Here is a 57671-nt window from a genome sequence, read left to right on the forward strand (position 1 = left end):
GTCCTGCAACTGGTCGTCGTCGTACCGGGTTCGGGCCTGGGCTGGGACGAGACCGTCTACGTGAGCCAGGCCGGGGGAAACGCCCCACCCGCGTTCTTCAGCGCACCCCGCGCCCGGGGGATCTCCTACCTCGTCTCCCCGGTCGCCGCGCTGACCGCTTCCACCGCCGTGCTGAGGATCTACCTCGCCCTGCTGTCCGCGGCGGCGCTGGTGGGTGCCCTCTACGTCTGGCGCAAGGTGCTGCCCACGCCGGTCCTCGTCTGCGCGGGGGCGTTCTTCGCCGGGCTGTGGCCGACCCTGTTCTACGGCTCGGCCGCCATGCCCAATCCCTGGTGCGCCCTCGGAGCCCTGGCCGCGACCGGCTGGGTCGCCAGGCCGGTGCCCGACGGCACGGGCCGCAGGGAGGCGGTGGGCGCGGGGGCCGCGGTGGCGCTCGTCGCCCTCATGAGGCCCGCCGACGGATTCTGGCTGGCGCTGCCGCTGGTTCTTGCCGTCTCCGTGTCTCCCGGCAGACGCCGCCCGGGTGTCCGCGCGGCGCTCGTGGCCGGGCTGATCGCGGGGTGCGCCCCGTGGACCGCCGAGGCGTACACCCGTTTCGGAGGTCTCGGCGCACGGCTTCACCGGGCGGGTGAGATCCAGGGCGGTCTCGGCTGGAACATGGCCGTGGACGACCATCTGCGGGCGCTCGCCGGACGTACCCTGTGCCGCCCCTGCGACATCGGGTGGGAGAGTCCGGGGACGGCGCTGTGGCTGACACTCCTGCCCCTGCTCGTCATCGGCGGGGTCGTGGCGGCCCGGCGCCCGGGCCGCGGCACCGTGGCGCTGCTCGCCGCGGGGACGGGACTCTCCGTGGCCCTGCCGTATCTCTTCCTCGTCGGCTACGCCGCTCCCCGCTTCCTGCTCCCCGCGTACGCCCTGCTGTCCGTGCCGCTGGCCGAGTGCCTGGTCCACCTCTTCGCGCGCGCGTCGAACGCCCGCCGGCCAGGTGGGGCCGCCCTGCTCACCCTGGTCCTGGCAGCCCACCTCACGGCGCAGCTCCTCGTGGTGAGCCACGTGGTGCGCGTCAGTCACGCCACGACCGCACGCTTCACCGCGATCGCCGGGGCCCTGAACCGCTCGGGGGTGAGGCCGCCGTGCGTGATCAGCGGGACCGATGCCGTGCCGATCGCCTACTACGCGGGCTGCGCGTCGCGGCAGACGGCGGGCCACGACGCGAGCACCACCCCGGCCGCACTGCGGAAGACCGCCCTGCACGTACCGACGGCGTTGCTCGTGGCCCCCGGCGCGGCACCCCCGCCGTGGGCCGGCGGCCGGCGGGCCGTTCTCCTGCCCCCGGGCAACAGCGTCTCCGCCTACCGGGGTTACGTGGTCCTGCCGGCGGTCGCGGCGGACAGGACGGACCTGGCCCGGCGACCGCGCTGACCGGCGAGCGCCTCGACGGCGGCTCCACGGTGCGCTGCGCGGCCACCGAGGCCGGGCGGAGCCCGAGGGGCTCGTGACGAGAGTGTGGTCTCCGGGCCCGGGAATCACCGGCCGGGCGGTCGTGCACGCGCGTCGGCCGCTGCGGCCGATGCGCGCGTGCTACGAATACCCGGACGGTGGAGGGCCGCCCCGGATCCATCCGGGTGCCGCCTGAAACGTCCCCGTAATCCGCCCGGCGCGGGAGCTTCCTACGCTCGCCCGGGAATCGTCGGAACAGCGGACGGAGGCGGTGCCGTGACCGGCGCACCAGGTGGACCACAGGCCGACCCCGGTGTGGCGATGTCCCACCGCGTCATCCACGGCTACCGCCGTGCCTACCGGATGGCGGGCGAGGGGCCCGTCATCCTGCTCATCCACGGCATCGGAGACTCCTCCGCGACCTGGGCCGACGTGATCCCCGAACTGGCCCGGCACCACACCGTGATCGCCCCGGACCTCCTCGGCCACGGAGCCTCCGACAAACCCCGCGCGGACTACTCGGTGGCCGCCTACGCCAACGGCATCAGGGATCTGCTGGGCGTCCTCGGCATCGAGCGCGCGACCCTCGTCGGCCATTCCCTGGGCGGCGGTGTGGCCATGCAGTTCGCCTACCAGTACCCCGAGCGTACCGACCGCCTGATCCTGGTCAGCGCGGGCGGTGTGGGACGCGAGGTGAACCCGGCTCTGCGGGCCGTGTCCCTCCCCGGGGCCGACCTGATGCTGTCCCTGCTGCGCCTGCCCGGCATGCGACAGCAGGTCGGCCTCTTCACGCGGCTCGTCAAGCTCCTCGACACCGACCTGGGCCAGGACGCCTCCGAGCTGATCGACCTCGTCGACGCCCTTCCCGACGGCACCTCGCGCAGCGCCTTCATCAGCACCCTGCGCGCGGTGGTCGACTGGCGGGGGCAGGCCGTCACGATGCTGGACCGCTGCTACCTCACCGAGGGCATGCCCACCCTGCTGCTGTGGGGCTCGCGCGACAGCGTCGTACCCGTGCACCACGCCCGGGGCGCCCACGCGGCGATGCCCGGGAGCCGCCTGGAGATCTTCGAGGGCGCGGGCCACTTCCCCTTCCACAGCGACCCCGTCCGCTTCCGGACCCTGGTCGAGGACTTCATGAGCACCACCGCCCCCGCCGACTGGAGCCCGGAGCGCTGGCGGGAACTCCTCCGCGCCGGCCGCCCGGGAACCGGGGACGGCGTACCGGATCCCGCGTTCGAACGCGCGGTGGACCAGGACCTCAAGGAGGCGAGCGAGCGGAGCGCGACGTGAGTGGCGGTGTGCGCACGCGCGTCCCCGCCCGCGGGCCGGTGCGACTAGTGCGGGATCCGGCGGGGCGGTCGGGTCACCAGGGTGTCGCGGAAGTCGGCGATCCGGGAAGCGACCTGGCGCAGCAGGTGTGTGTCCTCGATGCGGTCGAGGTACAGGCAGCGGGCAGCCAGGCCGGGCAGGTCGAAGGCGAAGTACAGGGACATGAGCGGGTTCACGAACAGCTCGCTGTCGCGGGTCCGCTCCGTGAACCGTACGTCGCCGAACGAACCCCGCACGGCTGCGGCGATCGACCCGTTCACGATGCTGGGGTGGTCGGGTGTGTGGTGCTGGGCGTGGGCCACCGCGTCGAGATACAGCGCTCCCTCGCGGGTGGCACGCGGTATCGAGAACGCTCCGAGATACGCACCGTCGCGTTCCAGGGCGGAGATGTTCTCCAGCACCTGCGCGTGGTTCACGCCGTGGTAGGCGTCTATGCCGAAGCCGACGGACACCACCAGCCGGATCGGGACGCCGTCCAGCGCCGCGAGCGCCGCGACACTGGTGAGGTCCTCCTCGGGGGTGCCCAGACCGGCTTCGTCGCCGCGCATCAGGATGTCCGTGCCGCCGTCGGCGAGCACCACCGCGTCGATGTCGTGGCGCTCGATCAGCGCGCGGTAGGCACTGCGCAGCGGCTGGACCCCGCCGGGCTGGAGCGCGTACACGGTGGACGGATATCCGTGCAGCCGCAGCCACTGGGCCAGCGTCCGTTCCGGGAAGTACGTCTGGTGCAGGGCCGATTCGGGGCTGACGACCGCCAGGTCGGGGGCGGCCCAGTCGTCGAGGGGGAGGCCTCCCAGCGCGGTGAAGGAGAGGTTCGCCAGATGGACCTCCTTGCCCTGGTGCATGAGCGACAGGGCAAGGGGCAGGCCGGAGTAGATGTCGAAGCCACCGCCCGCGCCGGCGACGAGGATCCGCTCCGCGGAGGCGAGGCGCGTGAAGAGCGGATTGGCGTGAAGGGGCGTCATGGCGCCCATTCTCGGACGTCCGCGCGGCGGATGCCCACGTATTTCCCCGGGCTGAGGGCCGCCACCGGCCGGCCCTGACGGGGCCGCCGTTGCCGTTGCCGTCGCGGGTGCGGTCCCGATCCGCTCGCGGACCGGGACCCCGCCCTCAGTCCTGCCCGCCCACCACCTTGGCCACATGGGCGGCGAGATCCGCCCTCATCCGGTCCTCCGTCATGTGCTGTGCGCCCGCCAGGTGTTCCACCAGGTCGGCGCGGGTCGCGGCCAGCAGCGCGTGGGCCGTGAAGTCACCGGCTGGGGCCGAGGGGATCTGCCGGAGGGCGTCCCCGAGGGTGCGGTGCCACCACGTGTAGTGCCCGGCCTCGTAGGGACTGCCGCTGCCGGTCTCCTCCAGGGCCAGGGCCAGGTGGCGGTTGTCCAGCTTGAAGCGCAGGACCGCGTCGAGCAGGGCGGGCACCCGCTCCTCGGGTCGCGCGGAGGGCCCGAGGGGGGCGGGGCCCGACTCCACCGCCTCGCGCAGCGGCTGGATCCGGGACTCGTACAAGGCCTGGACGAGACCGGTGCGGTCGCCGAACCGGCGGAAGAGCGTGCCCTTGCCCACTCCGGCAGCCGCCGCCACGTCGTCCATCGACACCCCGCGGGGGCTGTCGCTCCGCGCGAAGAGGGCATCGGCTGCCGCGAGTACGGCCTCGCGGTTGCGCACGGCGTCGGCGCGCTCCTTGCGCTCGGGCATGACCCCTCCGGTTGTTAAACGGACTGACGGTCCGTATGGTGTTCCGAGTAAACGGACTTACAGTCCACATCTTAGGGGTGATTCGGATGAGTGACGCACAGGGACCGGCCGAGCTGTACCGCCGCAGTCTCGGGCTTCTGCTGGACAAGGACATCGACGGCTGGACCGCCCTGATCGCCGACGAGGCGGTCTTCGAGTTTCCGTACGCACCGGCAGGGTTTCCGGCGAGGCTGGACGGGAAGGACGCCGTCGCGGCGTACATGCGCGGATACCCCGACGCCATCGACCTCCGCGAGGTCGTGGGGCTGCGCATCCACGAACTGCGCGAGCCGGGCACCGTCGTGGCCGAATGGCGCGGAGTGGGCCGCATCGTGGCCACCGGGGCCGCGTACGAGATGCCGTACGTCGCCGTGGTCACCGTCGAAGGCGGACTGATCACCCGTTACCGCGACTACTGGAACCCGCTGGCGATCCCCGGGTCCCTGTCCGACGCCGTCTTCTTCGATGCCGTATGAGCGGGGACGCGCGCGACCACGCGCTGGTCACCGGGGCGACGGGCACCACCGGAAGCCGCGTCGCCCGCATGCTCGCCGAGCAGGGGCACGCGCTCACCCTGGCCACCCGCACACCCGGCCCGGAAGGCGGTGCGCGGGCCGTCCGCTTCGACTGGTACGACGCGGACACCCACGCCGCCGCCCTGCACGGCGCCGACCGCGCCTATCTCGTCCCGCCCGTCGGCGACCCGGATCCCGGGGACGTCATGCTGCCCTTCCTGGAGCGGGCCCGGTCCTCCGGTGTGCGGCGCGTGGTCCTCCTGAGCTCCTCGGCCATCCCGGCGGGGGGACCGGGCGTGGGGCAGGTGCACGAGGCGCTGGCCGGCGGGCTGTTCGAGGAGTGGGCCGTGCTCCGGCCTTCCTGGTTCATGCAGAACTTCACCGGGCGGCACACGCACGCGGACAGTCTCCGCGCGGAGGGCGTCGTGGCGAGCGCGACCGCCGGCGGACGGGTCGCGTTCGTCGACGCCGACGACATCGCCGCCGTCGCCGTGCGATCTCTCACCGCCCCCACGGCCCCCGGTGCCGACCTCGTGATCACCGGGCCCCAGGCGCTGAGTTACGACGAGATCGCGGCCGTCCTGCGCGAGGTCACGGGGCGGCCCGCCGTGCATCGCCGCCTCACGTACGAGCAGATGTGCGACCGCCTGACGGCCGACGGGATCCCGCGCGCGTTCGCGGGCGTGCTGGCTAGCTTGGACCTGGCCATCGCGGAGGGGGCGGAGGACCGGGTGACGGATACGGTCCACCGGGTGACGGGGCGGCCGCCCCTCACCTTCCGGGCGCACGCGGAGGCGGCGATGCGGCGGGGGTGCGACTCCCCGTAGGCCGGGGGCCGGTGGTCCCGCCGTCGTCCGTGGTCCCGGCCGTCCCCGTTGCACCCGTAGCCGCCCCGGAGGCCGGGGTCGTGCCGGTCTCCGGGAACTCGGCGGGCACGGACGGGCGACGGGGGCGGACCAGATGGCGCTGCACCAGGCAGGCCCCCACCAGCGTGGCCCCCAGGACCGGCCACGCGAGGGCTCCCGTACTCACCGCGATCCCGACGACCACAGGGCCCAGGCTCCGCTGCGCGGACTGGGCCAGGCCGTGCACGCCGAGGTAGGCGCCCTGGGCCTCCCCGGGAGCGAGGACGATCGAGAGTTCCCAGGACGCCAGCGCGTGCAGGATCTCCGCCATCGAGAAGGCGGCGGCGGCGACGAGGACCGCAGCCGTCGCGAACCACGGCCCGCCGGCGGCGGACGCCGCCAGCGCCACCCCACCCGTCAGGAAGGCCGCCCCGACCGGGAGAAGCAGACGGCGGGCGGCGGCACGGTCCTCCCCGAAACGGGACAACGGCACCTGGAGCGCGATCACCAGCACGCTGTTGAGGACGAGCACCAGCGGCGCCAGCCCTACGGGAGCCTCGGTGGCGTGGACGATCCACAGGGGGAACCCGACCTGGAGGATGCTGTCGTCCAGGAACAGCCAGACCTCGGTGGCGGTGAACGAGAGGTAGCGCCGGTCCCGCCAGGGGGTCGCCTTCCCGACGGGCGCCGCGGCGACACCGGACTCGGCGACGACACGGCTGGGTGCCGGTGGTTCCGCGCACCGGAGGGTCAGTACGCCGATGACGAGGTACGACGCCACATTGGCGAGCAGGAGCGCCTGGTAGGCGGTGGTGGTGCCCACGGTGAGCGCGATGGCGGCACCGGTGGCGCCGACGGCCCAGCCGATGTTCACCGCCGTGCGCTGGATCGCCTGGTAACGGATGCGCTGCGGCCCGGCGACACGAGCCGCGAACAGCTTGGTCAGGACGCTCGACGCCCGGTCGGGAAGGGCGCCCAGTGCCGAGAACAGCACCAGCAGCGCATACTCGTTCGTCGCCAGGAGCGCCAGCAGAGCTGCCCCGCGCGCCAGTTGGGCGGCGACGAGGATGCGGGTGACCGGGAAACGGTCCGCGAGACGCCCGGCGAGAGGAGGTCCGGCGATTCCGAGAATCCCGGACAGGCCCATGAGGACGCCGATCTGAGAGACCGACAGATGGGCGACGTAGATGAAGTAGAGCGTCGACGCCCCGCTCCACAGGCCCGTCCCCACCTTGTCGATGACGGCGACCACGAGCATCCGCCGTCCGTCGCGGCCGCCCGGCACGGAGAAGCGCCTGACTGCCGGGACGCGGCTCGGCGTCGGTTCCATCTGATCCCCCTTGACACGCACTTTGTATCGGTACAAACTGCTATCTGTGGCAGAACAATATGGGATCACGGGCGGAACGGCCAGAGAGATTTCCGCCTCGGTCGAGAGCCGGGTCGCCGACGGCACACTCCGGCCGGGGGCCTCGCTGCCTCCGGTGCGGCGCCTCGCCGGGGAGCTGGGCGTCGGCGCCGGCACGGTCGCGGCGGCGTACAAGGAGCTTCGCGGGCGGGGCGTCGTGGTGACCCTCGGCCGCGGCGGCACGGTGGTCGCAGCGGCCCCCGCCGTCACCTCGCGCAGACCGCCCCGCGTGCCGTCCGGCCTGCGAGACCTGGCGGGCGGGCACCCCGACCCCGCCTGCCTTCCGGTGCTGTCCCCGCCGGCGCGCGTCGCCCCCGTACCGGGATCGCACCGCGCCGCCCCCAGGCTTCCGGCACTCGAGGACGCCGCCCGCGCCTGGTTCGCGCGTGACGACGTCCCCAGCGGCTCGGTGACGTTCGCACACGGTGCGCTGGACTGCATTTCCCGGCTGCTCACCACCGAACTCAGACCCGGGGACGCGGTGGCCGTAGAGGATCCCGGCTTCCATCATCTCCTGGACCTGGTCCCGGCACTCGGGCTGCGCATGCTGCCGGTCGCGGTCGACGACGACGGCATCCGTCCGGAGGCCCTGCGCGGCGCCCTGCGCGGGGGCGCCCGAGCCGTGGTGTGCAGCCCGCGCGGACAGAGCCCGCTCGGCGCGCGCTTCACACCGGAACGAAGGGACGAACTGCTCACAGTCCTGCGGGACTTCCCCGAGGTGCTGGTCGTGGAGGACGACCACAACGCGGAGATCTCAGGCGCCGCCGCGGTGACCCTCGCCTCCGGCGGCCTGTCCCGCTGGGCGCAGGTGCGCACCGTCTCCAAACACCTCGGCATCGACCTGCGCTGGGCCGCGCTGGCCTGCGATCCCGCGACCCTCGCACGTCACGACGGACGGATGCTGCTCACCTCGGGGTGGGTCAGCCACATCCTCCAGGCGACCGTCGCCGGCCTGCTGACCGACCCGGCCGTGGCCCGCCTGGTGGCCGGCGCGTCGCGTACGTACACGACGCGCCGCGAAGCGCTCGTCTCGGCCCTGGGGGAGCGCGGCATCGCGTCCCACGGAGGGAGCGGACTCAACGTATGGGTGCCGGTCGGGGACGAGTCCGCCGTCGTCAACGGCCTGCGCAGCAGGGGCTGGTGGATCGCGGCCGGTGCACGCTTCCGCATCGCCTCCCCGCCCGCGGTGCGCGTCACGACAGCGACCCTGGCACCGGCCGAGGCGGGCGGGTTCGCGCGCGACTTCGTGGACACGCTGACGGAGGCACAGGCGGTCTACGGGGGATAGGCGGTCTACCGGGGATGGGCGCGGTCCGGCGGGGGTAGCGCCGCCCAACCGCGCGTGGAAGGCAGCCGGCGGTTCGCCGGATGCTTCGCCCTCACGCGGGCGCCGGTGCGTCCAGGGAGCCCCCGGTCCGAGCGCGCGCCCGCCCGGCCCGGGCCGGTCAGGCGGGCGACGGGGTGCGAATCGCGGCGATGTCGAACTGCAGCCGGAGCCTCTCGCTCACCATCGCGCCGCCCTCCGCCAGCCTGGCGTTGTACGTCAGACCCCAGTCGGACCGGTTGATGGTGGTCGTCCCGTCGAACCCGACGCGCTCGTAGCCGAACGGGTCGGTGACGTACGATGTAGGTGAGGTCCAGGACCACGGGACGGCTCGTGCTCCTGATCGTCAGCTCGCCGGTCATACGGTAGACGTCCTTGCCGATGAGCTGCACGGCGCTGCTGGCGAAGGTCATGCGGGGGTGCCGTGCGGAATCCAGGAAGTCACGGCCCGTCAGATGTGCGTCGCGCTGCTCGACACCCGTGTCGACACTCGCCGTCGACACCGAGATGCGGGCGAATGAGCGGGCCGGGTCGCGCCCGTCGAAGTAGAGGCGGCTCTCGTACTGCGGGAAGGAGCCGCGGACCGTGGTCACCATGGCATGCCGTACCGAGAAGCCGATCCTGCTGTGCGCCGGGTCGATCATCCACTCTCCGGTCAGCGCCGCAAGGGCGGGATCCGGCAGGACGGCCCCACCGGCGGCCGCGAGTCCGGCGGACGGCTCCTCGACGGTGGTCTCCGGACGTCGGAGCAAGGAGCTGCGGCTGAAGAGGTTCATGACCCACTTAGTTACCGGCGGCCGAGAAGCGCTCGCAAGCCCCGCCCGGCAGACCCGAACATCGCGAAGCGAACCTTCACAAGATGGTGTCGGTGCGACGCGATGGCGCGGAACGGTGGGCCGGCCGTCACGGGGGCCGCCCGCGGAGCCGCACCTTCACGCACGCGCACCGGTCCGTCCCGGCCGCGGTGACGGCCCTCGGAAGCGGGCGGGCGCCCTCGCCCGCACCGGTGACCGCAACGCACCGGCGCGTTCCCAAGGGCTCGACGCTACCGAGGTCACCGCGGCCGGGCCGTGGTGGTGGTCTCGCCGACGCGGGCCTCGACGCACTCCCGTTCGCCGTCGGCCGGCGCCGGCCGGAAGCAGACCCGGACGGTGCTCCCGGCACGCACTTCGGTCATCTCGGTATAGACGAAGTCGGCGGCGTCGTCCTTGGTCCTGATGAGCACGCTGTGGGTCGGGCCCCCCGCCGTGACGTCCACCCGGTCGCCGATCTCGGTCCCCCAGGCCCGGGCCCAGCTCGCACCGCACTTCTTGCTGTGGCGCAGCTCGATGTGGGCGCCGGTGGCCGTGCGGTGCGAGGCGAGGGTGTCGGGGCCGATGCCGCAGATCAGGCGCATCGGATCCCGGCCCTCGCATGCGGCGCCGTGGCACTGGGGAGCGAGGGAGAACGGCACGGACACCGGTCGCGGCCCGGTCTCCCGGGCATCCGAGTCCGGCAGCAGGAGAAACAGCAGGACGGCGACACCACCGACGATCACGGTGTACGCGACCGCCAGCACCGTCAGGATCCTGCCCCCGCCGAGCCGCCGCCCGGTCCCGGTGGGTGGGGGCGGCTCCTGAGGATCCGGCCGAGACGACTTGTCCGAGGGAGAGGCGGGGGCGGGGGCCACCGCGCGTCCGCTCCAGTGCGACTCGGTGATCTCCCACAGGGCCAGCAGCCGCCCGTCCGGCTCGTTCGCGAGCCGGCACAGCTCACGTACGGCCTGACGAGGAGGCAGGGCCTTGCCGTTGAGGTATCGCTCCCACGAGGACTTGCTGTACGGCGTTCGCTCCCCCAGCGCCGCCAGACTCAGCCCCGCACCGGCCCGCAGCTCCCGCAGCGCCGCGAACAGCCGGGTGTGTTCCGCGGTCACTTGGGCGTCGCCTTCCGTAAGGCCCGCCAGGTGGGCGGGTCGATGACTCCGTTGACGATCAGCCCGTTCCGCTTCTGCAGGTACTCGACCGCTCGCCGCGTCTTCGGACCGAAGATGCCGTCGATCTCACCTGGTGCGGCACCCGACCGGCGCAGCAGGCACTGCGCCTCGGCGACTTCGAGCCCCACCTGGGTGTTGGACAGGAGGACGTCCGTTGCCGGGCTCAGGCTCGCGTGCCAGCGGCCGTCCCGCTGCGCCGGCCGACAGGTGTAGATGACCGGCACCAGGGACGCCGACACGGTGGCCGGGGCCGTCGCGACGGCATCGCCGCGGTCGTGCGCGAGCTCGGCACGGGCCTCGGTGAGCCGCACGGCCAGCAGGAGTGCCGCCGACACGGACAGCGCCGTGACCACGGCACCCGCCGTGACCGCGGCGCGCAGGTGGCGCCGGTGCGGATGCCGCGCCGTGGGGGCGGGTTCCGGTGCCGCGGACCGGTCCTCGGGGGTGCCGGCGGTGACCACCCCTCCCTCCGCCCAGCGTTGGGCGGCGATCTCGTGCATGACCAGCAGCCGGGCCGGATCGTCACCCTCGAGGCGGGCCAGCACCTCGACGGCTTCCCGGGGCGGCAGAGACCTGCCGTTCAGATACCGCTGCCACGACTTCGCGCTGTACCCGGTCTTCGCGGCCAGTTGCCGTGTGCTCAGTTCGTTGTGGTCCTTCAGCCTGCGCAGTCGCACGATCAGTTGGTGGACGTGTGGATGCAGGTCTGCGGGCAGTACCTTCCAGCGCGACACACTTCCCCCACTCGCGAACGGGACCGCAGGCCCGGCCCTCCGTGTCCCGCCCCTATTCTGCACCAGCTGCCACGGTCCCTGAGGTGAACCGGTTCTGACACTTCATCAGTCATCGGCGCTCACGCCGCAGTTTCGCCACAGGGACCCGGATGCCGGCATCCCCGCAGGTCAGTGCGACGGTCGATGGGCCGGGTCGGCTCCCAGCAGCACCGGCCAGTTCTGGTCGGCCGCCCAGTCGCCGAAGCGGTGCCAGCCGACCTCCGGGTAGTCGCGGCGCAGCCCGGCGACGTCGACATCGAGTCCGGAGCCGGCGAAGTACGCGAACATGGCGGCCAGATCGGCCGAGTGCTTGCGTACGTACGCCAGTGGGACCTCGTGGTGCGAGGTCGGGCGGCCGGTGGCCGAGGCGAGAGTCTGCGCGATCTGTGCCGGGGTGAGTTCGTCGGAGGCCAGGTCGATGCGGCGGCCGTTGAATTCCTCCCTGCGGTCGAGGACCAGTGCGGCGAACGCGCCGATGTCCTGTGCGGCGATGAGGGCCAGGGGGCGGTCAGCGGGCATGGGCCATGCGAAGGTGCCCTCGCGCAGGCCGTCGAGGGTCCATCCGGTGGCGTAGTTGTCCATGAAAGCCGCGGGGGCGATCACTGTCCAGGGGCCCGGGTCGCCGCCGTGTGGGACGACCTCGGCGCCGGCCGGCGGGTGCTGCTCGAAGGGCACTCCGACGACGAACTCGACGTCATCACCCGCCATGTGCGCCGGGCGCGCGACCTCAGTCAGGCCCAGATGGAACTTCTGCGTGCGCGGCCCAGGCCGGAGTGAGTGCGTGTGCGGCGGTGGTGGGCCTCAGGGTCCGGGCGGGGCGGACCGCTCGTCCGGGCATTCCCTTGTCGGGGCCGGGGCCGGGGCCGGGGCCGTGTGGCCCGCGTGCGGCGATCCTCCACCGGTCATCGCCCCGCTCGTAGTTCCCGGCCGACGTGGTGCGCAGGGCCGTCCGGCCCGTGGAGCGGCCTATCGGCGTTGCGTTGCGCGGCGTCAGGGGGCGTCGCCGCTCACGACTCGGTCTCGGCGGACGCGCCGGGATGCGCCTTCCGGCCGTGGTTGCGGATGCTGGCCGGAGCGCCGACGTATGTGCACGAGGGGCACTCGGCCCATGCGCCGACCGTGACCGCCCGGGTGGTGACGGAGTGGCCGGGCCCGTAGCCGTGCCCGTGCAGCAACTGGGCCACTGAGGCCCCGTATTCAGCTGCCAGGAGAGCGGCTTCGGCCACCTTGTCGTGGCCTGGAGCGGAGAAGGATCCGGTTCCGACCCTGGTGCTGCAGCCGCACCAGCAGGTGCCCGTCGCGGTGAGGGGGGAAGGGGCTTCGAGGTCATGGACACAAGTCAAGTCAGGGGCGCCTGCGCTCCTGGGCGTTTGCGGAATCTGCCGGATCACGGCGTCGCGGGCGGGCGGTGCGTGGGGGACTCGCGTAGGCGTGCGGCACCAAGCTTTCCGAGCGCGTGGTCGACGTTGTGAACGTCCACGCCCGGTCGATGTCACGATCCGTGCCCATGGCCTCACGCAAACTCCCTATAGTGGTGCCGCGTTGATCGTCTGGCCCCCAACGCGCGATGCCGTCTTCGAGGAGTCCGTACGATGACGAACCCGCTCTTATCCGGCGTGCCCGCGTCCGCCGGAGGCTGCCCCGCGCACGCCGCGACCGCCCCCGTTCCCCTCGGCGGAACCGGGTTCGACATCGAACCGCAGGCTCTGTACCGGAGCGTGCGCCACTCGCACGGGCCCGTCGTGCCCGTCGAGCTCCCCGGCGGTCTCCCGGCCTGGCTGGTCGTCGGATACCACGAGCTCCATCAGGTGGCCAGTGACGGCGAGCTCTTCCCGAGGGACGCCGGCCTGTGGAACCAGTGGGAGCACGTGCCCGAGGACTGGCCCCTGCTTCCCATGATCGGCCGCCCCGTGCCGTCCATCCGCTTCACCGCGGGCGCCGAGCACCGGCGCCACTCCGCGATGGTGGTGCCCGCGCTGGAAGCCGTCGATCCGTTCGAGATCCGCGGCCACTGCGAGCGGCTGGCCGACCGGCTCGTGGACTCCGTGTGCGCCCGGGGCACGGCGGATCTCGTCGGCGAGTTCGCCGAGCCCCTCCCCGTGATGGTGCTCTCCCGCCTCGTCGGCTTCCCGGACGCGGAGGCGGCGGCCATCGCGCGCGCCCTGAAGGACGTCGCCGACGGCGGTCCTCGGGCCCAGGAGGCGTACAGCCGCTTCGGCGACTTCATGCGACGGCTGGTCGCGGTCAAGCGGATCCTGCCCGGTGACGACATCACGTCCCGGATGCTCGCCCACCCGGAGCCCTTCACCGACGAGGAGTACGCGCTCGACCTGATGGCCGTCACCGCGGCCGGCCACCTCACCACGGCCGACTGGATCAGCAACTCGCTGCGGCTGATGCTCACCGAGGACCGGTTCGCCCAGTCCCTCGCCGGGGGGCGGCGCGGTATCGGCGACGCGATGAACGAGGTCCTGTGGGAGGAGAGCCCCACCCAGATCCTCGCCGGGCGGTGGGCGGTCCGCGACACCCGGCTCGGCGGGCGGGACATCCGCGAGGGGGACATGCTCCTGCTCGGCCTGGGCGCAGCCAACACCGACCCGCTGATACGCCAGGACCTCGGCTCCGGCGGGGCCGGTCACCATGCGGGCAACGGTTCGCACCTGGCGTTCGGTCACGGCGAGTACCGCTGCCCGTTCCCCGCCCAGGAGATCGCGGAGACCATCGCCCGTACCGGGATCGAGGTGCTCCTCGACCGGCTTCCCGATCTCGAACCGGCGGTCCCACCACAGGATCTCGTCCGCAGGCCGTCCGTGTTCGTGCGTGGGACGGACGCGCTCCCCGTTCGTTTCTCCCCAGCCGCCGCACACTCGACAGGAGCCCCGCTGTGACATGCCCGTACGAGACGGTGGCCATCGACCCCCTGGTCCGGGACCTCGACGGCGAGACCGAGCGGCTGCGCGAGGCCGCCCCGCTCGCCCGGATCGAGCTGCTCGGGGTGCCCGCCTGGACCGTCACCCGGTACGCCGAAGCCAGGCGCCTCCTGGTCGACCCCCGGCTGGTGAAGGATCTGGACGCGTGGGGTCTCTGGCAGAGCGGCGAGGTCACCCACGCCTGGCCGCTGATCGGCATGATCGACGCGGGGCGTTCCATGTTCACTGTGGACGGGGAGGAGCACCGGCGCCTGCGCACGAAGACCTCGCAGGCGCTCACCCCGCGCCGGCTGGAGGCCGTCCGGCCCGCCATCGAGAAGTTCACCGACGAACTCCTGGACGTACTCGCGGAACAGGGCGCTCACGGAGCCGTCGACCTCAAGGCCGTGTTCGCCCAGCCGCTCCCGATGCGCGTGGTCGGTCTCCTGATGGGCGTGGACGAGGCGCTGCACCCCATGCTGACCCGGCAGTACAAGGCGTTCTTCTCGATGCTCACCCCGCACGAGGAGCGTCTCGCCCTGCTCGCCGAACTCGACGACTTCTACACCGAATTGGTGCGGGAGAAGACCGCGCACCCCACCGACGACCTCACCAGCGCGCTGATCCTCGCCGACGAGGGAGGCGAGCCGCTCACCGAGGAGGAGGTCGTCGGGAACCTCAAGGCCATGGTGGCCGCAGGGCACGAGACGACGATCGGGCTCGTGCTCAACGCCGTACGCGCCCTCCTCGCCCACCCCGACCAGCTGAGGATGGTGCTGGACGGCGAGGTCGCGTGGGAGGCGGTGATCGAGGAGACGCTGCGCTGGGACACGCCCACCACGCACCTGCTGATGCGTTTCGCCACCGAGGACATACAGCTCGGCGAGCAGGTGATAGCCAGGGGGGAGGGAGTGGTGATCTCCTACCGTGCCATCGGACGCGACACCGCCCACCACGGGGACGGCGCCGGCACCTTCGACATCACCAGGCCGATGCCGATACGGCACATGACCTTCGGCCACGGTCCCCACATCTGCCCCGGCGCCGCGCTGTCCCGGGTGGAGGCCGGGATCGCGCTGCCCGCGCTGTTCGGGCGTTTCCCCGGGCTGCGACTCGCGATCCGGGACGACGAGATCCGCAGGCTTCCGGTGATGACGCAGAACGACGTGGAGGCCTTCCCGGTCCTGCTGCACGGGTGACGGGCCGCCGTGCCCCGCCGACGACGTGGCGGCGCCGGACGGACGCTTTTGCCGAACACGACGTCGCGACCCGGCAACCTTCCGGGCCGTGGCGGCGACCAAGGGGTGTCCGTGCGGCCTCACCTGGCCGGGTGAGGCCGCACGGACACCTGGCCGCGCGGAAGGGCCGCCCAGCGCGGCACCGCCGCATCGTGCGAGTCCTCGCGTGCGGGGCCCGGCCTCCTTCCGGCCGGAAGCTTCGGCTCATGGCGGCGAACCGACGCGGGACGGGCTGGACACCTTCGGCGTCCTGAGTCACTGTGAGGCGGCGAAAGCCGTCCTCCGGGGCGGCCCGGCCATCTCGCGAGGTGACCGGACCGGGTGCGAGGCGAGCGATCGAGACCTGCAGAGGCGCTCACCGGCCCCCGTTGCGCTCGCCGTCTGCCGGGGGAGAAGCCGCATGGTCACGCTTGCCGAGGTCGCCCAGCACGCCGGAGTCTCGGCGAGCACGGTGAGCTATGTCCTCAGCGGGAAACGGCCGATCTCCGCCGCCACCCGGGAGCGCGTGCGGGACAGCATCCAGCAGTTGGGCTACCACCCCAACGCCGGCGCGCGGGCACTCGCCAGCAGCAGGTCCAACATCATCGCGCTGATGGTGCCGCTGCGCACCGACATGTACGTGCCGGTCATGATGGAGATCGCCATGGCCGTCGCCACAGGTGCACGCCGGCACGGCTACGACGTCCTGCTCCTCACCGGGGAGGAGGGCCCCGCGGCCGTCCGGCGCATCGCGGGGAGTTCCCTGGCCGACGCGATGATCCTCATGGACGTCGAGCTGCGGGACGAACGGCTGCCGCTGCTCCGCGAATCGGGCCGGACCGCGGTCCTCATCGGGCTGCCCGCCGACGCCTCGGGGCTGACCTGCGTCGACCTGGACTTCGAGGCCACGGGAGCGCTCTGTGTGGACCACCTCGCGGGCCTCGGCCACCGCGAGGTCGCGGTGATCGGGGAGGCCCCCGCCGTCTACGAGCGCCACACCGGCTTCGCCGAGCGCACCGTGGACGGCATTCGGGCGCGGGCCCGCGAGACGGGCACCCGCATCCTGCACCGGCCCTGCGAGGGCGGCTACGCGGCGACGGCGGGCACCCTCGCGCGGATCTTCGACGAGCGGCCGGACACGACCGGGTTCATCGTCCAGAACGAGGCGGCCGTCGAGCCCCTGCTCAACCTCCTCCAGCAGCAGGGGCGGGCGGTGCCTGAGGACGTCTCCGTGGTGGGGGTCTGCCCCGATCAGGTGGCCACACAGGCGTCGGTGCGCCTCACCGCCGTCGCCATTCCGGCTCAGGAGATGGGGCGCCGCGCGGTGGAGCAGGTGATGGCCGAACTCGCGGGACGCGAGGAGGACGTGGTCGAACTGCTGGATCCCGTCCTGACGGCCCGCGCGAGCACGGGCCCCGCCCCGGTCCGACGCGACACCCGCCCCGCCACCACGTCGCCGAGCCAGGCGTACGGGCCCCGCCGCTCTCCGGTGAACACGTCGCGGGTCCCGACCCCGACGCGCGACGGGTGCCCGGGCCCCACGTGACGCCGGCCCGCCAGGCCTTCACGGAGAGTGCTCCCGTGTGTACGTCCGCGGGGCGCCGCCCCACGCGGGTACCGAAGGGTCCTGTGCGGGGCCCGGGTACCCCGTCGGCGGGGGGTGTCGGCAGTGAGTCACATCACCCAGGGTGAATTTCTCGGCATACATTCCGCCGGACCGGAGAGGTGTCCGGGCTGCTGGTGTGGCCCCCATCCCGGTCCACCGGCGCGGAACAGTGCTCGGCCGGACCGGTGCGGAGCAACTCAGGCACGGAAGGCAGATCGCTACATGTCGGCTCACCTCTCGTCGGCCAGTCCGGCGGCGGCACCGGAGACCATCCACATCGACGGAACCTGGCGCGCCGCCGTCTCCGGCGCCACGCGCGAGATCCTGGACCCCGCCGACGCCACCGTCCTGACCCTCGTCTCCGAGGGCGGCGCCGATGACACCGACGCCGCGGTGGCAGCCGCGCGCCGCGCCTTCGACGACGGCCCCTGGCCCCACCGGCCCGTGGCCGAGCGGGCCGGACTCCTGCGCCGTGTCGCGGACCTCCTCCAGCGGGACCGCGAGGAGATCGCGATCACCGAGAGCCGTGACACGGGCAAGACCCTGGAGGAGGGCCGCGTCGACGTCGACGACGTGACCAACGCCTTCCGCTACTTCGCCGACCTCGTCATGAACGAGAGCGGCGGCAGGGTCGTCGACGCGGGCGACCCCGATGTGCACAGCGTCGTCGTGCACGAACCGGTCGGCGTCTGCGCCCTGATCGCCCCGTGGAACTACCCGCTGCTCCAGGCCAGCTGGAAGATCGCCCCGGCCCTCGCCGCCGGCAACACGTTCGTGCTCAAGCCCAGCGAGGTGACCCCGCTCTCCACCGTCCACCTGATCCGGCTGCTCGCGGAGGCCGGGCTCCCCGCCGGGGCCGCCAACCTCGTCACCGGCGCGGGCGACCCCGTCGGCGCCAGGCTGTCCGAGCACCCGGACGTCGACATGGTCTCCTTCACCGGCGGTCTCGCCAGCGGTACGAAGGTGGCGCAAGCGGCCGCGCCCACCGTCAAGAAGGTCGCGCTGGAGCTGGGCGGCAAGAACCCCAACGTCGTCTTCGCCGACGCCTGCGCCACCGAGAGCGGCTTCGACACCGCGGTCGACCAGGCGCTCAACGCCGCGTTCTTCCACAGCGGCCAGGTCTGCTCCGCCGGTGCCCGGCTGATCATCGAGGAGTCCGTCCGGGACCGCTTCGTCACCGAACTCGCCCGTCGCGCCGACGCGATCCGGCTGGGCCGGGGCACCGTGGAGGGCGTCGAGTGCGGCCCGCTGGTCTCCGCGCAGCAACTCGCCAAGGTGGAGGCCTACGTGGCGTCCGCCCGTGAGGAGGGTGCGGTCGTCCGTTCCGGCGGTGCGCGCCCGGAACCCTCGGACATCCGGCCCGCCGGCGGCTACTTCTACCGTCCGACGGTCCTGGACGGCTGCCACCGCGGGATGAGGGTGGTCCGTGAGGAGACCTTCGGCCCGATCCTCACCGTCGAGACCTTCCGTACCGAGGAAGAAGCCATCACTCTGGCGAACGACACCGACTACGGTCTCGCCGGCGCCGTCTGGACCACCGACGCGGGCCGCGCCCGGCGCGTCGCCGGCCGGCTGCGGCACGGCACCGTCTGGATCAACGACTACCACCCCTACCTCCCGCAGGCCGAGTGGGGCGGATTCGGCAAGTCCGGCACCGGCCGCGAACTCGGCCCCACCGGACTCGCCGAGTACCGCGAGGCCAAGCACATCTACCAGAACCTCAACCCGCGCCCCCAGCGCTGGTTCGCCGGCTGAGCGCACCGCCCCCGCCCGGCAGGCCACGACGTGGCAGGCCCGCGCGTGGCCCCCGCCGGCCTTCGGCCCGAACGCATCTCCCCCCACCCGCCCGGCTGTTCGCAGCACCACGCACGCGTCAGCACCTTGCAGAAGGAGCAACCGATGCCACCGTCCCCCAGCACCGCACGCCCCGGACCCGTCGACTACGTGATCGTCGGAGGAGGCACCGCAGGATCGGTCATCGCCTCCCGGCTGACCGAGGACCCCGGCGTCACCGTCACCGTGATCGAGGGCGGGCCGACGGACATCGACCGCGAGGACGTCCTCACGCTCCGCCGCTGGCTCGGCCTGCTCGGCGGGGACCTCGACTACGACTACCCCACCACCGAGCAGCCACGCGGCAACTCCCACATCCGGCACAGCAGGGCCCGGGTCCTGGGAGGCTGCTCCTCGCACAACACGCTGATCAGCTTCAAGCCGCTGCCCGGCGACTGGGACGAGTGGGCCGAGTCCGGCGCCGAGGGCTGGGACGCGGCGTCCATGGACCCCTACTTCGACCGGCTGCGCAACAACATCGTGCCCGTGGACGAGAAGGACCGGAACGCCATCGCCCGCGACTTCGTCGACGCGGCCCAGGCGGCGGCCGGCGTCCCGCGGGTGGAGGGCTTCAACCGGCAGCCGTTCCACGAGGGTGCGGGCTTCTTCGACCTGGCGTACCACCCGGAGAACAACAAGCGCTCCTCCGCGTCCGTCGCCTACCTCCACCCGCACATCGAGGCCGGCGACCGCCCCAACCTCTCGATCCTGCTGGAGACCTGGGCGTACCGCCTGGAGTTCGACGGCAACCGCGCCACCGGGGTGCACATACGCACCAAGGACGGCGAGGAGCACCTGCTGCGCGCCACGCGCGAGGTCATCGTCTGCGCGGGGGCGGTCGACACGCCCCGGCTGCTCATGCACTCCGGTGTCGGTCCGGCGAAGGACCTGGCCGGGCTCGGGATCCCCGTCGTCCACGACGCGCCGGGCGTCGGCGAGAACCTGCTCGACCACCCCGAGTCGGTCATCGTGTGGGAGACGGACGGCCCCATTCCGGAGAACTCCGCGATGGACTCCGACGCGGGCCTCTTCGTGCGGCGCGACCCCGCGTCCCGGGGCCCCGACCTGATGTTCCACTTCTACCAGATCCCCTTCACCGACAACCCGGAGCGCCTCGGCTACGAGAGGCCCGAGCACGGTGTGTCGATGACCCCGAACATCCCCAAGCCGCGCAGCCGCGGCCGCCTCTACCTCACCAGCGCCGACCCCGAGGTGAAGCCCGCCCTGGACTTCCGCTACTTCACCGACGAGGACGACCACGACGGCCGCACCCTCGTCGACGGGATCAAGCTCGCCCGCGAGATAGCGAAGACCGAGCCGCTCGCCCACTGGCTGAAGCGCGAGGTGTGCCCGGGGCCCGAGGTGACGTCCGACGAGGACATCAGCGAGTACGCCCGCAAGGTCGCGCACACCGTCTACCACCCGGCGGGCACCTGCCGCATGGGGGCCGTGGGCGACCCGGCCGCCGTCGTCGACCCGCAGCTGCGGATCCAGGGGCTGGAGGGCATCCGGATCGCCGACGCGTCCGTCTTCCCGACCATGCCCGCCGTGAACCCCATGATCGGCGTGCTGATGGTGGGCGAGAAGTGCGCCGAACTGCTCCGTGCGACCCCGACCACCGGAGGCGATGTCCGATGACCGAAGCCAGTACCCCTGCGTCCACCGGAGCCGGCACCCCGGTGTTCGGCGTCAAGAACCTCTGGAAGGTCTTCGGCCCCAAGGCCGACCGCATCCCCGGCAGCGAGTACGCCGCCCTGCCGCCCGCCGAACTGCGCGAGCGCACCGGCTGCACCGCCGCCGTGCGCGACGTCTCCTTCGACGTGCAGAAGGGCGAGGTCTTCGTCGTCATGGGCCTGTCGGGCTCCGGCAAGTCCACGCTCGTGCGCTGTCTCACCCGTCTCGTCGAGCCCACCAGCGGCACCCTCGCCATCGACGGTGAGGACGTCCTCGCCATGGACACCACCCGGCTGCGCGAACTGCGCCGCCACCGCGCCGCGATGGTGTTCCAGCACTTCGGTCTGCTGCCGCACCGCACCGTCCTCGACAACGTCGCCTACGGCCTGGAGATCCAGGGTCTCGGCAAGCCGGAGCGGCGCGCCAAGGCCGCCGAACTGGTGGAGAAGGTCGGTCTCGCCGGGCTGGAGGACCGCCGCCCGGCCCAGTTGTCCGGTGGTCAGCAGCAGCGCGTCGGGCTCGCCAGGGCCCTCGCCGTCGACCCGTCCGTGCTGCTCTTCGACGAGCCGTTCAGCGCCCTCGACCCTCTGATCCGCCGCGAGATGCAGGACGAGGTCGTCCGGCTGCACCGCGAGGAGGGCCGCACCATGGTCTTCATCACCCACGACCTCGGCGAGGCGCTCCGGCTGGGCACCCGCATCGCGCTGATGCGGGACGGCGGCATCGTCCAGATCGGGACCCCCGAGGAGATCGTCGGCTCGCCCGCCGACGACTACGTACGCGAGTTCGTCCGTGACGTGCCGCGCGAGCAGGTCCTCACCGTCGCCACCGCCATGCGCCCGCCGGCCGCCGGGGACGCGGACGGCGGTCCGGCCGTACGGCCGGGCGCCACCGTCTCCGAGGCCATCGAGGCCGTCTCGCGCTCGGGCGGCTCCGTCGCCCGGGTGATGGAGGACGGCAGGCTGCTCGGGGTCGTCGACCACGCCTGCCTGCTCGACGTCGTCGCGGGCACGGGAGCCCGTGAGGTGACCGTCTGATGGCCACCGCACAAGCGACCACACGCACCGCCGCCGGCCCGCCGGGCGGCGGCCCGCTCGCCGCCCTGCGCGGCCGGCCGGCGCTCGGGAAGATCCTCCTGCTCATGGTGGTCGCCGCCGTCGCGGTCCCCGTCGTGCACGCCCGCTGGGGCGGCGGTGTCTGGCCCGGCGCCCTCACCGTCGACCTCACCGGGCCCCTGGGCGAGGTCAACGACTGGATCATCGGCAACCGTGACAGCCACCCGCTGTTCCTCTACTTCTTCGGCCACATCAGCAACGCCGTCGTCCTGTCGGTGCGCGGTGTCTACCTGACGCTGCTCGCCCTCGGCTGGGCGGGCGTCACCGCCGTCGCCGCGCTCGTCGCGTGGCGCGTGGCCGGATGGCGTCTCGCGCTGACCGCCGGGGTGTCCTTCCTCGTCTGCGGAGTGCTCGGCATGTGGGTGCCGGCCATGCAGACCCTGGCCCTGATGATCGTCGCGGTGCTGGCCTCCGTGGTACTGGGCCTGGTCCTCGGGCTGGCGGGAGGGCTCTCGGACCGTACGTTCCGCGTCCTGCGCCCCGTGCTGGACACCATGCAGGTGCTGCCCGCCTTCGCCTACCTGCTGCCCGTCGTGCTGGTCTTCGGCATCGGCGTGCCCGGCGCGGTCCTCGCGACCGTCGTCTACGCCGCTCCTCCCATGGCCCGGCTCACCGCGCTCGGGCTGCGCGGCGCCGACGCCGGCGTCATGGAGGCCGTGGCCTCGCTCGGCGCGACCGGCCGGCAGCGCCTGCTGACCGCCCGGCTGCCCCTCGCGCGCAAGGAGCTCCTTCTGGGGCTCAACCAGACCATCATGATGGCGCTCTCCATGGCCGTCATCGCCTCCGTCATCGGTGCCGGCGGCCTCGGCGACAGGGTCTACCAGGCACTGTCCTCGGTCGACGTCGGCGCCGCGCTCGCCGCGGGCATCCCCATCGTGCTGCTGGCCGTCGTGCTGGACCGCACGACGGAGGCGGCCGGCCGGCGGATCGGTGCGGAGCCCACGGGCCCCGCCGCCCTGCGAGGGGCGCGCGGCTGGGGGATCGCCGCCCTGGCGGCCGCCGTCGTGGCCGTCGCGGGCCGCTTCACCGGGGGCCGGATCTGGCCCGACGGCGGTGTCGTCGCCATCGCCGGGCCCGTCAACACGGCGAAGGACTGGATGGTCGACCACCTCTACACCGGCGTGCCCGTCATCGGCGGAACCGCCGACTGGGCCGCGCACTTCACCAGCTGGATCCTCAACCCGCTGCGCGGCGGGCTGCAGGGGCTGCCGTGGTGGTCCGTACTCCTGATCGTCGCCGCGCTCGCCTGGACCATCGGGACCTGGCGCACCGCGCTCACCGCCGTACTGGCCATGGCCGCCATCGGCGTCCTCGGCGTGTGGGACCAGTCGATGGACACCCTCAGCCAGGTCATCGCCGCCGTCGCGGTCACCCTGGTCCTGGGCTTCGCCATCGCCGTCGGCGCCGCACGCAGCCGGCGCTTCGAACGGCTGCTGCGGCCCGTCCTGGACGTCTTCCAGACGATGCCGCAGTTCGTCTACCTCATCCCGGTCGTCGCCCTCTTCGGAGTCGGCCGCGCCCCCGCCGCGGCCGCCGCGGTCGTCTACGCGCTGCCCGCCGTCGTCCGCATCACCACCCAGGGACTGCGGGGCGTCGACCCCGCGGCGATGGAGTGCGCCCGCTCGCTCGGCGCCACCAGTGGCCAGCAGCTCCGGCAGGTGCAGATCCCGCTGGCCAGGCCCGCGTTGCTGCTGGCCGTGAACCAGGGCGTCGTCCTGGTCCTCGCCGTCGTCATCATCGGCGGACTCGTCGGCTCCGGTGCGCTGGGCTACGACGTCGTGTTCGGCCTGGCGCAGGGCGACCTCGCCACCGGTCTCGTCGCGGGCGCCGCCATCGTCTGCCTCGGACTCATGCTGGACCGCGTCACCCAGCCCACCGCACGCCGCCGGCGGAAGGAGAGCTGACATGGCTCGCACCCGTACCCGCGCCCGTCTCCGTACGTCCGCGATCGTCGCGTCCGTTGCCGCCCTGCTGGCCGTCACCGGCTGCGGAGCCGCGGACATGACCAAGCAGGCGAGCCCCTTCGCGGCGCCCGCCGACATCAAGACCGTCACCCTGTCCGTCCAGTCCTGGGTCGGCGCGCAGGCCAACGTCGCCGTCGCGCAGAAGATCCTCCAGGACGAGCTGGGCTACCGCGTCGACCTCGTGCAGACCGACGAGGTGCCCGCCTGGGACGCCCTCAGCCAGGGCCGCGTCGACGCCATCCTGGAGGACTGGGGCCACCCGGACCAGGAGAAGCTGTACGTCCGGGACAAGAAGACCATCGTGCCCGGCGGCGACCTCGGCGTCACCGGCCACATCGGCTGGTACGTCCCCGAGTACTGGGCGGACGAGCACCCGGACGTCACGGACTGGAAGAACCTCGACAAGTACGCCGACGAACTGCGCACCCCGGAGAGCGGCGACAAGGGCCAGCTGATGGACGGTTCGCCGTCCTACGTCACCAACGACAAGGCACTGGTGAAGAACCTCGGGCTCGACTACAAGGTCGTCTTCGCCGGTTCCGAGGCCGCGCAGATCACCCAGATGCAGCAGTTCGCCAAGGAGAAGAAGCCCTTCCTCAGCTACTGGTACCAGCCGCAGTGGCTGTTCAACGAGGTGCCGATGGTCGAGGTGAAGCTGCCGGAGTACTCCGACGCGTGTGCGGCGAAGGCACCTGAGGACATCGACTGCGCCTACCCGAAGACCCCGCTGCAGAAGTACCTGAACGCGGGCTTCGCCAAGCGCGGCGGGGACGCGGCTGCCTTCCTCAAGAAGTTCAGGTGGACCGAGCAGGACCAGAACGAGGTCTCGGAGCTCATCGCCTCCGAGCGCCTGTCGCCCGACGAGGCGGCCGGCCGCTGGATCCAGGACCACCCGGACACCTGGAAGAAGTGGCTCGGACGGTGAGCTGAGTCCGGGAAGCCTCCCGGGCCCGCAGTCGGCCGCCGCGGCATCCCGCGGCGGCCGGCCGCGTTCGGGGCGAGGCGTTTCGGCCGGTGTCCCGGAAGCCGCGGGAGCACCGGCCCCCCGGAGGTATGACGTCGCCCGTAGGGTGAGAGACGCTCAGGCAGGCGGACGACGGCCGAGGGGCCAAGGACGGCGCGTTACCCGATCTCGTTCGACGACGGCTCGACGACCTTCGCCCAGGGGGAGTCGGCAGCTGTGCCTCGCACGCGGTGGTGCGGAAGGCCCGGGAGGCCGGGGTACGGGTGTTCGGCGCCGGACTGGAAAGACAGCGGGCGAGCGTGGTGGCCCCCGACGGGACCGTCGCCGACGGCCCGTTCCCTGGAGACCAAGGCGGTTCTCGGCGGTTCCCGGTCGTCGAAGTGCCCTCACGTGAGAAGCCCTGGAGTGGGCCGCCCGCATCGCCGCCGCGTGCCGCTGCGCACAGGAGGTCCGGGAGATCATGCCCGAGTCGGCCGACTGACGGAGGACCGGCCGCGCGCCGACACGACCAGGGTCGCCGCGACCAGCGCCGCGGTGATGCTGCCGGTCGCCAGTACGGGAGCGGGGGAGAAGGTCGAGGCGAGTACGGCGAGGACCGCGACCGGGTGGACGAGGTCGGTGCGGCTGCGGATCTCCGACGCCCGGTGGTGCAGCAGCCACACCAGCGTGACGAAGACGGCCACCGGGACGGTGAACGCGGCCGATGCGGCGCGGTCCGAGAGATGACCGTGACCGGTGGTGTGCGCGACGTTCAGGGCCAGACCCGCGCCGACGGCCGCCGCCGAGGCGAAGACGAGGTAGTGGCCGTAGCCCCAGAGGAGTGCGGACCTGAGTCCGGTGAGCCGGCGCGGGGCGTTCTGCGCGAAGTAGAGCCACCACAGGGCGAAGACCGTCAGCACTCCGCCGACGACCAGCGTCGCGATGTCGCCGATCGCCGCCTCGTCGTCCAGGGCCGTGCGGACGGCGACGGTCGCCGCCGTGATGGTCTCGCCGAGGACGATCAGCGTGAAGAGGCCGTACCGCTCCGCGATGTGGTGGGGGTGCCAGGTGGTGTTGGCGATGCTCTCCGCCCAGACGGGGACGGCGAGTTCGGCCACGACCAGGACGCCGAAGAGGGGGAGACCCCAGTCGTCGGGCACGGCGAGGCGGGCGATCCAGCCGATCTGCACGATCAGGATGCCGACCGCGTAACGCACGCAGCTGCGCCGCCGTTCGGGGTCGGAGTGGGCCGCCCGCAGCCATTGGGTGACCATGGCCAGCCGCATGACGACGTAGCCCCACGTGATGACGGTGAAGTCCTCGTGTTCCACCGCCTGCGACACGCCCGCGGCGAGGATGAGCGCTCCCGTGATCTGGACCAGGGTGAGCAGCCGGTAGGGCACGTCGTCGGTGTCGTAGGCGGAGGCGAACCAGGTGAAGTTCATCCAGGCCCACCAGATCGCGAAGAACACCGTGGCGAAGCCGAGGATCCCATGGCCGATGTGCCCGCCGGCGAGTTCGTGCTCGAAGGCCCCCGACGCCTGGGCGACGGCGGTGACGAAGCAGAGGTCGAAGAACAACTCGAGGGCGGTCGCGGTGCGGTGCTCCTCGCTGGCGAGACGGGCGACCATCGGCCGGTGCCATGCGTCGGCGGTGGAGTGTGACTGGCTCATGCGTACCCGGTTTCGGCGTGGAGGGCGGTTCGGGCCCCGGCCGGCCGCACGGGCCCGGCCCGGTCGGCCCGCCCGGCGGCCTCCGGTCACGTTACGAGCGCGCGGCGAGCGGGCGCAACGCCGACAGGCCCGTGGCGTGGGCCCGGCGGCGCCCTCGTCGCGCAGGTGCGAGGACGGAAAGGACCCCGAGGTCAGACAGCCGGTCGCGCCTTCTCCGGCTCCGGACGCTCGAACTGGGTGCGGTGCAGTTCCTCGTACCGTCCTCCGGCCGCCAGCAGCGCGTCGTGCGTGCCGCGTTCGACGATGCGGCCGGCCTCGACGACCAGGATCAGGTCGGCCGACCGCACCGTGGACAGCCGGTGGGCGATGACCACCGCCGTACGCCCCTCCAGCGCCTCGGCCAGAGCCTCCTGCACGGCCGCCTCCGAGGTGGAGTCCAGGTGGGCGGTCGCCTCGTCCAGGATCACCACCCGCTGACGGGCCAGCAGCAGGCGCGCGATGGTGAGGCGCTGGCGTTCACCACCGGACAGCCGGTAGCCGCGCTCCCCGACGACCGTGTCCAGTCCCTGGGGCAGCGAGGCCACCAGCCCGTCCAGGCGGGACCGGCGCAGCGCGTCCCAGATCTCCTCCTCGGCGGCCTCCGGGCGGGCGAGGAGGAGGTTGGCCCGGACCGACTCGTGGAAGAGGTGGCCGTCCTGGGTCACCATGCCGAGCGTCTCCCGGATCGAGTCGGCCGTGAGGTCGCGCACGTCGACGCCGCTCAGCCGGACGGCACCGGCGTCGGCGTCGTACAGCCGGGGGAGCAGTTGCGCGATCGTCGACTTGCCCGCCCCTGACGCACCGACCAGTGCGACCATCTGCCCGGGTTCCGCGGTGAAGGTGATGTCGTGCAGCACCCTGGCCCCGTCCCCGGAGTCGAGCGTGGCGACCTCTTCCAGCGAGGCCAGGGACACCTTGTCCGCGGACGGGTAGCCGAACGACACCCCGTCGAACTCGACGGACACCGGCCCGTCCGGCACCCGGCGCGCGTCGGTCTTCTCGGCGATCAACGGCCGGAGATCGAGGATCTCGAAGACCCGCTCGAAGCTGACCAGTGCGCTCATGACCTCGACGCGGGCCCCGGCCAGTGACGTCAGCGGTGCGTAGAGGCGGGTGAGGAGCAGGGCCAGGGCGACGACGGCGCCGGGGTCCAGGGTGCCGCGCAGCGCGTAGTACCCGCCGAGCCCGTAGACCAGTGCGAGGGCCAGAGCGGACACCAGGGTGAGTGCCGTGATGAAGGTGGACTGCAGCATCGCCGTGCGGATGCCGATGTCGCGTACCCGGCCCGCTCTGGCGGCGAACTCCGCCGACTCGTCGGCGGGGCGGCCGAACAGTTTGATGAGCGTCGCACCCGGCGCCGAGAAACGCTCGGTCATCCGCGTGCCCATGGTGGCGTTGTGGCCGGCGGCCTCCCGCTGGAGCGCCGCCATCCGTGAACCCATCCGTCGGGCGGGGAGGACGAACAAGGGCAGCAGCACCAGGGCCAGCAGCGTGATCTGCCAGGAGATCGTGAGCATCACGGCGAGCGTCAGCAGCAGGGTGACGAGGTTGGAGACGACACCGGACAGGGTGTTGCTGAATGCCCGCTGCGCACCGATGACGTCGTTGTTGAGCCGGCTGACCAGTGCGCCGGTCCGGGTGCGGGTGAAGAAGGCGACCGGCATCCGCTGCACGTGGTCGAAGACGGCGGTGCGCAGATCGAGGATGAGACCTTCACCGAGGGTCGCCGACAGCCACCGGGTGAGGAGCCCGAGACCCGCCTCCGCCACGGCGATCAGTGCGATGAGCAGGGCGAGCCGGGTGACCGTCCCCGACCCCTCGCCCCGCACGATCGCGTCGACGACACCGCCCGCCAGCACCGGTGTGGCCACCGCGAGGAGCGCGGTGACCACACTGAGCAGGAGAAAGCGGACGATCCGGCCCCGGTGCGGCCGGGCGAACCCACCGATGCGGCGCAGGGTGGCGCGGGAGAAGGGCCTGCGGTCCTCCTGTGCGTTCATCGCGCTGTGCAGTGAGTGCCACGCGGTGACTTCCATGTCCATGCGGGTGCCTCCATGTCGGTCGGTACGCACCGAACGCTAGGACCTCAAGCAGACTTGAGGTCAAACGTTCCCTGCGGGCTTCACCCGGCCGCGCGGTTCACGCGCCCGTACGGTCGTCGCCAGGACGTCCCGCTCCCGGTCGTCGGGGGGCATGCCGGGCGAGGAGCGGATGCGTTCCGGCCTCCAGGCGCAGGTGCGCGCCGCCGGGGTGGATCCGGACGTCGACGAACGGGCAACTCCCCTGTTGCCGCGACCGGATCCGCCCCCCTCGCGGCGTCGCAGCGTCACGACAGAGGGATGGTCACCTCGTCCTCGACCGGAGGATCGATCTCGTGGTCGAGGGTCCCGGTCGCCGAGTGGCAGCGCAGGCGGACCTGGGTCGGCGTGACGTCCAGCCTCAGGAAGCACTTGAAGAACGGCGGGCTGTACGTCGCCGAACCCGGCGAGAAGAGCTGCGTGTACGTCTTGCGCACCGGCAGTCGGAAGAACGTGGTGCGGTCGGGGCGGCTGCCGGCGCCGAGGAGACTGGCCACCAGCCGGATACGCCGGGTGACGCGAACGGGCTCCCCCTGCGCGCGGGTCGGCGGGACGCCGAGCCGTTCCGCGATCACCGCCGTGGCCTCGGCCTCGGTCAGCGTGAAGAAGCGGGGCATCCGCAGCCTGCGCCCGTACAGCCTGCTGTAGAAGGCCAGCGAGTCGCCGCGCAGCGGATAGCAGCGGAACTCGTCCTCCGTGACGTCGGCCACGGATATCCGCGGGATGGTGTGCGTGGCGTGCATGAACGCCCCGCCTCCACCGGCGACGACGTACTGGATCGTGCGTCCGTCGTCCACCCGTACCGGATACCGCTGGTAGTTGTGGATGTCGCCACCGATCGCCGCGACGTAGTGGTGCTCCGGGTCGCGCACGATGGCGTCCACCGTGCCACCTCCCTCGATGGAGCACGGGTGGTGTTCGCCGTCCACGTACAGCGGGGACCCGGTCACCAGTATCTTGGGCCGGTCGCCGCGCGAGACCTCGCGGAGCCAGCGGCCTTGCTCGGCGTCGACGGTGCCCAGCAGGCCCGTGTCGATGCCTATGATCCGTATCGGTCCGACGTCGATGGCCCAGTACGGGCCTGGCTGGACGGCCTGTTGCGACGGCTGCGAGCGCAACGCCCGTGCCTCGGATAGACGTTGTTCGTCCGTCCCGCCCGGCGAGTGCCAGAGCAGCGAGCGGAACCAGGCCCGTGTCAGGGGGCGGGGCCGCGCCTCGGGCGCCAGCGGCGGTGACTCGCAGAAGACCCGCATGAAGCCTTGCAGGCCCTCGTACCAGTCATGGTTGCCCGGTACCGCGTAGATGGGCGCCGGGTAGTCGCGGTAGGGGCGGAAGAACTTCGTGCCGTAGTCGTCGACGCTGCCCACCGGGTAGATCACGTCACTGGCGAGCACGGCGAAGTCCGTGCCTTGACCGGCTTTCAGGAAGCCGGGCACCGCGGCGTACTGGGGATCGTCACCCTCACCGGTGTCACCGATGACCATGAACGAGAAGTGGTCGGCGTCCGTGCGGCGGACGATCGCGTCGGTGGGCGCACCCGCGGCCACGGCCTGCTCCACCCAGCGACTGCGGGTCCGGCCCGTCGGGTCCCCGAACCAGGAGGCGAGGACGCCGTTGCGGGCGGGCCACAGCGTCCTCGGATTCAGCCACGAGAGCTTCTCGACCTGGGCAGGCATCAGCGCTTTGTACGTGCCGAGCTGGGATTCTCCCCAGCCGGCGCCTTCTGGTGTGTCGCGTGAGGAGTGAGGCACGTGTGCACGGTAACAACAGGCCCTGCCTGCACCGGAGCAGGGGTCGGCGGCATGTGGCGGGGCTCGGGCGGCGGGGTGCCGGCGGCGTGCGGAGCTGGGCTCCGTGGCGGTGCCGGCGGTCTCGCAGAGGGCTCCGGGGGAAGCCGGCGGGGGTCACTGCGGCACAGATGCTCGATCCCGTGCCGGACCCGACTGCGGGCAGGACGGCTCGTCGCCGCGCACACACGTGTGCGTCCACGCGGGTGCTCCACCGGCGGCCGGCCGGACCGGCGGCCGGTCCGCGCGCCGCTCGGGCGACCGCCGCGAGAGCAGGGACCGGTGCCAGGCGGCTCGCCAGGGTTCGGCCGTTGCCGGTCCGGGGCCGGACAGCACGGCCGGGACGGTCCCGAGAGGTCCGGCCGGGGGCGGAGGGACGAGCGCCGCCGTGTAGAGGGCGGCGAGCAGATGGATGCCGAGCAGGGTGCCGGCCCGCTGCGCGGGGCGCATGCTCAGGACCTGCCGGGACGGGCGGAGTCCAGAGCGGGGGAGGTGCGCGCGCCGCGTGCCGCCGCGTGAGGGAGGTACGCGAGGAAGGTGTCGTTCATGGCGCCAGCCTTGCCGCCGCCCCCTCCGCACAGGACCGCACCTTCATCCGTTCGGCCCAGCGGACGCGTGAAGCGGTACACACCGCCGCCCGGGCGGGTGACCCCCTCGCCGGCGGGACCCCGGTCGAGCCGGGCTCTGCGTGACGCGGGCGCCGCTCCCGCCGGGTACGGGGCGCACCGCATGCCGGAGGGCCGCGGGCTCGGTGCCCGCGGCCCTCCGGCCCCTCATGTCACTCCGTCAGACGCCCGGGGGCACCCGGGAGGGGCGGCCGCCGCCCCTGGTCAGGGTGTAGCCGAACACGGCCGCCAGCGCGGCGAGTACGGCTCCGCCCGCGGTCCACAGCCAGCGGTCGGTCCACCAGCCGGAGGACCAGCCGTCCTCCGGATCACCGGCGAGCGGGGTGTCCGACTCCGATGCCGTGGAGGCCTGCTCGGCCGAGGACGCGCCCGGCACGAGCGGCTTCGCGAGCGTGCCGTCCACGTCGTGGGCGCCGCCCTGGTCGGCGGAGGTGGCCTCGGTCTCGACGTGGACCGGGAGGCCCAGATCCTCCTCGGCCAGGCCGACCACCGTCAGGCGGATGTAGTAGGTGCCGGGCAGCGGATCCGACGCCCACGGCTCGGACCACGCGCGCACCGTGCGCAGCACACAGGACAGCTCGACGGCGCTCGCGTCCGGCGCCGCCTTCCTGGTCTGGTGGCCGTACATGCACGCCTGCCTGCGGCGGAGGCCGTCGTAGACGTCCACCTGCCAGGTCGACGCGCCGTGCCGGGTGGCGCTCTCCGGGAGGCTCACCTTCGCCCGGACCGTGGCCCGCTGGCCCGCGTCGGCGGGGAAGGCCCAGTACAGGTAGTCACCGGTGGAGGCGTCCGCCGTGGCCTTCGTGTTCTGCTGGATCGCCGTCGCGGTACGGAAGGTGGTGCCCGCTTCGGTGGGCCCCGCCGAGTCGCCGTCGGCCGGGCTCGCGCTCGCCGACGGGTCGTCGGCGACGGCGGTCCCGCCCGAGGTGAGCAGCGCGACTCCCGCGAGCAGGACGCCCGCGCAGGCGCGTCCGAGTGTGTTCCTACGGGTGGTACGCATCAGTTGGTCCTCCATACGGCGACGCGCCAGCGCGAGATCCAGCCGATCAGCAGGCCGGCGATCAGCCCGGTCAGGACCATGACCCCGAGGAGCCACCAGCCCCGTCCGAGGCCGAAGGCCGCCGTGTCGGCGGCGTCGTCGGGCGCGTCCACCAGGTCGATGGTCAGCTCGACGGGCATGCCGGGTGTCGTCTTCACGGACGGGGCCGCGGAGAAGGAGTTGCTGAGCTGGAGGCACACGGTCTCGGGTGCGGGGGCGGCGCCGTCCTCCGTGTCGTCCTCCTCGGCCTTCGGGTAGCGCAGGCCGGACGAGATCATGTCCGTACGCCCGGTGCCGGACTCCGAGCCCCGGACGATCTCACGGCCGTACTTGGTCACCGCCCGCAGGAGTACGCCGTAGTCGTCGGCGACCGCACGGTCGGCGGCCACGCTGACGGAGGCGCGCAGTTCCTGACCCGGTGCCACATCCACCCGGTACCAGCGGTGCTTGCCGATCTCCTGGCGGTCGGTGTAGAGACCGGCCTTCAGCTCGGGGGCCGCGGAACAGCTGCCGGCGCCCTCGGTGGCCACCGGGGTGACGACGGGCTCGGCGGCCCGGTCGACCAGCTGGGTCACCCTGCCCGAGAGTTCGTCGGTGTTCTGGACCGCCGTGTACGTGCCGCCCGTGGCCTCGGCGATGCACGTCAGCTGCTGGCGGATCTTGGCGTCGGGTACCAGGCCCAGTGTGTCGATGACCAGGTGGATCCCGCGGGCGGCGATGTCGCGGGCGACCTCGCAGGGGTCGAGCGGGCCGCAGGTGTCCTCGCCGTCGGTGATCAGGACGATCCTCCGGGTGGACTCGCCGCCCTTGAGGTCGTCGGCGGCACCGAGCAGCGCCGGGCCGATCGGGGTCCAGCCCGTCGGCGCCAGGGTGGCGACGGCGGTCTTGGCCTCCGTGCGGTCGAGCGGGCCGACCGGGTAGAGCTGCTTGGTGTCCTTGCAGCCCACTTTGCGGTCGTCACCCGGGTAGTCGGCGCCGAGCGTGCGGATGCCGAGCTCGACCTCTTCGGGCACCGCGTCCAGGACGTCGTTGAACGCCTGCTTGGCGGCGGATATCCGGGACTCGCCGTCCATGTCGCGGGTGCGCATGGACCCGCTGACGTCGAGGACCAGCTCGACCTTCGGCGATGCGGCGGTGGGGGGTTCGTCGGCGGCGGCCGGGAGGGCGGTGCCGAGCCCGGCGGCCAGGGTGGCGAGCAGAACGCACACCCCGGCCGTCAGCCGTTTTCTTATGATCATCGCCGGATCCTATTGAAGATCCGCAGTCATCCCCAAAACCGGTCCGCCGGGCGCGATTTCGGAGCAGCCGCCTATCCGCCGAGCAGCGGACCGGCGGCCCGGTCGAGCACCGAGCCGACGCGCTCCCACGTCTCCGTGTCCCGCTCCAGCGGCGGGAGTTCGGCGTCGATGCTGTCGGCCCCCGTGTTCCAGCGGGTCGCGATGGCGACCGGGTCGCCGCCGCCCGCGGCGGACGCCGCCAGGGCCGCGGCACCGAGGGCGACCAGTTCCCCGCTGCCGGGCACGATCAACGGCCGGCCGGAGAGCCGGCGCACCGTCTCCACCCAGGTGCGGCCCTGGGCGCCGCCGCCGATCAGCCGCAGCGGCCTGCCGGCCACCTCGGGGTCGGCGGGGTCCAGGCCGCAGGCCCGCAGCAGTTCGTCCATGGCCCGCAGCACGGTGAACGCCGCACCCTCGTACGCCGCGCCCAGCAGCTGCTGCGGCGTCGTGTCGTGCCTGAGCCCGGTGAGGAGGCCCGAGGAGGTCGGCAGGTCGGGGGTGCGCTCGCCGTCGAGGTACGGCAGGAGGACGGCCTCGCCGCCGGGCGCCGCGTCGTCGCGGTGCAGACCGAGCAGCGTGGCCACCTTGTCGACGGCCAGGGTGCAGTTGAGGGTGCAGGCGAGCGGGAGATACGTGCCGTCGGCGGCCGCGAATCCGGAGAGGGCGGGGGAGGCCGGCCGGGTCCGCGAGGCCGCGAACACCGTCCCCGACGTGCCGAGGCTGAGGACGGGGTGGTCCAGCAGCCCGGCGCCGCCCAGGCCGAGACCGACGGCGGCGCTCATGTTGTCCCCGGTGCCCGCCGCGACCGCGATCCCGGCGGGCAGGCCGAGCGCCTCCGCGGCGGACGCCGTCAGCGAGCCGATCCGGGTCCCGCCGCCGTCGGCGACCTCCGGCAGCATCGAGGCGTCCAGACCGAGGAGTTCCAGGAGCTCGGGGTCGTACGCCCCGGAGGCGGTCGAGTACCAGCAGGTGCCCGACGCGTCCCCGGGATCCGTCGCGGCCGTGCCCGACAGCCGCTCGGTGAGGAAGTCGTGCGGCAGTCTGATCCCGGCCGTGGCATCGGCGTTCGCCGGGTCGTTCTCGCGCAGCCACCGCCACTTCGTGGCCGTCATGGACGCGACGGGCACGGTCCCGGTGCGCGCGGTCCAGGCGTCGGGCCCGCCCAGCTCCGCCACGAGCGCCGTCGCCTGCGGGGCGGAACGGGTGTCGTTCCACAGCAGGGCGGGGCGCAGCGGGCGGCCGGACCGGTCGAGGACGACCAGGCCGTGCTGCTGGCCGGCCACGGCGATGCCGACGACGGAGGACGGAGAGACCCCCGACTCCTTCAGCCCGGCCGCGACGGCGTCGCACAGCGCACGCCACCAGACCTCGGGGTCGCTCTCGCGCGCCCCGCCCTCACCCGTGACCACGTGCGGCGCGCGGCCGACGGCCAGCAGCTCACCGGTCCCGGTGTCGGTGACTGCGGCCTTCGTGGACTGGGTGGAGCTGTCCACGCCGATGACGACGGTACGCGGCGGCATGGCCTACCTCTTCTCGTGCGGTTTCCGGTGGTGACGGTTTTGGGAGTGCGACAAACAAATTACGTGATCGAGGCCGCGCGGAACAGGGGCGTCCCTCGTTTCGTCGTCCGGGGGGTTACGTCCACGGGGTGCCGCGTGCATAATTAATCATGTCAATGAACAAATAGGCCCGGGTGCAGGCGACGGTCCCGGACCGCAGTCAGGCGAAGGCGGACAGACGATGACGGAACGCTTCACTCCCACTCCTGCGGACAGGTTCACCTTCGGGCTCTGGACCGTGGGCTGGCGGGGCAACGACCCGTTCGGTGAGCCGACCCGTCCCGCGCTGGACCCGGTCGAGTCGGTGGAGCGGCTGGCCGAGCTCGGCGCGCACGGGGTCACCTTCCACGACGACGACCTGATCCCGTTCGGGTCGGACGAGAGTGAGCGGGCCCGGCTGATCGGCCGGTTCAAGGACGCCCTGGACCGCACCGGCCTCAAGGTCCCCATGGCCACGACGAACCTTTTCACCCACCCCGTGTTCAAGGACGGCGGGTTCACCTCCAACGACCGCGAGGTCCGCCGCTTCGCGCTGCGCAAGGTCATCCGCAACATCGACCTCGCCGTCGAGCTCGGCGCCACCACCTACGTCGCCTGGGGCGGCCGCGAAGGCGCCGAGTCCGGCGCCGCCAAGGACATCCGTATCGCCCTGGACCGGATGAAGGAAGCCTTCGACCTCCTGGGCGAGTACGTCACCGAGCAGGGCTACGACCTGCGCTTCGCCATCGAGCCCAAGCCCAACGAGCCCCGCGGCGACATCCTCCTGCCCACCATCGGCCACGCCCTCGCCTTCATCGAGCGCCTGGAGCGCCCCGAACTGGTCGGCGTGAACCCCGAGACCGGCCACGAGCAGATGGCCGGACTCAACTTCCCCCACGGCATCGCCCAGGCCCTGTGGGCCGGCAAACTCTTCCACATCGACCTCAACGGACAGTCCGGCATCAAGTACGACCAGGACTTCCGCTTCGGCGCCGGCGACCTGCGCCAGGCCTTCTGGCTCGTCGACCTCCTGGAAACCGCAGGCTACGAAGGGCCCCGGCACTTCGACTTCAAGCCCGTACGCACCGACGGCATCGACGGCGTCTGGGAATCCGCGAAGAACTGCATGCGCAACTACCTCATCCTCAAGGAACGCGCCGCCGGCTTCCGCGCCGACCCCGCCGTCCAGGAAGCCCTCACCGCCTCCCGCCTCACCGAACTCGCCCGCCCCACCGCCGACGACGGCCTCAAAGCCCTCCTCGCCGACCGCACCGCCTACGAGGACTTCGACGCCACCACCGTCGCCGAACGCACCATGGCCTTCGAAGCCCTCGACCAACTCGCCATGGAACACCTCCTCGGCCTCCGCTGAACCACCCGCCTCCGGGGTGTCCGACGGTCCCACCGACGGGCACCCCGGGAGCGAGGCGCACGGCCCGTCAGGCGTCGGTCCCCGCCGACGGGGCGTACGCCGCCGGGTCGGCCAGCACGTCCTGCACCACCAGTGCCGCCGCGCCCCGCGCCGCGTCGCCCGCGACGGACGACGCGCGCAGCCGGCCGCCGTCGCGCGACCAGAGGCCGGACACCACACGGCCCGTCAGTTCCTCGTCGGCGGGCGGCGACAGCCACGGCATCAGGCAGCGGTATATCCCGCCCAGTACCACCGCGTCCGGGTCGAAGAGGTTCACCGCACCGGACAGCACCTGCCCCAGCATCCGCCCCGCGTCGGCCACGGCGGCGAGCGCCCGGGGATCGCCGGCCCGCGCGCGCCCCTCCAGTTCCCGCACACCGGCGGCGCCGCCCCCCGCCTCGTCGATGCCGGCCGCCCGCAACAGGGCCGACTGCCCGGCGTACTGCTCCAGGCAGCCGCGCGAACCGCACCGGCACTCCGGACCCGCCGGATCCACCACCACGTGCCCGATCTCCCCGGCGAAGCCGTGCGCGCCGCGCAGCAGCTCGCCGTCGAGCACGAGGGCACCGCCGACGCCGATCTCACCCGTGAGGTACAGGAAGCTGCGCACCTGGTCGAGCCCGCCGAACCACAGCTCGGCCAGCGCCGCCAGGTTCGCCTCGTTCTCCGAGCGCACCGGCAGCGGCCCGGATCCGGGGCGCAGGGCGGCCAGTGCCTCGGCGAACAGGACCTCGGCGGCGACCTCGTTCCAGCCCAGGTTCGGAGCCTGCCGCACGGAACCGCCCGACACGAGCCCCGGCAGGGCGAGGGCCGTGCCGACCGGGTACAGGTCCTGCTCCCGCGCCGACTCCAGGGTGCGGGCGGCGATCCGGGCCGCCCTGGCCAGCACCTCGGCGGGAGGGGCCCCGCGGTTGTCCAGGTGCTCGGTCTGCCGGACCCGGCCGGTGCCCGCGAGGTCCACCACGCACACCGAGACGTAGTCGATGTTGATCTCCACACCGAGCCCCGCGGGCCCGGTGCGCGCCACCTTCAGCGCCGTGCCCGGCCTGCCCGCCTGCCCGCTGAACGTCTTGCCCGACTCCGTGACGAACCCGCTGTCGAGCAACTGCTCGACCAGGGACGACACCGCGGCGCGGGTGAGTCCCACCCGGGCCGACACCCCTGCCCTGGTGGCCTCAGCGGCCTCGCCCTCGTCCCGTACGGCGCGCAGCACGAGGCTCAGGTTGTGCCGGCGCACGGTGTCCTTGTCGGCCTTGGACCCCAGAGGTGTGAGGTAGCTCTTCATATCGTCGACGAGCCTATGCGATGCCCCTGCCGGCACGGCCCGTGGCCGGGACCGCTACCTGCCGGTCGCGTCCGTCACGGCACCCAGGTCGACGAACTTGAAGCCGGTCGCCTCCCGGCCCTCCTCGCCGCCCGCCGCCGAGGTCTCGTGGCCGTCCTGGACGACCAGCAGACCGCGCGGGTAGCGCGGGCCCAGCGGCTCGGCGAGCGCTGCCGCCCCGTCGCACTCCTCGCTGCCGTCGAGGTCCGCCGACACGGCGGTGATCCGGAATCCGCCCTCGTAGGCGTTGCCCCGTGAGGACCTCCGGTCGTACAGGGCGAAGCTGTCGTCGCCCTGACCGGACGCCATCAGGTGGCCCTCACCGCCGGACTCCCGGAACAGGGTCAGGCCCTCCACGTCCGCCGCGAGGTGCCTGCCGCCGAATCCGGGGTCGGTCCCGGCGGTGCACTCCTCCGTCTCCGGGACGTAGGTGCCGGGGATGCCGTACTCCCTGACCTTGTCCAGCAGGACCGGACGTCCCTTCAGCCCGGCCGGCAGACGCCAGATCCCGACGTCCTCCTGGCCTGCGTAGAGCGTTCCGTCGTCCGGGTCGACGACCATGCCCTCGACCTGCGGCAGTTCGCCGGGCTCGCCGCACGGTGTCCACGAGGTGCCGTCGGGGAGCCGGAAGGAGGACGGGAGCGCGAGAGTCCGCACCCGGCGGTAGCCCACCGTGCCCGCTGCGGTCGGCCTCAGCTCCAGCAGCGCCAGGTCCGTGGTGTTGCGCCGGCTCACCAGCGCGTACGAACGCCCGCTCGCCCGGTCCTGCCAGGTGGCCAGGCCGTACGCCGTCCGCTGCTCGTCGATCTCGTCCTGGTCCGCGGAGAAGACCGGGGCCGCGGCCGGATCGGTCACGTCCTTCAGCGGCCCTCCCGGCCGGGAGGGGTCGATGCGGTAGACGCGCAGGCGGTCGTTGCCCCGGTCGCTGACCACGGCGACGTCCGTGCGGCCCGAAGGGGTGCGCAGCCCCGTGACGAGGTCGACGTTGTTGAACCGGCCCGGGGCGTTCTCCGGCGCCGGAGGCCGCGGAGCCGGGAGGGACTGCACGAGGGAGGCGTCCAGACCGTAGACGCGCAGGCCGCCCTCCTTGGCCGTGGCGATGACCAGGCTGCGCCCGGGGTGGGCGTCGTCGCGCCAGATCGCGGGGTCGTCCGCGTTCGCGTTGCCGCCCCGCTCGTCGTCGTACAGCGCGGGCGTCTGCGCCTTCGCGCCGACGGACGGCAGGGACCGCGCGTGTGCGGGGGACAGCGGGACGAGGGTGATGAGTGCCGAACCGAGGAGAGCGGTGGCCGCCAGGCGGGAGGGGCGCTGTGTGCGCACGGAGGCTTCCTGTCGTGGGAGGGACATGTCCATGACTCGTCAGGAAGTGTCGGGTGAGGCGGCGGTCACCGGGTGTCGCGTTCATGAGAAGGGTGCGGGCGGCAGGTGAATTCGCGGTGGTGCGGGGGGCTGCGGAGGTTGCTTCGACGGGGGAGCGGGCCGGGCGGGAGCGGCACCTGATGTCACCGTTCCCGCCCGGCCCTCCGTCACCCGGGTTCAGCGCTTGGCGCCCCTGGCTTCGAGCATGTCCGCCATGAGCGCGATCTCCGACTCCTGGGCCCGGGCCATGCCGTCGGCCAGGTCCCTGATCTCACGCGTGGACGCCGAAGCCGCCGCCGCGCGGGCCATGTCGGCGCCCGCACGGTGGTGGACGGTCATCAGGCGCAGGAACAGGACTTCGGCCGCCCTGCCCTCCGCCGTCCGCAGCTCGTCGAGCTGGGTGGCGGTCGCCATGCCGGGCATGAGGGCCCCGCCCGTGGCGGTGGCGGGGTGGCCCATCCACTCCATGGGCGGCCCCTCCGCGCTCTTGGGCAGGTCCCAGGCATCCAGCCAGCCCAGCATCATGCCCCGCTGGTTGGCCTGCGTGTTGATGATGTCGTACGTCAGGCGCCGCACGTCCTCGTCGTCGGTGCGGTCCCGGACGATGAACGACATTTCCACCGCCTGCTGGTGGTGCACCGACATGTCGCGCGCGAATCCCACATCGGCCGAACCCTCCGCGGGCGCACCGGCGGACGCCCCGGCTGACCCGCCGCCGGAGGAGGAAGCCGCGGAGGGCCGTACGACCATCAGCAGCACCAGCCCCACGGCCACCACGAACACCACGGCTCCCGCCCACACCAGCGAACGGTGAGCGCGCGCCGCCGAGGTCACTTGGCGACCCCGCCGGAGCAGGCGGCGCCCGGCTCCGGGGTCTGCGCGCCCTGGACGTACTTGGTGAAGAACTGGGCGACCCGCGCGTCCGTGGCGCTCTCGACCGTGACCTGCTTGCCCCAGGCGCTGAGGATCAGGGGGTCCTTCTGGTCGGACACGGGGCTCATGAGGGAGTACGGCGTCTTGGAGACGCGCTCGGCGAGGGCCTTGACGTCGGCGTCCTGCGCCTTGGCGTTGTACGTGACCCAGACGGCGCCGTGCTCCAGGGAGTGGACGGCGTTCTCCTTCGGTATCGCCTCCGTGTAGACGTCGGCGTCGCAGTTCATCCAGACCGGGTTGTGGTCACCGCCGACGGGCGGGTTCATCGGGTAGTCGACCGGCTTCTCCACGTGGTTCTGGGTCAGCTTGTCCCAGGAGCGTTCGCCGGTGACCGGGGAGGTCTTGGCCCGCGTCTCGGCCTTGTCCTGCTCGTCGGCCCTGGACATCAGGTAGCCGCCCCCGGCGACGAGGCCGGCGACCACGACGACCGCCGCGGTGATGGTGATGACGCGGCTGCGGCGCTCGCGGGCCCGTTCCTTGCGGCGGGCCTCGTCGAGCTTGGCCCGGCGTGCGGCGGCAGGGCTGTTCTGGTTCTTGGCGGAAGCCATGTCAGGTCCTCGGGTTCAGCGGATCGCGGGCGTACGCCCGCGGGGAGGTAAGGGCAGGCGGAGTTCCGCCCCGGCGCGTCGGGCGCCGGAGGGCGGTGGTTGCGGCCTCTAGATCCGCTGGACCTGCAGACGCTGACGATCGACGGCGCCCGCGCCGTCGTGGGAGGGGCCCCGGATCGTCCCGCTTCCGGGGAACGGCCCGGTTCCGGGTGCTGCCGCAGGGCAGGGCGGAGCGGCGGGGGCAGGGTGTCCGGGCAGTACGACCGCCGTCGAGTGGTCCGTGGCGCCGTGGCAGGAGCTCCCGATCCCACGCTCGCCGGGGGCGTCGGCCACCACGACCGACACGACGGCCGCCTGCACGGGGGTGAAGGCCCGGACCGTGCTCGCCGAAGGGGCGTCGGTGCGGGGCGCCGCCGTCGCGGAGGTGGAGCAGCACAGGAGCACGGCCAGAAGCGCGAGCACCCAGCCCACGGCGAGCGAGGGGCTGTTCGTGCCCCGCCACCGGTCCGCCCACGCGCTCGCTCTGCTCATCGCCGCCATCGTAATGGTGTGTGAATGTTCAAAGAGTCCCGCCCACAGGTCGGCAGGATAGTGTGCCCCGGTGACAACGCAATCGAACGTACCTGCGGGCTGGCATCCGGATCCCCATGGCGCACCCCAGCTGCTGCGCTACTGGGACGGCTCCCGGTGGACCGAGCACACGCACCCGGCGGAGGGTCAGGCCGCCCCGGCGACCGCCCCCGGCCAGGCCCCCGTGCCCCAGCAGCAGCCCCCGGTCCAGCAGTTCACGCCCCAGCAGGCGGCCCCGCAGCAGTACGCGGCGCAGCAGGCGGCGCCCGGCGGCGGCTCTCTGTTCAACCAGCCGGTCCTGGTCGTGAACCAGAAGGCCAAGCTGATCGAGGTCACCAACGAGTACCGCGTCTTCGACCAGCAGGGGAACACGGTCGGTTCCGTCGTCCAGGTGGGCCAGAGCGCCCTGCGCAAGGTGCTCAGGTTCGTCTCCAGCATCGACCAGTACCTCACCCACCGCCTGGAGATCCGCGACGCCCACGGGCAGCCGCAGCTGCTCCTCACGCGCCCCGCGAAGTTCATCAAGTCCCGGGTCCTGGTGCAGCGCCCCGACGGGCAGCCCGTCGGGGAGATCGTCCAGCAGAACGCCATCGGCAAGATCAACTTCGCCATCATGGCCGGCGGCCACAAGGTCGGAGCGATCAAGGCGGAGAACTGGCGCGCCTGGAACTTCGCCATCGTCGACCACAACGACACCGAGATCGCCCGGATCACCAAGACGTGGGAAGGCCTGGCGAAGACGATGTTCACCACGGCCGACAACTACGTCCTGCAGATCCACCACCAGCTCCCCGAACCGCTGCTCAGCCTCGTCGTGGCGACGGCGCTGACCGTGGACACCGCGCTCAAGCAGGACGCCCGCGGCTTCGGCTGATCGTCCCGGGTCCCGGGCGGGGATGCCGACGGGGGTGTGCCCCTGCGGTGTCCCCGCCCCGCCCCGCCGTCCGGGGCGCCTCCCTGCCGGCCGTTTCGGCGGGGTCTTCGCCGCCATATCGTTTACGGGTGTAACACCTGCTAAATTAAATAGATGAGCGATACAGTTATGCGGCCCCGGAAGCCGTCCGGACGCAGCCTGCCGGTCGTCGGCGCCCTGCGGCTGAACAGGCCCGCGGAGACCTGGTACAAGCCCGCGCTGAGCGTGGTCATCGCCTCCGCGGTGCCGAATCTGCTGCTGTACTCCCTCGGCCGGCTCGACCTCGTCATGTACACCATGGCCGGATCGCTCTGCGCGCTCTACGGACACAGCCTGCCGTACGCGCGCCGCGCCCACACCGTCGTCCGGGTGGTGCTCGGCATGGCCGCCGGCCTCGCGGTCGCCCTGGCCACCGCGTCACTCACGGACTCGGCCGCCGTGCTGATCGGCGTCGGCGCGCTGCTCGCGGCCGCGCAGAAGACCTTCTGCGACGCCACGCGCATCGGCCCGCCGGGCAACGTCATCTTCGCCTTCGTCACCTCCGCCGCGCTCTTCGCGCCGCAGGAGTGGCGACAGGTGCCCGGTCACCTCGCGCTCATGGCGGCCGCCGGAGCCTTCGCCTGGCTGGTCACCGCCGGACCGGCGCTGTGGCGCAGGGAAGGACCCGAGCGTCTCGCCACCGCCCGCGCGCTCGACGCCGCCGCAGCGTACGCGGCGGAACCCGGCCCGCGGACCCGGCACGCCGCGACCGCAGCGGTCCACGGCGCCTGGCAGACGCTGCTCGCCGCCGGGCGGCCCACTCCCGTCCGCCGGGCGCTCGAACGGCTCGTCGTCCACGCGGAGCGCGCCCTGGCCGCGGCCGGTGATGCCCGGCCCGACGAGCTGCGCCGATGGGCCGGGGCGACGCGCGGCCGTGGTCCGGTCCCCGAGCCGCCGACCGCGCCCGGGACCGCCGAACAGCTCTTCGGTGCCGATGCCGAGCGTGCCGGGCGGCGGACGCGGCGCGGACGCCGGGAAGCCCGGCGCAGGCTCCGGCGCGCGCTCGCCCCGGGCTCTCCGGTCCTGCCGGTCGCCCTGCGGACCCTCGTCGGCTGCGCGCTGGCCGGCTACGCGTCCTCGGCGCTGGGGGTCGGACACCCCTACTGGGCCATCGTCACCGCCGCTTCGGTCCATCAGCCCAACCTCTCCCTCTCCTGGAGCAGGGGCCTGCAGCGGACGGTCGGCAACCTCCTCGGCGTCCTGGTGTTCGCGGCAGTGATCCCCCTCGCGCGGACCGGCCCGCTCGTCCTGGTCCTGTGCGTCCTGTCCTGCGGCTTCGCCGCCGAGGCCCTGATCACCCGGAACTACTGGCTCGGCTCCGTCGCCGTCACGCCGATGGCCCTGCTCATCCTGGAGTTCGGGGGACCCGCCCCGGCCGGAGGGCTCATCGCCGACCGGGCCCTGGACACCGTGGTGGGCGTGGTGGTCGGACTGCTGGCCGGCGCCGCCGTCACCAACCGAAGAGCGGCCGGCCGGGTCGAGAGCGCCCTGGCCGCCGCCGAGGCGGCCCGGATCGGCGCGGAGCGGACCGTCGCCGACCCGGCGGCCGGGGCCCCGGCGCTCGCGACGGCCCGCCGGGAGCTGACCTCCGCCCTGGTCGAGCTGCGGGACGCCGGTGACGTCGCATCGGGTGAATGGTGGCAGCGCGCCCTGCCGGAGGAGGAGTTGCTCGCCGCCGAGCAGGCAGGACACCGTACGCTCGCGGCGACGGCACAACGGCAGGGACTCATCACCCCGGCTCGGGCGGACGGAGTGGTGTGACCGACGACATCGTGGCCTCGGTGGTGCGGCAGTGGCAGGCCGTCGACCCCGCGCTGGACACCGGGCCGATGGAGCTCATCGGCCGCATCAACCGGTGCGCGGCCCTGCTCCAGCAGGCGGAGGACGCACCGCTGCGCGCCGCCGGACTCAACCGGGCCGAATTCGATCTGCTCGGAGCCATGCGCCGGACCGGCCGCGAGCTCACCCCCGGTGAGCTGGCCCGCGAGACCTTCTCGTCGGGCGCCGCCGTCACCAAGCGTCTGCGGGTGCTGCAGGACGCCGGGCTGATCGCCCGGCGCGGCGACGCCAGGGACCGGCGGGTCGTCCACGTCGGGCTGACCGGGGAGGGGCGTCAGCTGGTCGACCGCTTGCTGCCCGAACAGCTTGCCTACGAACGGTCGGTGCTCTCCGGCCTCGACGAGGAGACCCGCAGCGCACTCAGCGGGCAACTCGGCGCGCTTCTGGTGCAGTTGGAGGGGCGCCTCGGGGGCGGCCGACGCTGACACCCGGGGCCGGCCCCCGCGCCGGACCTTTGTGGACCCCGGACCGGACCGGTCGGCGGGTCAGCTTCACCGACGGTCACGACCCCGAGGCCGCAGGGGTGAGGAGGGGCGGCCGTCGCGTTTCCGCCGGCGGGGGCGCACCGCACGCCGTCACCTCGTCCGCACACACGTCCGTCGCTCAGGGGTCTGCTCCTTTCGATTGGATTCGCGCACCTGTACCCTTGTCCTGTTCTGCGGTACACGGAATTTCGCATGCGCTGGCGAATGTCGATGCAAGACGCGGCAACGGGCGGGCTTTTTCCGTAAATAGTCCGTTCATCCCTCCCCGCTCCAGACCGCTTTCGTCCCGCTCAACAGGACGTGACTGTCGGCTTTCGGGCGATTCGAATCAGGCGTCACTCCTCGCGCACGCTCGGCGGCGCTGAGTACAAAACTGGCGAGTGTATTACCGCCCGCGTGCTCGCGCAGGGGGTTGGGTGAATGTGCCGAAGCCCTGTTCTGATCTGGCTAGGCTCACGCGCAGTGAAGTCGAGTTGTTGCGAATTCGAGCACTTGTTCATAACTGTCAGCACAAGTGCCGTACCTCCCGAATACCTCCCGAATCAACCGCCAGAGGGTTTAGATGGTCCGTGTTGAATCACCGCCGACCAACAGAGACGTCCCCGCAATCCGTGCCGCGCTGCCGCCCGTCCTGCTGATGGCCGCGGCCACGGCCGCCGGCGCGGTGCCGGTCACCGGGGACGTCCGCGCGGCAGTCGTCTGGTGCGGGGCGGTCGCCACCGTCGTGGTCGCCGCACTCACCGTCGTGCTCAACCGCAGGCGCCGCGCGATGGGCGTACAGCGAGCCGAGTACGAACAGCGCATCGCGCTCCTGGAACACCGCATCGCCTCGTACGACCAGGAGACCGTGCGGCTCACCAAGGAGCTCCTGCCCGCCGCGATCCGCCGGCTGCGTGCGAGCAACTCGCCGCAGGAGGTGATGCGCGACGTCGTCGACGCCGACGCGTCCTACCGCGGCCTCCCCGCCGCACAGCGCGCCCTGGTCCTGCAGGTCCTCGACATCATCGACAACGAGGAGGCCATGCGCGACTCCGCGCAGCGCGCCTTCGTCAGCGTCGCCCGCCGCGTCCAGGCCATCGTCCACCGGCAGGCCAGTGAACTCCGCGAGATGGAGGACCACCACGGCCGCAACCCCGACGTCTTCGACGACCTGCTCCGCATCGACCACGGCACCGCGCTGATCGGCCGCCTCGCCGACTCCATCGCCGTACTCGGAGGTGCCCGCCCCAGCCGTCAGTGGCCCAAGGCCGTGCCGCTGTTCAGCGTGCTGCGCGGCGCCATGTCCCGGATCCTGGAGTACCAGCGCGTCGATCTGCACTCGATCGCCAAGGTCGCCATCGTCGGCACCGCGGTCGAACCGCTCATCCACGCCTGCGCGGAACTCCTCGACAACGCGACCCGCTACTCGCCTCCCCAGACCCGGGTGCACGTCACCGCGGTCGAGGTGCAGACGGGCATCGCGATCGAGATCGAGGACGGCGGCGTCAGCCTCAGCGAGGAGGCCAGGGCGCGGGCCGAGAACATGCTCGCCCAGGCCCAGGCCGGCATCAACATGAACGACCTGGGGGAGTCCCCGCGGCTCGGCATGGCCGTGGTCGGCCGCCTGTCCCGCATGTACCAACTCCAGGTCTCACTGCGGCAGTCCGCGTACGGCGGGGTCCGCGCGGTGCTCATCGTGCCGCGCGACATGATCACCACCGGCCCCGCCCCCGGCATCGCCCACGGCATCGGCGCCACCTCGCGGCCCCAGAGCTCCCTCGACATGTCGCAGATGCAGCACGTCGTGCCGCCGCGGGGCAAGCACAAGGCGGCCCGCCCCACGGCGACCGGCCCCGTCCCCTCGGTGGCCGTCCCGGCCGCGGCCCCGGCGCCCTCGGCCTCCACGGCGCGGCCCGCACCCTCGGCCGCCGCCATGGGCGACGACGAGATCGTGGTGACGGAGTGGACCGCCGGCGGGCTCCCGCAGCGCCGCAGCCGCGGCCGCGCACCGCTCGGCTCGCACAACCTCCCGCAGCAGACCGCACCGGCGGCCCCCGAGCCCGCGGCCACGCGCAACGGGCACGGCGGCGGCTCGGCCGCGCCCGGCCTCTGGCTCGAGGCGTTCACCCAGGCCGTCAACGGTGTGCCCAAGGAGCCCGACAACGGCGAAGACTCTGACGACGCGTGGGACAAGGGAGACCAGAAGTGATCCAGCAGCGGGGAAACATGGACTGGATGCTCAAGGAACTGGCCGACGACGTGCCGAGCATCCACCAGATCGTGGTGCTCTCCGCCGACGGCCTGCGCATCGCGCGGCACGGCGGCGACCCGGACGTCGCCGACCGCCTCGCCGCCGCCTGCGCCGGGCTGCAGAGCCTGGCCGCCGCCGTCGCCACCGAGATCCCCTACAGCGACGGCCTCATGAAGCTCGTCGTCATCGAGGTCACGGGCGGGTTCTTCTACCTGATGGCCGCGGGTGCCGGGGCGTACCTCGCGGTGCTGGCCGGTGAGACGGTCGACGCCGGGCTCGTGGGTGCGCGCATGCGCGACATGGTCGTCCGCATCGGTGCGCATCTGACGAGCCCTCCGCGCCATGACGGGCAGGCCGGATGAGTGCTCCCCGCCGAGAACGCAAGAAGGCCGACCCGGCGCTGAGCGATCCGGAACGGCTGTACGTGATCACCGGTGCTCCCGACGGTGAGCGCGCCGCACTCGACCTCGTCACCATGGTGGTGGCACAGGCCGAGCCGTCGCCCATGGTCCAGCCCGAACAGGCCGCGATCCTGCGGCTCTGCACGGCGCCCTTGTCCGTCGCGGAGATCTCGGCCTACCTGAGCCTCCCCTTCAGCGTGGTCACCTCCCTCCTGACAGAACTCCTGGCGACCGAACTCATCGAGTCGCGCGCGCCCATCGTGCGCGCCGCACTCCCCGACCGGTCCCTCCTCGAAGCGGTGATGCATGGACTTCAGAAGCTCTGACACGGTCCCGGGCCCTCGCAGCGAGGACGTCCTCCCCAGCACGGCCACGGCCGCGGTGAAGGTCGTCGTCGTGGGCGGGTTCGGGGTCGGCAAGACGACCATGGTCGGCTCGGTCAGCGAGATCCGTCCGCTGACGACCGAGGAGACCATGACCCAGGCCGGTGTCGGCGTGGACGACAACCGGGGCGTGGAGACCAAGACCGCGACCACCGTCGCCATGGACTTCGGCCGGATCAGCCTCAGCGACGAACTGATCCTCTACCTGTTCGGCACCCCCGGCCAGGAGCGCTTCTGGTTCCTCTGGAACGGACTGTTCGAGGGCGCACTCGGAGCCGTCGTCCTGATCGACACGCGGCGGCTCCAGACGAGTTTCGACGTCATCGGCAGGCTGGAGGAGCGCGGTGTGCCCTTCGTCGTCGCGGTCAACACCTTCCCCGACGCGCCGCACCACCCGGTCGAGGCCCTGCGCAACGCCCTCGACCTGCCCGAAGAGGTTCCCATGATCGACTGCGACGCCCGGCTGCGCACCTCCAGCCGCGACGTGCTGATGACCCTGATGCGCTATCTGCACAGCCTGGCCGTACCGCTCGCCGGATGACCGCACGCGCACACCTCCCCCCGAACGGGCCGTGTCCCCCCACCCGGTCCCGGAACGCCTTATCCCTGGAGCCACAGTGACAACCCCCTTCCAGCACGAACCAGGCTCGGCCGCAGGCCCGGTGCCGCCCCCGCAGTGCCCCGCGCACGGCACGGGCATCGGCCCCGGGGGCCTGCGCCGCCTCTACGGTCCCGAAGCCGAGGGGGACCCCGCCGGTCTCTACGAGAAGCTCCGCGCCGAACACGGCACGGTCGCACCCGTCCTGATGCACGGTGACGTCCCCGCCTGGCTGGTGCTCGGGCACAGCGAGAACCTCCACCTGACCCGCACGCCCTCGCAGTTCTCGCGCGACTCGCGCCGGTGGCACGCCCTGCACGACGGGAGCGTGGCCCCCGACCACCCGCTGGCACCGATCTTCACCTGGCAGCCCGTGTGCTCCTTCGCCGAGGGCGAGACGCACGAGCGACTGCGCGGAGCGGTCACCGACAGCATCGCCCGCATCGACACCCGCGGCGTACGCCGGCACATCAACCGCTACAGCAACCGGCTCGTCAACAACTTCTGCCGGGAGGGCAGCGTCGACCTGGTCGGCCAGTTCGCCGAGCAGCTCCCGATGATGGTCATGTGCGCGATCGTCGGCATGCCGGAGGACTACAGCGAACGCCTGGTGGAGGCCGCCCGCGACCTGACGCGGGGCACGGAGACCGCCATCGCGAGCAACGCCTTCCTCGTCGACACGCTGAACCGCCTGGTGGAGCGCCGCAGGGAGACGCCCGCCGAGGACTTCGCGACCTGGCTCGTCGAGCACCCCGCCGGACTCACCGACAAGGAGGTCGCCGAACACCTGAGGGTCGTGCTCTTCGTCGCGTACGAGACCACCACCAACCTGATCGCGAACGTGCTGCGCATGGTGCTCACCGACCCCAGGTTCCGGGCCCGGCTGAGCGGCGGGCACATGACCGTGCCCGAGGCGGTGGAACAGACCCTCTGGGACGAGCCGCCGTTCACCTCGATCCTGGGACGCTGGGCGGTGGGCGACACCGAACTGGGCGGGCAGCAGATCAAGGCCGGTGACGCGCTGATCGTCGGGATCGCCCCGGGCAACACCGATCCGGTCGTACGGCCCGACCTCACCGCGAGCATGGAGGGCAACCGGGCCCACCTGGCCTTCAGCAGCGGACCCCACGAATGCCCGGGCCAGGACATCGGACGCGCCATCGCCGACGTGGGTGTCGACGCGCTGCTGATGCGCCTGCCCGACCTCGAACTCAGCGTCGACGAGTCCAAGCTGTCGTGGGTCGGCAACTTCACCTCCCGGCACCTCGTCGACCTGCCCGCGAGCTTCGCCCCGAGCCCGGAGCAGGAGATCGACGACGAACCGCTGCCCGCGATGGCGAGGTCGCGTGCCGCCACCGACTGGGAGGTGGCCTCGCCCCGGCGCACGACCCCCGGGGGAGACGTCCCCTCGGGCCACGCACCGGCCGGCGTGCGCACCTCGGAACCGCTCGGGCAGGGAGCCCTGATCCCGGCTCAGCGCAGTGGGCCCACGAAGATCTGGCAGGCCGTCGTGCGGTGGTGGAACGGCCACTGAGGACGGTCCGCAGGACCGGACCGGCGCCCCGGGCCTTCGGGTCCGGGGCGCCGGTCCCCCCGCCCCGTACCATCGAGCAGCGTGAAGCTGACAATTCTTGGCGGCGGCGGGTTCCGCGTGCCACTCGTGTACGGGGCGCTGCTCGGGGACCACGCCGAGGGCCGCGTCTCCCGGGTGACCCTGTACGACACGGACGCGGGCCGGCTCGCCGCCGTCGCCCGGGTGCTCCGCGAACAGGCGGCCGGTGTCCCCGACGCACCCGGGACGGTCGTCACCGACGACCTCGACGAGGCGCTGCGCGGCGCCGACTTCGTCTTCTCGGCCATCCGGGTGGGCGGCCTCGAAGGCCGCGCGGCCGACGAACGCGTGGCACTCGACGAGGGCGTCCTCGGCCAGGAGACCGTCGGGGCCGGCGGCATCGCCTTCGGTCTGCGCACGGTTCCCGTGGCCACCGCGCTCGCCCGCCGCATCGCCCGGCTCGCCCCCGACGCCTGGGTCATCAACTTCACCAATCCGGCCGGCCTGGTCACCGAGGCCATGTCCCGCCACCTGGGCGACCGGGTCATCGGCATCTGCGACTCCCCGGTGGGGCTCGGCCGCAGGATCGCGCGGGTCCTGGGCGCGGACCCGGATCGGGCCTGGATCGACTACGTCGGGCTCAACCACCTCGGCTGGGTCCGAGGGCTCCGCGTCGGAGGCCGGGACGAACTCCCGCGCCTGCTGGGCGATCCGGCGCTGCTGGGATCGTTCGAGGAGGGCCGGCTCTTCGGTCCGGACTGGCTGCGCTCGCTGGGCGCCGTCCCCAACGAGTACCTGCACTACTACTACTTCAACCGGGAGGCCGTCCGCGCCTACCGGGAGGCCGAGCAGACCCGCGGCGCCTTCCTGCGCGAGCAGCAGGAGGGGTTCTACGCCCGCATGAAGGACCCGGAGGCCCCCGCCCTGGCCACCTGGGACCGTACGCGTGCCGAGCGTGAAGCCACCTACATGTCGGAGAACCGGGAGGTGGCGGGGGCCGGGGAGCGTGAGGAGAGCGACCTGGGATCGGGCGGCTACGAGCAGGTGGCCCTGGCCCTGATGCGCGCCGTCGCCCGGGACGAACGGGCCACGCTGATCCTGAACGTCCGCAATCGCGGCACCCTCTCCGTGCTGGACGCGGACGCGGTCATCGAGGTGCCCTGCCTGGTCGACGCCAACGGGGCCCACCCGGTCGCCGTCGACCCCCTTCCGTACCATGCGGTCGGGCTGGTCACCGCGGTGAAGGCGGTGGAGCGGGCGGTGCTCGACGCGGCGGACAGCGGTTCGCGGGAGGCGGCCGTGCGGGCCTTCGCCCTGCATCCGCTGGTGGACTCCGTCTCCGTCGCGCGGCGCCTGGTCGAGGGCTACACCCGGGTCCATCCCGGCCTCGCCTACCTCGACCGGCCGTGAGGGTCTCCCTGCCCCGCGGTCAGGGTGCGGAGAGCGCCCTGGGCCCGCCGGACGGGTCCCAGGACGGTGCCACGCCGGTGACCTGGCACACCATCAGGAACAGCGGGATCGGCGGAGTGTAGGGGGTGCGGCTGTCCGGTGCGTGGATCAGCCGGGGCCGTCCGGCGGGCACGTAGGCCCCGGCGGCGTACGACGCCTGCTCGGGCCAGTCGAGATCGAGATCGGAGCCGGACGGCACGATCCACCACCACTGGTCCGCGTCGGCGAACACGCAGCCCGCGCGCGGCAGATGCGACATCAGCCGGAAGCCGTACCGCGCGGGTACCCCCACCGCGTCGCAGCCGAGGCTCGCCGACAGCGCGGGCGGCAGCGGAAGCCGCACCCGGCCCGTGGCGTCGTCCTCGTCGCCGGACCGGGTCCGTCGCGCGCCGAGCAGCTGGGACAGTGCATGCTTCAGCATGCCGGCTCCGTGCCGTCCGGGAGCTCCGCCCACACGATCCGGCCGGAGTCGTCCCCGGCGTCGTGGGAGCCCCAGGCGAGCGCCATGGAGTCGACGAGCAGCAGTCCGCGGCCGTGTTCGCCGTCCGCCGTGAGCGACAGCCGCGGCCCGCCCGGCAGGTGCCCCTGGTCCTGCACGGCGATGCGCAACCGTCCCTCGCGGCAGCGGAGCTCGCAGACGACCCGTGCGCTCGCCGTGTGCACGACGGCGTTGGTGACCAGCTCCGAGACGATCAGGACCGCCGCGTCGTACGCGTCACCCGTCAGCCGCCACTCGGCGAGCCGCGTCCGCGTCAGGCGTCGCGCACCAGCGACCGATTCGGGGTGCGCGGGAAGGGCGAAGCAGTAACGGAGCGCCTCCGTCCCGGGGCTGAGGTCCATGAGCCGGGGGATGAGCGCACTGCCAGGTGCCACGACCGATTCCTCACAGTGGGGGCTGTGTCACGCTTCGCGCCACCCCGGAAAAGGGCGGGAACGACCACGCGAACTGGTTCACTGCCCAACTCTCCCTCTGACATGAACACTTGGCAAGAGGCACTCTGAAATTTCCAGAGTGACTGTGTCCTTGGGGCGCACGTGCATGGCACACTGCTGACACACAGTGCATCGGGAGGTCTGAAGTGAGCGAACCGCGGTCCGCCCCGACCGTGGGCCAGGTGGTACTGGGCAAGCGACTGCAGGACCTGCGGGAGCGTGTCGGCCTGAGCCGCGACCAGGCTGCGAAGGTGCTCCGCGTCGCCCCGGGAACCATACGCAGGATGGAGACGGCCGAGGTCGGTCTGAAGATCCCGTACGTCCAACTCCTGCTCAAGGCCTACGGGATCGCCGACGACGAGGCCGACGCGTTCGTCGAGCTCGCGGAGGAGGCCAACAAGCCCGGCTGGTGGCAGCGCTACCACGACGTGCTGCCCGACTGGTTCAGCATGTACGTCAGCCTGGAGGGCGCGGCGAGCCTCCTGCGCACGTACGAACCCCACTTCGTCCCCGGCCTGTTGCAGACGGAGGACTACGCCCGCTCCGTCCTGCGCACCGGAGCGGTCGGCCAGGCCCGGCCGGAGGACATCGAGCGCCACGTGGCGCTGCGCATGCAGCGGCAGTCCCTGCTGACCGCGCCGGAGGCGCCGAAGCTGTGGGTGGTGATGGACGAGACCGTCCTGCGCCGCCCCGCCGGCGGTCCCGACGTGATGCGGGCCCAGATCGACCGGCTGCTCGAAGCGACGGACCTGCCCCACGTGACCCTGCAGATCGCGGAGTTCGCGACCGGTCACCACCCCGGCACCTACGGGCCGTTCGTCCTCTTCCGGTTCGCGGTCCCGGAACTGCCCGACATGGTCTACAGCGAGTACCTGACCGGCGCCGTCTACTTCGACGCGCGCCCCGAGGTGGCTTCCTACCTCGAGGTCATGGACCGCATGGCGGCCCAGGCCGCGACTGCACAACGCACGAAGGAAATCCTCAGGGACTTCCGCAAGGAGCTGTGATGAACCACATATACAACGGCATGCCGGCCGCCGACCTCGGCACCGAAGGCTGGTACAAGCCGTGGAGCGGTGGGAACGGCGGCAACTGCATCGAGGCCATGAAGCTCGCGGACGGCAGGGTCGCCGTGCGGCAGTCCGCCGACCCGGACGGCCCCGCCCTCATCTACTCCAACGGCGAGATCGCCGCCTTCATCCAGGGTGCCAAGGCCGGCCAGGCCGACTTCCTGCTCACCTGACGCACGGCCGCGCCGGCCGGTGCGGGCACTCCCGCCGGCGTCCGCCTCCGGGACCGGGGGAGAGCAGGCCACAATGGACCCATGTCACGACGCACCTCCCGCCCGCGCGGAACCGCCCCCGCCGGAGCGGGCCCCGGCCGGATCACCCCGCAGTCCCCGTGCCCGTGCGGCCTTCCGGCCACGTACGGGGACTGCTGCGGCAGGCTGCACGCGGGGACGGCGGCCGCCCCGACCTGCGAGGCGCTGATGCGCTCCCGGTACGCGGCCTTCGTCGTCCGGGACGCCGGCTACCTCCTGCGCACCTGGCACCCGGAGACGCGCCCGCCGTCCGTCGACTTCGACCCGGCGATGCGCTGGACGGGCCTGGACATCCTGGAGACCACGGAGGGGAGCGCGTTCCACACGACCGGCACGGTGACGTTCCGGGCGCACTACTCCGACGGCGGACGCCCCGACGCCCTCCACGAGAAGAGCCGCTTCGTGCGGCACGACGGTGCCTGGGTCTACGCGACGGCCGTCTTCGTCGACTGAGACCGCCCCCCCCCGCACCGGCGTCACGGCACGCCGGACGCTCAGACGGGGGCCGACACGTGGGCCGTCGAGGGCCCCAGCTCCTGCGCCAGGTCCTCTGCGAGGAGCCTCTTGCCGATCACGTCGACCGCGGCCCGCAGCTCCCGGTCCCCGGGCTGCGCACCGTCCTCGGCGAGGCGCTGGTTCAGCCAGCGTCCCCAGGTCGCGGACAGTGTCGCCGCCTCCCGCCGTCCCGCCGCCGTATGGGTGAAGAGCCGGCCGTCCCCGGTGAGGTAGCCCTCCTCGATCATGCGGTCGAACACCGGCACCAGGACCTCCGGCGGAATCCGGTGCCGGGTGGCGATGAGTCCCAGTCCCGCGTGGCCCACCATGCGGGTGAAGAAGTCGACCTGCATCACCGCCCAGGCACCCGCCATGTCGAGCCGGGTGTCGGACTCGTCCACGATCCGCCGGGCGGTGTCGGGGCCCGCCCGGTGCAGGATCCTGGCGACGGACGACTGCAACAGGCTCGCCGCGTCCCCCGGGCCCGGCTGGGCGAAGCCGTCACCCATGTCGGTCGAGCCCGCCCGTGCGCTGTCGCGCAGCTTCACCTGTTTCAGGAACAGCGAGACGACGAACCCCAGCAGCGCCACCGGCACCGTCCACAGGAAGACGGTGTGCAGGGTGTCCGCGTAGGCCTGGGCCAGGGGCGCGGTCTGTGCGGCCGGAAGGGCGTGCACGGCCCTGGGGTTCTCCGCGACCCGGGCGAGCGTCGCCGGATCGCCGCCCGCCCGCGTGGCCTGCGCGACGCCCTGCGCCAGGTTCGGTCCCAGCGCGTTGGCGTAGATCGTGCCGAAGACGGCCGTGCCGAAGGAACTGCCCAGGGTGCGGAAGAAGGTCACACCCGACGTGGCCGTCCCCAGGTCCGTGTAGTCGACCGTGTTCTGCACGGCGATGGTCAGCACCTGCATCGACAGGCCGATGCCGACGCCGAGCACGAGCATGTACAGGGACTCCAGCCAGACCCCGCTGCCCGGGCCCATCCGGGAGAGCAGGTACAGCCCCGCGGCCATGACGAGGGAACCCATGACGGGGAACAGCCGGTAGTGGCCCGTCCTGCTCACGACGTTGCCGCTGAAGACCGAGGCGGCCAGGAGGCCCACGACCAGCGGCAGGGTACGCACGCCGGAGAGCGTGGCCGAGTCCCCGTCGACGTACTGCAGGTAGGTCGGCAGGTAGATCATCGCGCCGAGCATGGCGAAGCCCACGACGAAGCTCAGGATGGAGCAGACCGCGAACACCGGGTTTCGGAACAGCCGCATCGGCAGCATCGGCTCCTTCGCCCGGGTCTCGACGACGCAGAACAGCGCCAGGGAGACGAGACCGCCGGCGAACAGGGCGATGACGACGGGGGAGCCCCAGGCGTACTGGTTGCCGCCCCAGCTGGTGGCCAGGATCAGCGCGCCGGCTCCGGCCGCGACCAGCGCGATGCCCAGGTAGTCGATGACCGGCCGTCCCACCGCACGCACGGACGGGATGGTGCGGGCGGCCGCGATGACCACCACGATCGCGATCGGCACGTTGACGTAGAACGCCCAGCGCCAGGTCAGGTGGTCGGTGAACAGTCCGCCGAGCAGGGGACCGACCACGGTGGCGATGCCGAAGACCGCGCCGATCGCCCCCTGGTACTTGCCCCGCTCGCGCAGCGGGATCACGTCGGCGATCAGCGCCATCGACGTCACCATCAGCCCGCCCGCGCCAATCCCCTGCAGGCCGCGCCAGATGATCAGCATCAGCATGTCCGGCGCCAGACCGCAGAGGAACGAGCCGGTGATGAAGACGACCGCCGAGATCTGGAAGATCAACTTCCGGCCGAAGAGGTCACCGAACTTGCCGACCAGCACCGTCGACACCGTCTCCGCCAGCAGATAGGCCGTCACGACCCACGACACGTGGTCCCCGCCGCCGAGGTCCGAGACGATCGTCGGGAGGGCCGTCCCGACGATCGTCTGGTCCAGAGCGGCGAGCAGGATACCGAGGACGATCGTGGCGAAGACGATGTTGCGGCGCCCGGGATCGAGAACGGGCGGCGCTGCGGCACTCTGCGCGGCGGGGGCCCTCTCGCTGGCAGTGGTCACCCTCGCACCCTCACACCCGCCCCCGGCCCACGCATGCGGGCACGGGCCGGAAGGGTCAGCCGAGCAGGTCCCTCAGGGACGCCGTCATCCGGGCGACGAACGACTCGCGCACCTCGTCGGTGACCCGGTCGAGGGACAGGTACGGATTGAGGTCCTCCAGCTCGACGAGCAGCAGCTCGCCGTCGGCCGTCCGGCAGGCGTCCACCCGCTGGATGCCGTGCGTGAGGGTGTTCCACCGCACGAAGCGGCGGGCGAAGTCCAGGTCCGCCGCCCCGGCCGCGTACGGCTCCAGCACCCACCGCCGCTCCGGGTGCGGTGCGTGCAGGGCGTACTGGAAGTCGTGGTCCACGAAGTAGAAGGACACCTCGTAGCGGAAGTCGATCCGGGGCTGGACGAGCAGGCCGTCCCCGGCGTCCGCCGGGAGCTCCGGGCCCCGGGTGAAGCGCAGGCCCACCGAATCCGCGCCGAGCTTCGGCTTGACGACGTACTGCTCCGCGCGGGGCAGCAGCCCGAGGTCCTCGGCGCGGTCCACGGTCGGGATGACCGGGAAGCCGTCACGGCTCAGGTCGACCAGGTACTGCTTGCCCGCCATGTCGCCGCGCCCGTCGAGCGTGTTGTAGACGCGTACGCCCGACTCGCGTGCCCTCGCCCGGAACGCGTCGTACGCCTCGCGGTAGTGGAGCACCGGACCGCTGTTGCGGACGACGGCCGCGTCGAACCGGTCGAGCAGGGCAGCCGCGTCCCGGGGGTGACAGAGCGCGATGTCGAAGGACTCGCGCAGGCGGGAGGTCAGGTGGATGTCCTCGTCGCAGTACCGCCGGCCGCGCGCCTCGTAGGCGAGATCCGTGACGAACAGGACGGAGGGACGGGGTCCGCCGGACGCGGTGCTCACGGGTACTCCCAGGGGGTTCGGTATCGGGCGGTCGGTCAATAGGCTTGCTGACACTGCCCGTTCACGACCATGAAGCGCATCGATCTCTGCCCCACAGGAGTCACTCGTGTCCCAGGCGTCGTCACCGCCCGATATTCTCTCGCCCGCCTTCGCGGCCGATCCCTACGGGGCCTACCGGCAGATGCGCGAGAGCGCCCCCCTGATCCTGCACGAGGCCACGGGGAGTTACCTCGTCTCCCGCTACGAGGACGTCGAGCGCGTCTTCAAGGACAGGGCGCAGGAGTTCACGACCGAGAACTACGACTGGCAGCTGGAGCCGGTCCACGGACGTACGATCCTCCAGCTCAGCGGCCGGGAACACGCCGTACGGCGGGCCCTGGTCGCTCCGGCCTTCCGCGGCGCCGACCTCCAGGAGAAGTTCCTGCCGGTCATCGAACGCAACGCCCGCGAGCTCATCGACGGCTTCCGGCACACCGGGGAGGCCGATCTCGTCGAGGACTTCGCGACCCGGTTCCCGGTCCTCGTCATCGCCGACATGCTCGGCCTGGACCGGGCGGACCACCAGCGTTTCCACGGCTGGTACACCACGGTCATCGCCTTCCTGGGCAACCTCGCGGGAGATCCCGCGGTGGCGGCTGCCGGGGAGCGCACCCGGCGGGAGTTCGCCGAGTACATGATCCCGGTCATCCGGCGGCGCAGGGAGGAACCGGGCGACGACCTGCTCTCCGCGCTCTGTGCCGCCGAGGTCGACGGCGTCCGGATGAGCGACGAGGACATCAAGGCGTTCTGCAGCCTCCTGCTCGCAGCCGGCGGGGAGACGACCGACAAGGCCATCGCCTCGCTCTTCGCCAACCTCCTGGCCCACCCCGAACAGCTCGTCGCCGTGCAGCGGGACCGGTCCCTGATCGACCGGGCCTTCGCGGAGACTCTGCGCCACACCCCGCCGGTGCACATGATCATGCGGCAGACGGCGAACGAGGTGGAGCTGTCCGGTGGCACCGTCCCGGCCGGTGCCACCGTCACCTGCCTCATCGGCTCGGCCAACCGGGACGAGGCCCGCTACGAGGACCCGGACCGTTTCGACCTGTTCCGCGAGGACCTGACCGGCACCACCGCCTTCTCGGCGGCGGCCGACCACCTGGCGTTCGCGCTCGGCCGGCACTTCTGCGTGGGGGCGCTGCTGGCGAGGGCCGAGGTCGAGACCGGAGTGAACCAGCTGCTCGACGCGATGCCCGGTCTCCGCCTGGCCGACGGCTTCAG

48 protein-coding genes and 2 pseudogenes (2 of these 50 cut by a window edge) are annotated in these 57671 nt (G+C 72.4%); 27 read left to right on the forward strand and 23 right to left on the reverse strand.

What is annotated here, in order from left to right:
- On the forward strand, positions 1 to 1422 hold the 3' portion of the coding sequence (locus OHT61_RS27400; protein WP_329041878.1) for a hypothetical protein. It extends 111 nt beyond the left edge of the window; only the last 1422 of its 1533 coding nucleotides appear in the window; its start codon lies beyond the left edge, outside the window; the stop codon is at positions 1420 to 1422.
- Positions 1423 to 1761: 339 nt separating this feature from the next.
- A complete protein-coding gene (locus tag OHT61_RS27405) occupies positions 1762 to 2733 on the forward strand; it encodes an alpha/beta fold hydrolase (RefSeq protein WP_329043401.1) in 972 nt (323 codons plus the stop codon).
- 44 nt (positions 2734 to 2777) lie between these two features.
- Here the strand turns inward: OHT61_RS27405 and OHT61_RS27410 are convergent, their stop codons facing one another.
- Positions 2778 to 3737 carry a DUF1152 domain-containing protein gene (locus OHT61_RS27410; protein WP_329041879.1) on the reverse strand — a complete coding sequence of 320 codons (960 nt, stop codon included), beginning with the start codon at positions 3735 to 3737 and terminating at the stop codon, positions 2778 to 2780.
- Positions 3738 to 3882: 145 nt separating this feature from the next.
- Positions 3883 to 4467, reverse strand: coding sequence for a TetR/AcrR family transcriptional regulator (locus OHT61_RS27415; protein ID WP_329041880.1), 585 nt, complete (start codon positions 4465 to 4467; stop codon positions 3883 to 3885).
- Positions 4468 to 4553: 86 nt separating this feature from the next.
- On the opposite strand from OHT61_RS27415, the gene OHT61_RS27420 reads away from it, so the two are divergent.
- Together OHT61_RS27420 and OHT61_RS27425 are read left to right on the forward strand one after the other, a co-directional pair.
- Positions 4554 to 4982, forward strand: coding sequence for a nuclear transport factor 2 family protein (locus OHT61_RS27420; protein ID WP_329041882.1), 429 nt, complete (start codon positions 4554 to 4556; stop codon positions 4980 to 4982).
- Complete coding sequence (locus OHT61_RS27425) at positions 4979 to 5848, forward strand: NAD(P)H-binding protein (RefSeq protein WP_329041883.1); 870 nt, start codon at positions 4979 to 4981, stop codon at positions 5846 to 5848. The genes OHT61_RS27420 and OHT61_RS27425 overlap by 4 nt, the downstream gene beginning before the upstream one ends.
- Here OHT61_RS27425 and OHT61_RS27430 read toward each other — a convergent pair.
- Entirely contained in the window at positions 5793 to 7196 is a 1404-nt protein-coding gene (locus tag OHT61_RS27430; RefSeq protein WP_329041884.1) for an MFS transporter, read from the reverse strand. The genes OHT61_RS27425 and OHT61_RS27430 overlap by 56 nt on opposite strands.
- Before the next feature lie 46 nt (positions 7197 to 7242).
- Between OHT61_RS27430 and OHT61_RS27435 the strand changes: the two genes are divergently transcribed.
- On the forward strand, positions 7243 to 8562 hold the full coding sequence (locus OHT61_RS27435) for an aminotransferase class I/II-fold pyridoxal phosphate-dependent enzyme (protein WP_329041885.1): 1320 nt from the start codon (positions 7243 to 7245) through the stop codon (positions 8560 to 8562).
- A 157-nt stretch (positions 8563 to 8719) separates the two neighbouring features.
- On the opposite strand, the pseudogene OHT61_RS27440 reads toward OHT61_RS27435, so the two are convergent.
- The 5 genes and pseudogenes from OHT61_RS27440 to OHT61_RS27460 form a co-directional block, all read right to left on the reverse strand.
- Positions 8720 to 9374, reverse strand: a pseudogene (locus OHT61_RS27440) (YceI family protein).
- 278 nt (positions 9375 to 9652) lie between these two features.
- Positions 9653 to 10510, reverse strand: a complete 858-nt coding sequence (locus OHT61_RS27445; protein ID WP_329041887.1) for a helix-turn-helix domain-containing protein — start codon at positions 10508 to 10510, stop codon at positions 9653 to 9655.
- A complete protein-coding gene (locus OHT61_RS27450; protein WP_329041889.1) occupies positions 10507 to 11304 on the reverse strand; it encodes a peptidoglycan-binding protein in 798 nt (265 codons plus the stop codon). The genes OHT61_RS27445 and OHT61_RS27450 overlap by 4 nt, the downstream gene beginning before the upstream one ends.
- 168 nt (positions 11305 to 11472) lie before the next feature.
- Complete coding sequence (locus tag OHT61_RS27455) at positions 11473 to 12051, reverse strand: NmrA family NAD(P)-binding protein (protein WP_329041890.1); 579 nt, start codon at positions 12049 to 12051, stop codon at positions 11473 to 11475.
- Positions 12052 to 12350: 299 nt separating this feature from the next.
- Entirely contained in the window at positions 12351 to 12527 is a 177-nt protein-coding gene (locus tag OHT61_RS27460; protein WP_329041891.1) for a hypothetical protein, read from the reverse strand.
- A gap of 408 nt (positions 12528 to 12935) precedes the next feature.
- Between OHT61_RS27460 and OHT61_RS27465 the strand changes: the two genes are divergently transcribed.
- The 8 genes and pseudogenes from OHT61_RS27465 (at position 12936) to OHT61_RS27500 (ending at position 24586) form a co-directional block, all read left to right on the forward strand.
- On the forward strand, positions 12936 to 14231 hold the full coding sequence (locus tag OHT61_RS27465; protein WP_329041893.1) for a cytochrome P450: 1296 nt from the start codon (positions 12936 to 12938) through the stop codon (positions 14229 to 14231).
- On the forward strand, positions 14228 to 15451 hold the full coding sequence (locus OHT61_RS27470; protein ID WP_329041894.1) for a cytochrome P450 family protein: 1224 nt from the start codon (positions 14228 to 14230) through the stop codon (positions 15449 to 15451). Before OHT61_RS27465 ends, OHT61_RS27470 begins: the two co-directional genes overlap by 4 nt.
- Positions 15452 to 15890: 439 nt before the next feature.
- Positions 15891 to 16895, forward strand: a pseudogene (locus OHT61_RS27475) (LacI family DNA-binding transcriptional regulator); the annotation flags it as partial.
- Between the two features lie 402 nt (positions 16896 to 17297).
- Positions 17298 to 18830: an aldehyde dehydrogenase family protein gene (locus tag OHT61_RS27480; protein WP_329041896.1), complete on the forward strand. Its 1533-nt coding sequence runs from the start codon at positions 17298 to 17300 to the stop codon at positions 18828 to 18830.
- Positions 18831 to 18974: 144 nt separating this feature from the next.
- Complete coding sequence (locus OHT61_RS27485) at positions 18975 to 20546, forward strand: GMC family oxidoreductase (protein WP_329041898.1); 1572 nt, start codon at positions 18975 to 18977, stop codon at positions 20544 to 20546.
- Entirely contained in the window at positions 20543 to 21619 is a 1077-nt protein-coding gene (locus OHT61_RS27490; RefSeq protein WP_329041899.1) for a quaternary amine ABC transporter ATP-binding protein, read from the forward strand. Before OHT61_RS27485 ends, OHT61_RS27490 begins: the two co-directional genes overlap by 4 nt.
- Positions 21619 to 23601 carry an ABC transporter permease gene (locus OHT61_RS27495; protein WP_329041900.1) on the forward strand — a complete coding sequence of 661 codons (1983 nt, stop codon included), beginning with the start codon at positions 21619 to 21621 and terminating at the stop codon, positions 23599 to 23601. The genes OHT61_RS27490 and OHT61_RS27495 overlap by 1 nt, the downstream gene beginning before the upstream one ends.
- A 1-nt stretch (position 23602) precedes the next feature.
- On the forward strand, positions 23603 to 24586 hold the full coding sequence (locus tag OHT61_RS27500; protein ID WP_329041901.1) for an ABC transporter substrate-binding protein: 984 nt from the start codon (positions 23603 to 23605) through the stop codon (positions 24584 to 24586).
- Positions 24587 to 25083: 497 nt separating this feature from the next.
- Here OHT61_RS27500 and OHT61_RS27505 read toward each other — a convergent pair whose 3' ends face one another.
- From OHT61_RS27505 to xylB, 6 genes are all read right to left on the reverse strand, one after another.
- Entirely contained in the window at positions 25084 to 26277 is a 1194-nt protein-coding gene (locus OHT61_RS27505; protein WP_329041902.1) for a low temperature requirement protein A, read from the reverse strand.
- 191 nt (positions 26278 to 26468) lie between these two features.
- Entirely contained in the window at positions 26469 to 28358 is a 1890-nt protein-coding gene (locus OHT61_RS27510) for an ABC transporter ATP-binding protein (RefSeq protein ID WP_329041903.1), read from the reverse strand.
- Between the two features lie 284 nt (positions 28359 to 28642).
- Positions 28643 to 30145: a metallophosphoesterase family protein gene (locus OHT61_RS27515; RefSeq protein WP_329041904.1), complete on the reverse strand. Its 1503-nt coding sequence runs from the start codon at positions 30143 to 30145 to the stop codon at positions 28643 to 28645.
- Positions 30146 to 30967: 822 nt separating this feature from the next.
- Complete coding sequence (locus OHT61_RS27520) at positions 30968 to 31807, reverse strand: hypothetical protein (protein WP_329041906.1); 840 nt, start codon at positions 31805 to 31807, stop codon at positions 30968 to 30970.
- Positions 31807 to 33084: a VWA domain-containing protein gene (locus tag OHT61_RS27525; RefSeq protein ID WP_329041908.1), complete on the reverse strand. Its 1278-nt coding sequence runs from the start codon at positions 33082 to 33084 to the stop codon at positions 31807 to 31809. The genes OHT61_RS27520 and OHT61_RS27525 overlap by 1 nt, the downstream gene beginning before the upstream one ends.
- Before the next feature lie 71 nt (positions 33085 to 33155).
- The gene (xylB, locus tag OHT61_RS27530) at positions 33156 to 34643 is read right to left on the reverse strand and encodes a xylulokinase (protein ID WP_329041909.1); all 1488 of its coding nucleotides are present in this window, start codon (positions 34641 to 34643) and stop codon (positions 33156 to 33158) included.
- Positions 34644 to 34863: 220 nt separating this feature from the next.
- Between xylB and xylA the strand changes: the two genes are divergently transcribed.
- A complete protein-coding gene (xylA, locus tag OHT61_RS27535; protein ID WP_329041910.1) occupies positions 34864 to 36033 on the forward strand; it encodes a xylose isomerase in 1170 nt (389 codons plus the stop codon).
- 67 nt (positions 36034 to 36100) lie between these two features.
- Here xylA and OHT61_RS27540 read toward each other — a convergent pair whose 3' ends face one another.
- The 5 genes from OHT61_RS27540 to OHT61_RS27560 form a co-directional block, all read right to left on the reverse strand.
- Positions 36101 to 37357, reverse strand: a complete 1257-nt coding sequence (locus OHT61_RS27540) for an ROK family protein (RefSeq protein WP_329041911.1) — start codon at positions 37355 to 37357, stop codon at positions 36101 to 36103.
- A gap of 54 nt (positions 37358 to 37411) precedes the next feature.
- The gene (locus OHT61_RS27545) at positions 37412 to 38743 is read right to left on the reverse strand and encodes a phytase (protein ID WP_443049549.1); all 1332 of its coding nucleotides are present in this window, start codon (positions 38741 to 38743) and stop codon (positions 37412 to 37414) included.
- Positions 38744 to 38932: 189 nt separating this feature from the next.
- Complete coding sequence (locus OHT61_RS27550; protein ID WP_329041913.1) at positions 38933 to 39589, reverse strand: DUF305 domain-containing protein; 657 nt, start codon at positions 39587 to 39589, stop codon at positions 38933 to 38935.
- Positions 39586 to 40236 (reverse strand): DUF3105 domain-containing protein, encoded by a 651-nt coding sequence (locus OHT61_RS27555; protein WP_329041915.1) that lies wholly within the window; start codon positions 40234 to 40236, stop codon positions 39586 to 39588. Before OHT61_RS27555 ends, OHT61_RS27550 begins: the two co-directional genes overlap by 4 nt.
- Before the next feature lie 108 nt (positions 40237 to 40344).
- Positions 40345 to 40767, reverse strand: coding sequence for a hypothetical protein (locus OHT61_RS27560; RefSeq protein WP_329041916.1), 423 nt, complete (start codon positions 40765 to 40767; stop codon positions 40345 to 40347).
- A 70-nt stretch (positions 40768 to 40837) separates the two neighbouring features.
- Between OHT61_RS27560 and OHT61_RS27565 the strand changes: the two genes are divergently transcribed.
- From OHT61_RS27565 to OHT61_RS27605, 9 genes are all read left to right on the forward strand, one after another.
- Positions 40838 to 41680, forward strand: coding sequence for a phospholipid scramblase-related protein (locus OHT61_RS27565; protein WP_329041917.1), 843 nt, complete (start codon positions 40838 to 40840; stop codon positions 41678 to 41680).
- Positions 41681 to 41833: 153 nt separating this feature from the next.
- Complete coding sequence (locus tag OHT61_RS27570) at positions 41834 to 43519, forward strand: FUSC family protein (RefSeq protein WP_329041918.1); 1686 nt, start codon at positions 41834 to 41836, stop codon at positions 43517 to 43519.
- Positions 43516 to 44022: a MarR family winged helix-turn-helix transcriptional regulator gene (locus tag OHT61_RS27575; RefSeq protein ID WP_329041919.1), complete on the forward strand. Its 507-nt coding sequence runs from the start codon at positions 43516 to 43518 to the stop codon at positions 44020 to 44022. Before OHT61_RS27570 ends, OHT61_RS27575 begins: the two co-directional genes overlap by 4 nt.
- Before the next feature lie 622 nt (positions 44023 to 44644).
- On the forward strand, positions 44645 to 46270 hold the full coding sequence (locus OHT61_RS27580; RefSeq protein WP_329041921.1) for a sensor histidine kinase: 1626 nt from the start codon (positions 44645 to 44647) through the stop codon (positions 46268 to 46270).
- Entirely contained in the window at positions 46267 to 46674 is a 408-nt protein-coding gene (locus OHT61_RS27585) for a roadblock/LC7 domain-containing protein (RefSeq protein WP_014152870.1), read from the forward strand. The genes OHT61_RS27580 and OHT61_RS27585 overlap by 4 nt, the downstream gene beginning before the upstream one ends.
- Positions 46671 to 47039 carry a DUF742 domain-containing protein gene (locus OHT61_RS27590; RefSeq protein ID WP_329041930.1) on the forward strand — a complete coding sequence of 123 codons (369 nt, stop codon included), beginning with the start codon at positions 46671 to 46673 and terminating at the stop codon, positions 47037 to 47039. The genes OHT61_RS27585 and OHT61_RS27590 overlap by 4 nt, the downstream gene beginning before the upstream one ends.
- Positions 47020 to 47637: a GTP-binding protein gene (locus OHT61_RS27595; protein ID WP_329041932.1), complete on the forward strand. Its 618-nt coding sequence runs from the start codon at positions 47020 to 47022 to the stop codon at positions 47635 to 47637. The genes OHT61_RS27590 and OHT61_RS27595 overlap by 20 nt, the downstream gene beginning before the upstream one ends.
- 76 nt (positions 47638 to 47713) lie before the next feature.
- On the forward strand, positions 47714 to 49228 hold the full coding sequence (locus OHT61_RS27600) for a cytochrome P450 (RefSeq protein WP_329041933.1): 1515 nt from the start codon (positions 47714 to 47716) through the stop codon (positions 49226 to 49228).
- Between the two features lie 81 nt (positions 49229 to 49309).
- Positions 49310 to 50656, forward strand: coding sequence for a 6-phospho-beta-glucosidase (locus OHT61_RS27605; RefSeq protein WP_329041934.1), 1347 nt, complete (start codon positions 49310 to 49312; stop codon positions 50654 to 50656).
- 19 nt (positions 50657 to 50675) lie between these two features.
- Here OHT61_RS27605 and OHT61_RS27610 read toward each other — a convergent pair whose 3' ends face one another.
- Positions 50676 to 51116, reverse strand: a complete 441-nt coding sequence (locus OHT61_RS27610; protein ID WP_329041935.1) for a hypothetical protein — start codon at positions 51114 to 51116, stop codon at positions 50676 to 50678.
- Positions 51110 to 51568, reverse strand: a complete 459-nt coding sequence (locus OHT61_RS27615; RefSeq protein WP_329041936.1) for an ATP-binding protein — start codon at positions 51566 to 51568, stop codon at positions 51110 to 51112. The genes OHT61_RS27610 and OHT61_RS27615 overlap by 7 nt, the downstream gene beginning before the upstream one ends.
- Before the next feature lie 206 nt (positions 51569 to 51774).
- On the opposite strand from OHT61_RS27615, the gene OHT61_RS27620 reads away from it, so the two are divergent.
- The 3 genes from OHT61_RS27620 to OHT61_RS27630 all read left to right on the forward strand — a co-directional run bounded on the left by OHT61_RS27620 (position 51775) and on the right by OHT61_RS27630 (position 53402).
- Positions 51775 to 52635 carry a helix-turn-helix domain-containing protein gene (locus OHT61_RS27620; RefSeq protein ID WP_329041937.1) on the forward strand — a complete coding sequence of 287 codons (861 nt, stop codon included), beginning with the start codon at positions 51775 to 51777 and terminating at the stop codon, positions 52633 to 52635.
- The gene (locus tag OHT61_RS27625; RefSeq protein ID WP_014049581.1) at positions 52635 to 52871 is read left to right on the forward strand and encodes a DUF397 domain-containing protein; all 237 of its coding nucleotides are present in this window, start codon (positions 52635 to 52637) and stop codon (positions 52869 to 52871) included. The genes OHT61_RS27620 and OHT61_RS27625 overlap by 1 nt, the downstream gene beginning before the upstream one ends.
- An 81-nt stretch (positions 52872 to 52952) precedes the next feature.
- Complete coding sequence (locus OHT61_RS27630) at positions 52953 to 53402, forward strand: YchJ family protein (RefSeq protein ID WP_329041941.1); 450 nt, start codon at positions 52953 to 52955, stop codon at positions 53400 to 53402.
- A 41-nt stretch (positions 53403 to 53443) separates the two neighbouring features.
- Here the strand turns inward: OHT61_RS27630 and OHT61_RS27635 are convergent, their stop codons facing one another.
- On the reverse strand, positions 53444 to 55519 hold the full coding sequence (locus tag OHT61_RS27635; protein ID WP_329041943.1) for an MDR family MFS transporter: 2076 nt from the start codon (positions 55517 to 55519) through the stop codon (positions 53444 to 53446).
- A gap of 55 nt (positions 55520 to 55574) precedes the next feature.
- Complete coding sequence (locus OHT61_RS27640) at positions 55575 to 56411, reverse strand: hypothetical protein (RefSeq protein WP_329041945.1); 837 nt, start codon at positions 56409 to 56411, stop codon at positions 55575 to 55577.
- A gap of 106 nt (positions 56412 to 56517) precedes the next feature.
- On the opposite strand from OHT61_RS27640, the gene OHT61_RS27645 reads away from it, so the two are divergent.
- On the forward strand, positions 56518 to 57671 hold the 5' portion of the coding sequence (locus OHT61_RS27645) for a cytochrome P450 (RefSeq protein WP_329041946.1). The gene runs 73 nt beyond the window's last position; 1154 of the gene's 1227 nt are visible here — the first part of the coding sequence; its start codon is at positions 56518 to 56520; the stop codon falls past the right edge of the window.

Source organism: Streptomyces sp. NBC_00178 (assembly GCF_036206005.1).
Classification (GTDB): domain Bacteria; phylum Actinomycetota; class Actinomycetes; order Streptomycetales; family Streptomycetaceae; genus Streptomyces.

Coding starts and splice junctions, on each gene's coding strand:
- OHT61_RS27630 (WP_329041941.1), top strand. CDS start 52,953: ATGTCACGACGCACCTCCCGCCCGCGCGGAACCGCCCCCGCCGGAGCG.
- OHT61_RS27430 (WP_329041884.1), bottom strand. CDS start 7,196: ATGGAACCGACGCCGAGCCGCGTCCCGGCAGTCAGGCGCTTCTCCGTG.
- OHT61_RS27540 (WP_329041911.1), bottom strand. CDS start 37,357: ATGAAGAGCTACCTCACACCTCTGGGGTCCAAGGCCGACAAGGACACC.
- OHT61_RS27410 (WP_329041879.1), bottom strand. CDS start 3,737: ATGACGCCCCTTCACGCCAATCCGCTCTTCACGCGCCTCGCCTCCGCG.
- OHT61_RS27415 (WP_329041880.1), bottom strand. CDS start 4,467: ATGCCCGAGCGCAAGGAGCGCGCCGACGCCGTGCGCAACCGCGAGGCC.
- OHT61_RS27405 (WP_329043401.1), top strand. CDS start 1,762: ATGTCCCACCGCGTCATCCACGGCTACCGCCGTGCCTACCGGATGGCG.
- OHT61_RS27485 (WP_329041898.1), top strand. CDS start 18,975: ATGCCACCGTCCCCCAGCACCGCACGCCCCGGACCCGTCGACTACGTG.
- OHT61_RS27465 (WP_329041893.1), top strand. CDS start 12,936: ATGACGAACCCGCTCTTATCCGGCGTGCCCGCGTCCGCCGGAGGCTGC.
- OHT61_RS27560 (WP_329041916.1), bottom strand. CDS start 40,767: ATGAGCAGAGCGAGCGCGTGGGCGGACCGGTGGCGGGGCACGAACAGC.
- OHT61_RS27555 (WP_329041915.1), bottom strand. CDS start 40,236: ATGGCTTCCGCCAAGAACCAGAACAGCCCTGCCGCCGCACGCCGGGCC.
- OHT61_RS27480 (WP_329041896.1), top strand. CDS start 17,298: ATGTCGGCTCACCTCTCGTCGGCCAGTCCGGCGGCGGCACCGGAGACC.
- OHT61_RS27520 (WP_329041906.1), bottom strand. CDS start 31,807: ATGCGTACCACCCGTAGGAACACACTCGGACGCGCCTGCGCGGGCGTC.
- OHT61_RS27625 (WP_014049581.1), top strand. CDS start 52,635: ATGAACCACATATACAACGGCATGCCGGCCGCCGACCTCGGCACCGAA.
- OHT61_RS27570 (WP_329041918.1), top strand. CDS start 41,834: ATGAGCGATACAGTTATGCGGCCCCGGAAGCCGTCCGGACGCAGCCTG.
- OHT61_RS27425 (WP_329041883.1), top strand. CDS start 4,979: ATGAGCGGGGACGCGCGCGACCACGCGCTGGTCACCGGGGCGACGGGC.
- OHT61_RS27610 (WP_329041935.1), bottom strand. CDS start 51,116: ATGCTGAAGCATGCACTGTCCCAGCTGCTCGGCGCGCGACGGACCCGG.
- OHT61_RS27495 (WP_329041900.1), top strand. CDS start 21,619: ATGGCCACCGCACAAGCGACCACACGCACCGCCGCCGGCCCGCCGGGC.
- OHT61_RS27580 (WP_329041921.1), top strand. CDS start 44,645: ATGGTCCGTGTTGAATCACCGCCGACCAACAGAGACGTCCCCGCAATC.
- xylB (WP_329041909.1), bottom strand. CDS start 34,643: ATGCCGCCGCGTACCGTCGTCATCGGCGTGGACAGCTCCACCCAGTCC.
- OHT61_RS27455 (WP_329041890.1), bottom strand. CDS start 12,051: ATGGCGGGTGATGACGTCGAGTTCGTCGTCGGAGTGCCCTTCGAGCAG.
- OHT61_RS27590 (WP_329041930.1), top strand. CDS start 46,671: ATGAGTGCTCCCCGCCGAGAACGCAAGAAGGCCGACCCGGCGCTGAGC.
- OHT61_RS27595 (WP_329041932.1), top strand. CDS start 47,020: ATGGACTTCAGAAGCTCTGACACGGTCCCGGGCCCTCGCAGCGAGGAC.
- OHT61_RS27490 (WP_329041899.1), top strand. CDS start 20,543: ATGACCGAAGCCAGTACCCCTGCGTCCACCGGAGCCGGCACCCCGGTG.
- OHT61_RS27420 (WP_329041882.1), top strand. CDS start 4,554: ATGAGTGACGCACAGGGACCGGCCGAGCTGTACCGCCGCAGTCTCGGG.
- OHT61_RS27525 (WP_329041908.1), bottom strand. CDS start 33,084: ATGATCATAAGAAAACGGCTGACGGCCGGGGTGTGCGTTCTGCTCGCC.
- OHT61_RS27510 (WP_329041903.1), bottom strand. CDS start 28,358: ATGGACATGGAAGTCACCGCGTGGCACTCACTGCACAGCGCGATGAAC.
- OHT61_RS27505 (WP_329041902.1), bottom strand. CDS start 26,277: ATGAGCCAGTCACACTCCACCGCCGACGCATGGCACCGGCCGATGGTC.
- xylA (WP_329041910.1), top strand. CDS start 34,864: ATGACGGAACGCTTCACTCCCACTCCTGCGGACAGGTTCACCTTCGGG.
- OHT61_RS27500 (WP_329041901.1), top strand. CDS start 23,603: ATGGCTCGCACCCGTACCCGCGCCCGTCTCCGTACGTCCGCGATCGTC.
- OHT61_RS27545 (WP_443049549.1), bottom strand. CDS start 38,743: ATGTCCCTCCCACGACAGGAAGCCTCCGTGCGCACACAGCGCCCCTCC.